Raw genomic sequence first — 57,671 nt, forward strand, 5'->3', positions numbered from 1 at the left:
GATAGCACCAGTAGAAGAAGTATTCGGGGTAATCGAGCCAGCCCGAGAACACGTTGGTGAAGAGCGGCATTTCCTTCTTGTTCAACTCGGTGCGCCAGTTGGCGCCGGGCACCTTGTTGATGGTGGTCTTGATGCCGATCTGCGCGAGGCTCTCTTGCACCAGCACGCAGAGCGGCTCGTTGACGCCGGCAAAATTGAGGTCGAACGAGATCGTGGTCTCGAAACCGTTGGCGTAGCCGGCTTCCGCCATCAACGCCTTCGCCTTCTCCATGTCGGTGTTGTATTTGTGCTGCTGTGGCCAGGCGACTTCGGTCGGCTTGTCCTTTGCGGCGCCGAACATCGGGTTCGCCAGCCCGAACATCACCGCGTCCATGATCTTCTGATAGGGCAGCGCGTAGGCGACCGCCTGACGGACCTTGAGATTGTCGAACGGCGCCTTGGTCACGTTCATGCCGATGTACTGGATGCCGTTGGAGAACGGCAGCGACACCACGTTGAGCTTGCCGCTCGCCTTCATCTCCTGGAAATCCTTGAACGGCAGCTCGTAGGAGATGTCGGCATCGCCGCGCTCCAGGAGTGCGCGGCGGTTGCCGGCCTGCGGCACCATGCGCCAGATCACACGCTTGATCTTCGGCAGGGGACCGCCGACCCAATCCTCGTTGCGCTCCATCACCACTTCGGTGCCGGCGGTCCACTTCGTCACCTTGTAGGCGCCGGAACCCGCGGTCTGCTGCTTGGTATATTCGAGGCCCCAGGGATCCTTCTCGCTGGCGTTCTTCTTCACGAGTTCTGAGTTGATGACGCAGGGCACGATCACGGCGAGATCGGGAATCGTCAGCCGATCCTTCTTGGCGAAATCGACTCGCACGGTGCTATCGTCGACCACGACGAACTGCTCGGGCTTTGTCAGCGAGCCCGCGCTCATCTGGAAGGTCGGGAAGCCGCCGACGGTGACGGCGCGATCGAGCGACCACTTGACGTCCTTGGCGGTGACCGGTGTGCCGTCGTGGAATTTGGCGTTCTTCTTCAGCTTGAAGGTGACCGACATGTCGTCGATCTTCATGTCGTCGGCGAGCTCGCCCTTGAACTTGTCGCGGTCGTAATAGGGCACGCCGCCGGGGCCGCTCTTCATCTCGTGGCTGATCAGGCGGTCGTAGCAATTCCAGGACACCTCATAGCCGGGCACATTGGTGCCGACGCCGTGGATGTCGAGATTGTTGGGGCCGCCTTCGGAGACGATCAGCAGCGTCTCCGAGCGCGCATCGGCCTTGGCCGAAGAGATCACCGACGGCATGGCCGGGAGCGCCGCGCCGGCGGCCAATCCGGACACGGACTTGAGGAATTCGCGGCGCTTCATGAGGATGCTCCAACGCAAAAAGTTTCTGGTTGGAACTGGATTCGCAAGGTTCGTGCCAAAGCTTAATGGGGCTTTATACTTCGGCTAGTCGATTGATTTCGTGAATAAAATCGCGATCAGGCGCGCCAAAACGTCAACACTGACGCCTTGAGCATTGCATACAAAGATACGTATATGCCCATTAATTAGACTGGACTTGATCTCGGCTTATTTGGTGGGCGCCCCTCACTCAGTGTCGTCCTGGCGAAAGCCGGGACGACGGTGTTGATGAGGTCGCAGGCCTCACTCCGCCCAGATCAAATCCTGAAGCCCCAAGAGATCATCCGCCTTGTCCTGCCAGCCCTCGATACAGATGTGGCTGTTGAGATCGCTGGCCTGGTGCAGAAGCATCAGGGCCATCAGGCGGCGCTTGAGCGCGTAGTCGAGCTTCGCATAGCCAAAGCCTCCGAGCAGGCTGCGCACCCGGCCGGGCCGGCCCGCTGCCATGAAGGCGCTGGGGCCGAGCAGATCGTAGTCGCGCCATCCCGCCTTCACATCGCCGAAGTCGAACAGGCCGGCGAGCGAACAGTCGCCGTCGTGGCAGGCGAGCAGAAAATTTTCCGGGATGTATTCGCCGATCAGGATCACCGGCGGCGCGTCCATCGGAATGAGTTCGGCTGCATCGCGCAGGAGATCATCGAGGCCTTTGAGAAATTTTGGCGCAAGGCCGAGACGCGTGTGCCGCGCGCGACAACCCTCTATCTGACCGCGCAGAAACGTATCCCAGCGCGGCTCGATCTGCGCAAGCGGGCCGAGCGGCGCGCGCTGCACGGCGGCAATGGTCTCGCCGATCTGGCGCAGCACGCGCTCCTTCTGCGCTTCCGGCAATGACGGCCACACCTCCGAGCCGAGCGTGCCGGCGAGGCGCGAGATGATGAGATAAGGCCAGCCGTCGCGCATCCCCTCCGCGACGATCTCCGGAATCGGCAGATGAAGGCGGCCTTTGAGCTGCGTCAGCGAACCGCGCTCGGAGACGAATTGCGCGTGCAGGAGTGGCGGGAAAATCTTGAGGATCAGCTTCTCGCCGAAGCCGACCACGAGATTGGTGCCGGTCGAAAGCACCTGCGGCGAGCGCACGTCGAGGCGGTGGCTGCGCGCGATGTCGAGCGCGATTCCCAGCCATTGCTGCGGATCGGAGCGCCAGGCGCGAAAGGTTGTCGCATCGGCGAAAGCCGGCATCTTTTGCGATGGAGCGATGGTCATTCGCGTTCGCTTATCCAAGGTTTGGTTGATTCAGTGCAAGCCAAGGACACGGTGTACCTCTCCCGCTTGCGGGGAAGGTCGGCGCGAAGCGCCGGGTGGGGGCTCTCTCGCCTTGGGGATTGTCCCGTTGCGGAGACACCCTCTCCCCAGCCCTCTCCCGCAAGCGGGAGAGGGAGCGCACCAACGTCGCGGCGACATCCAAAGCTAATCTCATCCGCCGCTACCGATCGGGGCTGGCGCGTTCGAACTGGCGCAGCAGCTTGTTGCCGCGTTCGACCGCGGAATCGAGCGCGGCTTGCGCGCCCTTCTGGCCGGCAAAGGCCTGCTCGAGCTCCTCCTCGATCGCGCCGCGGATCAGATTGAAGGAGCCGAGCCGGATGCCCTTTGAATTCTCGGTCGGCGGATGCAGCGTGATCTCCTCGAACGAGATCGCCGAACCCGGATTGCGCTCGTAGAAACCTTGCGCGCGTGTCAGCTCGAACGCGGCGCGGGTGATCGGCAGATACCCGGTGTTCTGGTGCCAGGCGGCCTGCACGCCGGGCTGCGACAGGTAGGCGAAGAACCGCGCCACGCCCATGTATTCCGCGCGCGGACGGTCGCGCAGCACCCACAGCGTGGCGCCGCCGATCAGCGAGTTCTGCGGCGCGCCCTTCACGTCGGGCCAGTACGGCATCATCCCGTAGCCGATCTCGAATTTCGAATTCGCCTTGATGTCGGCACGCGTCGCCGACGAGCCGATGAAGATGCCGCATTCACCGTTCTGGAAGCGCGGCTCGGCCGTCTGCCCGCGGCCGCTATAGTCGAACAGTTTTGTCTTTTGCCATTCGGCGAGCTGGGCAATGTGATGCGCTACCACCGCATTGTTGATGGTCAATTCAGCATCCAATCCGGCAAAGCCGTTGGCGCGGGTCGCAAGCGGCAGATTGTGAAAGGCCGAGAGATTTTCGACATGGATCCATGACGGCCAGGACGTGGTGAAGCCGCACACCGCGCCGCGATCGCGCAGGCGTTTTGCAGCAAGCGCCAGCTCCGGCCAGGTCTTCGGCGGCGCCTCCGGATCGAGGCCCGCATCGCGGAACATGGTCTTGTTGTAATAGAGGATCGGCGTCGACGAATTGAACGGGAAGGACAACAGATTGCCGGCTGCATCGGTGTAATAGCCGGAGATCGCGGGAAGGTAATCGTTGAGCGAGAACGGTTCGCCCATGTCCCGCATCAGGCTGTACACCGGATAGATCGCGCCCTTGGCCGCGGTCATGGTCGCAGTGGCGACCTCGTTGACCTGGACGATCGCAGGCTGGCTGCGCGAGCGGAAGGCGAAGATCGCCGCCGTCACCGTCTCGGTATAAGTGCCCTTGTAGCTCGGCACGATCCGGTAATCGGACTGCGCGGCATTGAAGTCGGAGGTGAGCTTCTCGAGCTGCTTGCCAAGCTCGCCCGACATGGCGTGCCACAGCGCGATGTCGGTGGCGGCGCGCGCCTCGCAGCTCAGCGCGAGGGCCAAGACGGCGGCGACGACCTGCAGAAGGCGCAATGCTGAGGTCACGATGGCACTTCCCGTTTCGTGCGGCAAAAGGCGACGATACCCTGCTTAAGGCGCGGCATTGGCGGTTTCAACCGGGAATGATGGCGGTCGCGCCGCACAATCGCGCCGGCGCGCGGAGCGGGATGGCCTTCCCTTTGCCATCTGCTAGATTGCATTGAACCTTTTCCTCCCGCCTTAGACTTCATCACTAAGGGGTTGAGTGTGCCAGTGTGAACCGTGCCGAACTCTCACGGACCGGGGTGATTTTCGTCGCGCTTCTGCTCGCCGTCTGCGCGACGGGCGGCTACGCGCGCGAATTCCGCGTCGCCGACACCCAGACCGAAGATTACCCGACCGTCCAGGCGCTGCGCTACATGGGCGCCCTGGTCGCGGAGCGCAGCGGGGGCCGGCACGAGATCAAGGTGTTTCACTCCCGCCAGCTCGGCGAGGAGAAGGAGACGATCGAGCAGACCCGGGCCGGCGCGATCGATCTCAACCGCACCAATGTGGCGCTGATCGGCAACTTCGTCCCGGCGATGAATGTGCTCGCCATGCCGTTCCTGTTTCGCTCTATCGAACACATGCAGAAGGTCCTGGACGGGCCGATCGGCAATGAAATCCTCGGCAGCTTCGAGCCCTATGGCTTCGTCGGGCTCGCCTTCTACGATTCCGGCGCACGGTCGATCTACAATGGCGTCCGGCCGGTGAAGAGCGTCGCCGACCTCAAGGGCCTGAGGATCCGGGTGCAGCAATCGGAATTGATGAGCCAGATGGTCCGCTCGCTCGGCGCCGAGCCGGTCGAACTGCCCTATGGGCAGGTGCTCACCGGGCTTGCGACCCATCTGGTCGACGGCGCGGAAAACAACTGGCCATCTTTCGTGACCACGGACCACTACAAATATGCCGGTTACTACACCCTGACCGAGCACACGATGAGCCCGGAGGTGCTGGTGATCTCACTCAAGGCCTGGCGCAGCCTGTCGGCCGACGACCAGCAGATCTTCAGGGAGGCCGCGGCGCGCTCCCGCAATTTCATGCGCGAGAAATGGCGCGACCTCGAGGAACAGTCGCAGCGCAAGGCCGAGGCCGCCGGCGTCACCATCGTCAGGGATATCGACCGCAAGCCGTTCGAAGATGCGATGGCGGCGATCTACGCCAAAGCCGCGGACGACCCCGCCGCGGCCGCGCTGATCGAACGCATTCGCAAGGTGGAGTGACGCTTCTTGGCCGCGCCCGGACACAGCGAGCTCGCAGACAGGCCGTCCGGCCCGATCGGGCGGCTGCGCGCGCGGCTGGTCGGCGCGCTGCGCGCGGTGCCGATCCGCTGGCGCATCCTGTCGATCGCGGCGCTGAACTCCGCCGTGGTCATCGTGCTGGTGGCAATGATCTGGAACGGCGCGCAGGTGCTGGGCTCGGCCTGGGACGACGTGCGCCAGGTCCGCGAGTCCGACCGGATCCTGGCACTGCTCGAAAGCGAGACCGGCCGGCTCCAGAACCTGATCCACCGCTATATCAACCAGCCGAGCCCGGACCTGTTCGCCGAGATCCTGCTGCTGCGCGAGGCCGTGCTGGGTACGCTGACCAACCGCGCCGCCAAGGACCCGATGCTGGCAGGCTCGGTCGAGGAGCTGGAGCGAACCACCGACCGCTTCCTCAACGGCTTTGGCGAGCTGCGCGGCGTACAGGCGACCATCGCCAAGACCTATGAGGAGCAGGTCCAGGGCCCGGCCAAGGACATGGCGGGGCTGTATTCCATCATCGAAGGCGCCACCGGTCACCGCGATGCGCTGATCTGGCCGTCGCTCGGCAAGTCCCGCGAGGCCTTCACCGCGATGCTGGTCGCGGCCAATTCCTATTACCTGTCGCTGTCGCCGGGTGCGGCCGACGACGCGCGGCGCAACACCGAGACGATCGAGACGACCATTCCGGTGATGATCGACCTCGCCGACAACGACCTCCAGCGCATGGCGCTGCAAAAGCTCGGGGCCCGCACCATGGCGCTGCGCGAAGGCTTTGCAAAGCTCTCCGAGCAGCTGACCAGCCGTACCGAGCTGCTGCGCAACACCATTGATGCCAGCCAGGCCGAGGCGATCGGCGCCATCGACGACCTCTCGACCAAGATGCGCCAGCGCGAGCAGAAGGCGCAGGAGACGTTTGACCGCACGCTGGCGGACATTTCCCGGCGGGTGCTGTCGATTGCGGTGATCTTCCTCGGCATCATCCTCACCGCCGGCGTGCTGATCGCGCTGTCGATCCGGCTGCCGCTGCAGCAGATCATGGCGGCGATGCGCGCGATCACGCTCGGCGATCTCGATCGCGCGGTGCAGGGCACACGCGCGCGAGACGAAGTCGGGGCCATGGCGCGCGCCGTGGAGGTGTTCCGCGAGAACGCCATCGCCAAGCGCGAGACCGAGGACGAGCTGCGTGCCTCGAAGGAAAAGGCCGAGAGCGCGCTGATCGAGCTCAACACCGCGCAGCAGAATCTGATCGACGCCGAACGGCTCGCGGCGCTGGGCGGCCTCGTCGCCGGCGTCGCGCATGAGGTCAACAATCCGATCGGCATCAGCCTGACCGTTGCTTCCAGTTTTGCCCGGCGCAGCGAGATCTTCGAGGCCCAGCTCAAGGGCGATGGCGGCCTGCGCCGCTCGCAGCTGGAGGAGTTCGTGCAGTCCTCGCGCGACGCCTCGCAGCAGCTCGTCGCCAACCTCACGCGCGCCGGCGAGCTGATCCAGTCATTCAAGCAGGTCGCGGTCGACCGCTCCCACGCCGAGCGCCGGCAGTTCTCACTCAGCGAAGCCACCGACCAGATCATCGCGAGCCTTAAGCCCGTGCTGAAGCGCTCGCCGATCACGCTCCAGGTCGACGTGCCCGAGGGCCTGCTGCTCGACGGCTATCCGGGCTCCTATGGCCAGATCCTGACCAATCTGTTCCTCAACGCCGCCAACCACGCCTTCGCCGACGGCCGCGCCGGCACCATCACGATCTCGGCGCGGCCACGCGGGACCGACGACATCGAGATCATCTTCGCCGATGACGGGGCCGGCATGACCCCCGACGTGCAGCGCCAGGCCTTTGACCCTTTCTTTACCACCCGGCGCAATGAAGGCGGCACGGGACTGGGCCTGCATATCGTCTATAACCTCGTCACCCAACAGCTCGGCGGCCGGATGATGCTGGAATCCAAGCTGGGACAAGGCACAACTTTTCGGATTATCATGCCGCGGATCGCCAAGGGCGGCGCGCAAAGCACAGAAAGTGACGGGACTTCGCAATGGCCGAACAGGACGATGTCCTCCACCTGATCGACGACACCGGTACCGCGTCGGAGGATACGGACACGAGGAAGTGGAAGATCGCCGTCATCGACGACGATGCGGCGGTGCATGACGGCACCCGCTTCGCGCTGTCCGACTACAGCCTCAACGGCCAGGGCCTTGAAATCCTCTCCGCCTATTCCGCGGCGGAAGGTCGCAAGCTGATGGCCGCGCATAGCGACATCGCCGCGGTGCTGCTCGACGTCATCATGGAGACCGATGTCGCGGGCCTCGATCTGGTCGAATTCATCCGCAACGAGCTCCACAACGAGACCGTGCGCATCATCCTGCGCACCGGACAGCCCGGCCAGGCGCCCGAGCGGCGCGTGATCGTGCAGTACGACATCAACGACTACAAGGCCAAGACCGAGCTCACCGCCGACAAGCTGTTCACTTCGCTGACCGCGGCGCTGCGCTCCTATCAGCAGCTCGAGCGGATGGTGCAGACACGTCGCGGGCTCGAGATCATCATCGATGCCGCCTCGACGCTGTATGACTTCAAGTCGATGCAGCGGCTCGCCGAGGGCGTGCTGACCCAGCTCGCCTCGCTGCTCAATGTCGATTGCGCCGGTATACTGGTTTTGCGCGACAATGGCGGCGTCGATCCCGAACTCTCGGTGCTCGCCGGCAGCGGCTGCTACAGCCGTTTCATCGGCACGACCTCGTCGAAGGCGCTCGACCCGGATTTGCGCGCGCTGGTGGAGGATGCCTTCCAGCGCCGCAAGAACGAATTCGCCGACCATCGCAGCGTGATCTATCTGCGCACCGGAAGCGGCCGCGAGGTCGTGGTGCTGCTGCAGGCCGAGCGCGAGCTGTCCGAGACCGACCGCTCGCTGGTCGAGATCTTCTCCAGCCGGCTTTCGATCGCCTTCGACAACGTCATCCTCTATCAGCAGCTCCAGGACGCCAACACCCAGCTCGAGGACCGCGTCGCCCAGCGCACCCGCGCACTGATGCAGGCCAACCGCCGCCTCTCGGCGCAATGGCTGCGGCTGCAGCGCGCCAACGGCTTCAAGAACGAGATCCTGGGCACCGTCGCCCACGACCTCAAGAACCCGCTCGGCGTCATCCTCGGCCGCACCGAAATGCTGAAGGAGCTGATCTCGACCGGCGCGTCCGCGAGCGGCGTCGTCGCCCAGGTCGACCACATTCGCGATGCGACCAAGCGCCTGACCACGATGGTCGATCATCTGATCTCGGATGCGATGGCGGACGCCTTCGACATCACCATCCGCCGCGAGCCGGTCGACGTCGCGGCGCTGGTCAAGGAGGTCGCCGAGGCCAACCAGCCGCTCGCCGTCAACAAGCAGCAGGCGATCAGCGTCACCGCGCCGTCGAATATCGTCACCATGTGCGACACCGACCGCATCCGCGAAGCCATCGACAACCTCATCAGCAACGCCATCAAATACTCACCGATCGCCGGCAAGATCATTGTCGCGGTCACCCATGAGGCCAACGACACCGTCATCCGCGTCAGCGACGAGGGCGCCGGCCTGTCGCCGGAGGATCTCGGCCGCCTGTTCGGCCGGTTCCAGCGGCTGTCGGCCAAACCGACCGCGGGCGAGAGCTCGACGGGGCTTGGGCTTTCCATCGTCAAGCGTATTATCGACATGCATGGCGGCGAAGTGACCGCCGACAGCGACGGTCCCGGCAAGGGATCGACCTTCACCATCACCCTGCCCGCGACCGAAGCGCCGTAATTCGAGTACCGAGATCTGAGTGATATGACCCAAAGCCAGCACATCATGATCGTGGACGACGAGGCCCCGGCCCGGGAGATGGTCGGCGATTACCTCAAGATGCACGGCTTCACCGTGACGCTGTGCGACGGCGGCAAGTCGCTACGCACCGCGATCGACGGCAGCATGCCCGACCTCGTCGTGCTCGACCTCAACATGCCCGAGGAAGACGGCCTCTCGATCATCCGCGACCTCAAGAGCCGCATCAACGTGCCGGTGATCATGCTCACGGCGACCGCAAGCCCGATCGACCGCGTAGTCGGCCTCGAGCTCGGCGCCGACGATTACGTGGCAAAGCCGTGCGAGCTGCGCGAATTGATGGCGCGCATCCGCTCGGTGCTGCGGCGGAGCGCGCCGGTGAAGGTCGTGGCGGCGGAAACGGCGGCGGCGAAATCGGACAAGGACCAGCTAGTACGCTTTGGAACAAAATGGCTCGATCTCGAAGCCCAGGCCCTGCGCGACGACGAGGGCAACGAGCATCCGCTGACCGCGTCCGAGTTCGGACTGCTCAAGGTGTTCGCGGCCAATCCGAAGCGCGTGCTGTCGCGCGAGCGCCTGCTGGAATTGGCCAACGCGCGCGACGCCGAAGCGTTCGACCGGGCCGTGGACCTGCGCATCATGCGCATCCGCCGCAAGATCGAGCCCGATCCGACCAAACCGGCCGTGATCCGCACCATCCGCGGCGGCGGCTATCTGTTCTCGCCGGCGGGCGAGAAGGCGTAGGGATTTCCAATGTCGTCCTGGCAAAGGGCCAGGACGACCCGAGGGCGGAAACGCAAGACCCCGAAATACGTTCCAGGCTGTTCCGTCCAGTCCAAACCCGCCACCCCGTATTTTCCGTACATTGAAATTCCACGCCTTTTTGCTCCGAATGTTTCGTCGCGGCCGTTCCGACGAAACAATTTGGCAGCGCACGAAACCATTTTCCCCTTTTCGTGCAGACGTCCCGAAACGTTGGCTCATTAACAATTTGATCCAAGGAAACGCCGCTCGGTTGCGGCGCTACGGGGAGCTAAGTCAATGCCGAACGTCATCGCCATCAACGCCCAAGCCAGCCAGAGCATCGTTGCCGCTCAGGCGACCTCGGACGACATGCTTCTCGAAAGCATTGCCGACGGCAACCGGACGTCCATGCACATCCTCTATTGCCGTCACAACGTGCGCGTCTATCGCTTCATCCTGCGTATCGTGCGTGATGCCACCACGGCGGAAGACCTGGTCAGCCAGGTGTTCCTGGACGTGTGGCGGACCGCCGGCCAGTTCCAGGGCCGCTCGCAGGTGTCGACCTGGCTGCTCTCGATCGCCCGCTTCAAGGCGCTGACCGCGATGCGCCAGCGCCGCTTCGAGGACATCGACCAGGAAGACGTGCGCGAGATCCCGGACGGGTGCGATACGCCCGAGACGTCGCTCGACCGCAGCGACACCAGCGCTATCCTGCGCGCCTGCGTCGCCAAGCTGTCGCCCGCGCATCGCGAGATCATCACCCTCGTCTACTATCATGAGAAGTCGGTGGAGGAGGTCGGGCAGATCATCGGCATCCCCCAGAGCACGGTGAAGACCCGGATGTTCTACGCCCGCAAGCAGCTGGCCGATTTGCTTAAGGGTTGCGGCGTCGACCGTTTCGCCGCCTGAAATATAACAATTTCAATGGGATAGGACCGAATTTCCGGCCCTATCCAAGGACACAAAAGTGTTACCGCCGACGAAACAATTGAAACAAACCACAACATCAGGCGGAAAAACTTCGTCCCTATAAAGATCACATACGGTTTTGTTAAACCTCCCAGAGACCTCCAGCGACCCGGACGGGATGCCCCCCTCCGGGTCGTTTTGTGTTTGGGGCCCGCGAGGCCAACCACGGGCTCCCGCCTCTCCCCTTTGCGGAAGAGAGGGCGCACCGCTGATGCGACAGCAGCCTCCCCGTCACGAACGTGTGATGCGCCGTAACGACTGCCCCACCACGCCCGAACAGCCCTCGTGACCCCATTCACGAGGGACTTGATGCTCGATCTCGTCTTCGCTCTCCTTGCCGGCATCCTCACCATCGCCGCGCCGTGCACGCTGCCGATGTTGCCGATCCTGCTCGGCGCCTCGATCGGGCGTACCTCGCATGTCCGCCCGGCGATGATCGCGCTCGGCTTCGTCGTCTCGTTCTCGGCGACTGCACTGCTGCTCGGCGCCATCACGCGGCTGTTCGATTTTGATCCGAACGTGCTGCGCTCGGCGGCTTCGATCCTGCTGCTCGGCTTCGGCCTGCTGATGCTGTGGCCGGCGCCGTTCGAATGGCTGTCGATCCGACTCAATGGCTGGCTCGATCTCAGTGCTGCCGGCGGCGTACAGCGCGAGGGCGCGCTCGGCGGTCTCCTTCTCGGCACCACGCTCGGCCTGGTCTGGACGCCCTGCGCCGGCCCCGTGCTCGGCTCGATCCTGACGCTGGTCGCGACCTCGAAGAACCTCGCCTGGGCCGGCGTCCTCCTGGTCGCCTACGCGATTGGTGCTGCGATCCCGATGATCGCAATCGCCTATGGCGGGCAGGCCGCGACCACGCGCGTGCGCAGCCTCGCGCGCATCTCGCCGCGCCTGCAGCAGGGCTTTGGCGTCGTCGTGATCGCTTTCGCGCTCGCCGCCTATTTCCAATACGACACGCTGATCGTGGCGTGGCTCACCGGGTTCTATCCCACCGGCCAGATCGGCCTGTGATCATCCCTGACTTTCAACGGAGGACGCTTTCATGACCTTAAAACTGCTCGCCGTCTCTGCCGCACTGATCGGCTTCGCCGTGACCGGCGCTGTCATCCCCGGCATCTGCGACGAAGTTTCGCGCGCAGCACCGATCACCGTTGCGGCCGTCACGCAGGGCACAGCGCCCGACTTCGCCGGCATCAGCAACTGGTTCAACTCGAAGCCGCTGAACATTGCTGATCTGCGCGGCAAGGTCGTGCTGGTCGACTTCTGGACCTATGGCTGCGTCAACTGCGTCAACACGCTGCCGCACGTCACCGACCTCTACGCCAAATACAAAGACAAGGGCCTCGTCGTGGTCGGCGTGCACACGCCGGAATTCCCGTTCGAGCGCTCGGCTTCCAACGTTCAGGCCGCGCTGAAGCGCCACGGCATCACCTATCCGGTGGCGCAGGACAATGATTCTGCGACCTGGAACGCCTACCGCAACCAATATTGGCCGGCGCAATACATCATCGACCAGAACGGCAAGATCGTGTTCCAGCACGAAGGCGAAGGCCGCTACGACGAGATCGACCGGACGGTGGCGCGACTGCTGAACGCCAGCAGCTAGGTCGCATGCGGGGGCTGACGTTGTTGCTTGACTCCATGGACCCGTCCGTGGAGGTTCGCGCGAACACAATCAGCCGCCCGCAATGGACGACGCGACCACCAGCAACGACATTCGCCTTCGTGAAGGCGCCTCGATCGCGCAGCGGCTGGTCATGGCCGCCTCTGCGGCGGCGGTTGCCCTCTGCTTCACGCCGGGCCTGTTCACGCACGATCCCCTGGAAGTGATCATTTCCGTGGTCGCGCTCCTGTCGGGCGCCGCGTTCGTAGGTGCCGTCATGCTGGCGCCGGCGGTGGTGTGGATCATCACGCCGGATGAAATCCTGATCGGGCGACAGCGCCCGTTCGGGAAACTTCAAACCAGGATCGTCGCGAAAGACGACATTACGGGACTTCAAGTTCCCGGCAGCAAAACCGTAAAAGCCCGCTTCCAGCTCGCCTTCACGCTGGCCTCCGGGGAGCGCCTGACATCACCGCCGATCTCCGACGTCACGCACGTTCATGAAACGGTGGCACGGATCGCGGCGCAGTTCGGCGTTGCCGACGTCGAAGCACCGGTCAATCCGCTCGATGCCAGCAATCCCGAGATGCGTCTTGGCGAGCCCGTCGAGCCGTTTTCCAGCAGGGACATCCGGATCGCGGCATTGATCGTCGTCGCACTGAGCGCCGCACCCTACGCCTACAGGCTCTGGCGCGGGCTATCGCCCAGCCATGTCGACATCCTGCTGCTGCCGCTTGGCGCGATCGCTGCGTTCGCGGTTTACAGACTAGCCAACCTCGTGACCGGCGCCTTCTGGATCATCCGGCAAGGGGATATTCGCGTTGAACGGCTGTCGGGCAGCGGCGAGCTACGCGCGAACCATATCGAAGGGCGCGACGTGAAAGCGATCACGGTCGAGCGCCGCGGCCGGTCTGAGGACGAGCACTGCATCGTCGTGATCAGACTGCAGTCCGGAGAACGATTTCGCAGCCCCCGCATCGGCTCGCGGAACGAGGCGCGCGCCGTAGCGGCCGAAATCGTCCAGCGGCTCGGGATTGCGCCCCACGCCAGCCAAATCTAGGGTATCTCAACCCGCGGGCGAAGCCGCGACTACTGCTTTTCGCGCCATTCCTGGTTTGGGGCATGGCCAGGCCCCGTCAAAAAACCAAAGTATTCTCGTGACATACCAGCCGGGCACGCCATGAACTTGCCACGAAGCTGCCCCTGAGTTCAGATGGTTCCTAATGATTTGCGCTGTGGCAGCGGGGAGAGCTTGAAATGACGGATTTTCGTCGCCTGACCGGGGCGTTTGTGGCTGCGATCGGCCTGATCCTGTCCGCGCCGCACGCCTACGCCCAGCAGCCCGACCGCGGCGACGAGCCCGGCCTGGTCGCTGACGACAGCTACGAGCTCGATCCGGAATGGCAGAAGCAGGTCGTGTACTACCGCACGACCGAGACGCCGGGCACCATCATCATCTCCACCACGGAGCGCCATCTTTATCTGGTGCAGCCCGGCGGGCGCGCGATCCGCTACGGCATCGGCGTCGGCCGCGACGGCTTCCAGTGGCAAGGACTAGTGAACATCACCAACAAGAAGGAATGGCCGGACTGGACGCCGCCGCCCGAGATGATCCAGCGCCAGCCCTATCTGCCGCGCTTCATGGCCGGCGGCCCCGGCAATCCGCTCGGCGCCCGCGCCATGTATCTCGGCACCACCGTCTACCGCATCCACGGCACCAACCGTCCAGACACGATCGGAACCAAGGTGTCCTCGGGCTGCTTCCGTCTCGTCAACAATGACGTCGCCGATCTCTACGGTCGCGTCCCGGTCGGGACCAAGGTGGTCATCCGGCAGAAGCCCGAACTCTAAAGCTTATCGTTCGAGCATGATCTTTTCGGAAAACCGCTTCACGCTTTTCCGGATCATGCTCCCCGCCCTCGTCCAAATTCCTTTTCCCGATTATTTCGAGAGAGCAACATGATGCGCACATTTCGAGGCGGCCTGCTGATCGGGCTCGCGGTCGCCGTGCTGGTCGGCGCCTTGGCCATCACCTACGAATTCTACGATACCCGCACCTTGAAGCGCACCGTGCGCCGCGGCGAAGTGTTGTGCGGCGTCAACAAGGGCCTGCCGGGCTTCTCGAACCCCGACGACAAGGGCAACTGGAGCGGCTTCGACGTCGATTTCTGCCGCGCGGTGGCCGCCGCGATCTTCAACGATCCGAGCAAGGCGCGGTTCGTACCGCTCGACGCCAGTGAGCGCTTCAAGGAATTGCAGAGCCGCAAGGTCGACATCCTCTCCCGCAACTCGACCTGGAGCATGGCGCGCGAGCTCGACTATGACCTCTATTTCCCGGCGGTCGCCTATTATGACGGCGCAGGCTTCATGCTGCCGCGCGCGCGCAACAAGGAGACCGCGCTGGACCTCAACGACAGCAAGGTCTGCGTGCAGTCCGGCACCACGACGCTGCTCAACGTCGCCGACTACTTCCGTGCCAACAATATGAAGTATGAGGAGATGAAGTTCGACAAGCTGGAGGACGTGGTGAAAGCCTACGACACCGGCAAGTGCGACACGCTCTCCGCCGACGTCTCCCAGCTCTATGCGCTGCGGCTCAACCTGTCCAAGCCCGGCGACAACATGATCCTGCCGGACATGATCTCCAAGGAGCCGCTCGCCCCCGTGGTACGCCAGCGCGACGACGACTGGATGATGATCGTGAAGTGGACGCTCTATGCGATGATCAACGCCGAAGAGCTCGGCGTCACCTCGGAGAATATCGACGAGGCCCTGAAGTCGAAGAAGCCGGAAGTGATGCGGCTGGTCGGCACCGAAGGCAACTACGGCGAGCAGCTCGGCCTCACCAAGGACTGGGTCGTCCGCATCATCCGCCACGTCGGCAATTACGGCGAGATGTACGAGCGCAACATCGGCGAGAAGTCCAAGCTGAAGATCCCGCGCGGGATGAACCAGCTCTGGAACGCCGGTGGTGTGCAGTATGCACCGCCGATTCGGTAACGCGTCTCTCCGCCGTCATTGCGAGGAGCGCAGCGACGAAGCAATCCAGACTACCTCTGCCGAAAGACTCTGGATTGCTTCGCTACGCTCGCAATGACGAGTTTGGGGCTGGCGCATTTCACTACAACAGCTGCCGTAGCCCGCCTCAATACCCCCGCGCCCGCGCAAGCTGCTCGGTGTGGTAGCTCGCGTCGCCGAACAGCTCCTCGCACACCCGTGCGCGCTTCATGAAGAAGCCGATATCGAACTGGTCGGTCATGCCCATGCCGCCGTGCATCTGCACGCCTTCCTGCACCGCGCGGGTGGCGGTGGTGCCGGCGCGGGCTTTTGCGACTGCAATGGCTGAGGCGGCCTTGGCCACATCGCCATCCAGCGCCTGGAGCGCCTTCATCACCGCGGCGCGGGTGATCTCGATGTCGACATAGAGCTCGGCGGCGCGGTGCTGCAGCGCCTGGAATTCGCCGATCAGCTTGCCGAACTGCTTGCGGCTCTTCAAATACTCGACGGTGCGGTTGAACACTTCCTCGCTGAGACCGACCATCTCGGATGCGACTGCACCGCGGCCGATATCGAGCACGCCGTCGAGCAGGCCAGCGCCCTGGTCGACCTCGCCGAGCACGCTGTCGGCATTGACCTCGACATTGGCGAGCTCGATGCGCGCCGCATTGTGGGCGTCGACCATGATGGTGCGCTCGATCGCGACGCCCTTGGCCTTGGGATTGACCAGGAACAGCGTCAAGCCCGCGCGCTCGCCGGCGGCGCCCGCAGTGCGCGCGGCGACGATGAAGAGATCGGCGACGTGGCCGTCGACGACCAGCGCCTTCGCTCCGGAGAGCTTGAAACCGTTGCCGGCGCGCACGGCCTGGAGATTGGTTTGAAGCGGGCGATGCTTTGCGCCCTCGTCGATCGCCAGCGTCGCGAGCAGCGAACCGTTGGAAATCTTCGGCAGATATTCCGACTTCTGCGCGACGTTGCCGCCGCGGTTCAGCGCCGAGGCCGCGACCACGCTGGTGGCGAGAAAGGGCGACGGCATCAAGGTGCGGCCGATCTCCTCCATCACCACGCCGGCCTCGACAAAGCCGAGACCGCTGCCGCCGAATTCTTCCGGCACCAAGAGGCCGGCAAAGCCCATCTCGGCGAAGGAGTGCCAAAACTCCTTGGAGAAGCCCGTGGGGTCCTTGGAGTCACGCAAAGACCGCAGGTGAGACACCGGCGCCTTGTCGCTGATCAGTCCGCGTGCAGAGTCGCGGAGCATCGATTGTTCTTCGGTGAGGACGAGGGCCATGTGCTTGTTTCCGATTCGAAGTCTATTTGATCTTCGTCATTCCGGGATGGCCCGAAGGGCCAGGCCCGGAATCCATCAGGCCGCATGTATGCTGTGAAATGGATTCCGGGCTCGCGACTTCGTCGCGCCCCGGAATGACAGGTGGTTAGGTTTCGCCTTAGGCCCCCGGCAGATCGAGGATGCGCTTGGCGACGATGCCGAGCATCACCTCGGTGGTGCCGCCCTCGATCGAGTTGGCCTTGGTGCGCAGCCAGGCGCGCGGTCGGGCGCCTTGCCGCGAGCGTTCGCTCTCCCATTCCAGCGCATCGACGCCGCCGGCCGACATCAGGATCTCGTAGCGGCGCTTGTTGAGCTCGGTGCCGTAATATTTCATCGCCGACGAGAACGCCGGATGTGCCTGACCTGCCTTGGCGAGATCCACGGCGCGCTCGGCGCAGGCCGCAAGGGCGGCTTCATCGACATCGAAGCTCGCGATCCGGCCACGCAACATGGAATCATCGAGCTTTCCTTGCGCATCAGTGCCGACGGAATCCGCCGCGATCTGGCCGAGCGGACGGCCGACGCCGCGCTCGCCCATACCCGAGATCATCGCGCGCTCGTGCTGGAGCAGATATTTCGCGACATCCCAGCCACGGTTGACGGTGCCGACCACATGCGATTTGGGCACGCGGACGCCGTCGAAGAAAGTCTCGCAGAACGGCGAATAGCCGGAGATCAAAAGGATCGGCTTGGTCGTCACGCCCTTCGAGGTCATGTCGAACAGGATGAAGCTGATGCCGTCGTGCTTCTTCGCCGTGGAATCGGTGCGCACCAGACAGAAGATCCAATCGGCGTAATTGGCGTAGGACGTCCAGATCTTCGAGCCGGTGATGACGAAATCATCGCCATCGCTCTCGGCGCGGGTCTGGAGCGAGGCGAGATCGGAGCCGGCATTCGGCTCCGAATAGCCCTGGCACCAGCGAATCAGGCCCGCCGCGATTTTTGGCAGATGCTCCTGCTTCTGCGCCTCGTTGCCGTATTTCAGCAGCGCCGGCCCGAGCATCCAGATGCCGAAGCTCGACAGCGGCGGACGTGCGCCGATCTTGGCCATCTCTCCGCGCAGAACCTTGTGCTCGGCAGCGCTTAAGCCACCCCCGCCATATTCCTTCGGCCAGTCCGGCACGGTCCAGCCCTTGTCGCGCATGCGCTCGAACCAGATGCGCTGCGGCTCCGACGAGAATTTTGTATTGCGCCCGCCCCAGAATACGTCGGCGTCGGAAGCCGCGGGCTTGCGCATCTCCGGCGGGCAGTTGGCCTCGAGCCAGGCGCGCGTTTCGCTGCGGAATGTTTCGAGATCGGCGGTCTCAGTTTCGCTCATGGTCGTTTCCATCAATCAAAATCGACTTGTTGACGGCGACTCTGAGCCATCGTCTCGTGGAATTCAACCACTTCCGTGCCGCATAACAATCGGCATTCAGCTATAGTCGCCGCCACGGCGGTGCTTGAAAACAAAGAGGAAACGAGAATGCGCCTGAAACTTCTTTCGCCTGGCGAAATGAATGAGAGCCAGCGGCAGACCTATGACGAGTCGATTGCCGGCAAACGCGGCAAGCCGCCGGCACCGATGATGGCCTGGCTCAACAGTCCCGACATGGCCCGCCACGCCACACGGCTCGGCGAGGTCCTGCGCTACGACACGATATTTCCCGCAAAGCTTTCGGAGATTGCGATTCTGGTGACGGCGCGGCACTGGACCGCGCATTACGAATGGTATGCGCATAAGCGCCTGGCGCTTGCGGGCGGCATGAAGGTGGAGATCATCGACGCGATCCGTGATCGCCGCACGCCGGAGTTCGACGATCCCAAGGGGAAGATGATCTACGACGTCGCGAAGTCGCTGCATGAGGGCCACGGCGTCGAGAAGGGCCTCTATGACGAGGCGGTCAAACTCCTCGGCGAGCGCGGTGTGGTCGAGGTGATCGGGCTGTGCGGATATTACACGATGGTGTCGATGACGCTGAACACGTTCGAGTTCGAGCTGCCCGAGGGAGAGGTGCCCGAGCTCTCTTAGTTTCCGGTCTGGATGCGCCATTGCGCATCTGGAAACGCTGGGTTTCGGGACAGGCCCGTAGCGCTGTCCCGAACCCCGCCTTATGTGGAGTTCGACAACGGAGCAACCACATGTCGCAGACACCAGCCGTCAACGCCGGCACAAGGATCGGCCACGTTCATCTCAAGGTCGCCGATCTCGATCGTGCGCTCGGGTTCTATTGCGGCGTGCTCGGCTTCGAGCTGATGCAGCGCATGGGCTCGGGCGCGGCCTTCATCTCCGCCGGCGGCTATCATCACCACATCGGGCTCAACACCTGGGAGAGCAAGGGCGGCTCGCCGCCGCCGCCGGGCACGACCGGGCTGTTCCACACCGCGATCCTCTATCCGACGCGGCCGGCGCTGGCGGATGCACTGCACCGCGTGCTCACGGCCGGTATCGCGCTGGATGGCGCGAGCGACCACGGCGTGTCCGAGGCGTTATATTTGCGCGATCCCGATGAGAATGGCGTGGAGCTGTATTGGGACAAGCCGAGGGAGCAATGGCCGTTCGGAGCGGATGGGAAGCTCGCGATGTTCACGAAGCGGCTGGATGTTGAGGCGTTGCTGAAGCAGCGGGAGGGATAAACTCCATTCTCGCCTCGTCATTGCGAGCGCAGCGAAGCAATCCAGAATTTCTCCACGGAGACAGTCTGGATTGCTTCGTCGCAAGGGCTCCTCGCAATGACGGAGTTTGTTGAAGCGCTGTCGCGCGTCTATGAAGTTCTCGCCCGCGGCGTTCCACGCACCATGATCAGCGCGGCAGCGGCCACCTCCAGCGCAATGCAGAGATAGAACGGCAGTGTGTAGCCGCCGGAGAAATCGCGCAGGACACCGACGACGCCCGGGCCGAACGCGTAGGTCACCTGGTTGATCGCCGTGTTGAGGCTGATCAGCACGCCGAACGAGGCGGAGTCGAATTCCCGCTGCACGATCAGCGACGGCATCGTGATGAGATTGCCGACCGAGAAACCGAACACCGCGCAGGCCGCGATCAGCACATAATCGTTGTGCAGATTGATAACGACAAGAAGCGCCGCCGCCTGGCTCAGGAACGACAGCGCGGAGGCCAGGCGCTGGTTGAGGCGGTCGATCACCATCGAGAACAGCACCCGGCCGATCACCGCCATCGCCGTCAGCACGGCAACCGCGACTGCGGCGCGCTCGCGGCCGATGATGGGGTCGAGGAACGAGATCAGGTGCACGATGAAGCCGACCTGGGCGAACAGTACCAGTGCAAAGGCAATCGTCACCGCGAGGAAGCCGACGTCGCGCAGCGCCCACGCGCGAACCTGCGCGGACGATTGCGGCTTCACTTTCGCGGTTCCCTGCCAGCCATGGAGATCCGGCGGCCGGCCGACGACGAACAGGATCACCGGCACGAGCAGCACCAGCATGGCGCCGGCGACGGTAAACATCGCGCTCTCGAAGCCGATACGGCCAATCAAAGTCACCAGCAGCGGCACGCCGACGATGCCGCCAAAACTCGCGCCGTTGAGCGCCAGGCTGATCGCCATGCCGCGCTTCTGGTCGAACCACAGGCTGATCGTATTGGTGATCATGGCCAGACTCGTGCCGGCCCAGCCGAAGGCGAGCACGGCATCGGCCAGATAAAGTTGCCAGGGCTCGCGCACCGCGCCGATCGCGACCGCGGCAGCCGACATCGCCAGCGTGCCGGCGATCAGGCAGATACGCGGGCCATATTTCCTGACGGCTTCACCGACGAAGACGACGAGCAGCGCGCCGAACAGATAGAAGAAGGTGGTGCCCGACGAGATCAGCGACGTCGGCCAGCCCCGCGCGCGCTGAAGCTCGGCGACATAGACGCTCTGGCCGTAAAAGCCGAGCCCCCAACCGAAGGTCGCCAGCAGGAAACACACCGCGACGATGTGCCAACCGTCGTAGCGGAGGGAGGATTCGTCGATCGGAGCAGCCTGCCGGGGATTGTCGAGCATTTGCGCTTCTCCTTCGTGTTCCCCGCGTTGCGATCTTCTGTCCATGACGACCATCATGTAGCGATGTGGGACCAGAAAATCACTTCGACGGCGATCGAAGTATCAACGTTGCTGACAGCCTCCTGCCAACCTGTTGAGCATAATCTTTTCGGAAAACCGCTGCGCACTTTTCCGGATCATGCGTCAGATCGCGTCCGGGAACTCGCCCATCGCGGCGTCCAGCCGCGCCTTGCGACGGCGGTCAAAGGAGGCGAGCGAGAGCACGGCGAGACCTAGCACGACCGGCGGGAACACCACCATGTTCACCGCGGACCAGCCGTAATTCGCAAGCAACTGCCCCGACGAGAACGAGCCGATCGCCATCATGCCGAACACCAGGAAATCGTTGAAGGCCTGGACCTTGTTGCGCTCCTGCGGCCGGTGCGTCTCCAGCACCAGCGCGGAGGCGCCGATGAAGGAGAAGTTCCAGCCGATTCCGAGCACGATCAGCGTGGCCCAGAAATGCATCGCGGTGATACCGGAGAGACCGATGGTGGCAGCTCCCGCCTCCAGCAGCAGGCCGGCGGCGACGATCTTGGGCGCGCCGAAGCGGGCGATCAGCGCGCCGGTGAAGAAGCTCGGCCCGTACATCGCGACGATGTGCCATTGAATGCCGAAATTGGAATCGCTGAGACTCAGCCCGCACATCTTCATGGCGAGCGGCGCCGAGGTCATCACCAGATTCATCATGGGATAGGAGATGACGCCGCACAGCGCGGCCGCGATGAAGCGCGGCTGCGATACGATCGTGAGCAGCGGCCGGCCGCCGTGAAGATCGGCGGGCGCCGGCTTCGGCATGTCGACGCCGGTCACGATCCCCATCGCGACCAGCGCCACGGCCGCCTGCACCAGGAAGCTGAAGGCGAACAGATAAGGCGACCAGACATCCATGGTCCATTGCACGAGCTGCGGACCGAGCACGCCGGCGAATACGCCGCCGGCCATCACCCACGACACCGCCTTGGGCCGGTACGCCGTGCTGGCACCATCGGCCGCGGCGAAGCGATAGGATTGCGCGACCGCGCCGTAGAGGCCGCCGAGGAAGGTCGCGAGGCAAAACAGCGGGAACGAGGCGTGCAGGATCGCGAACGAGCCGAGCACGCCAGTGAGGACACCGCAGCCGGTACCGATGACGAAGGCCGCGCGACGGCCGAAGCGGCGCGAGATCGCGCCGGTCGGCAGCGTGCCGGCGGCAAGCCCTACGACGTACATCGACAGCGGCACCGTCGCGAGCGACATGTCGGGCGCGAGCGTGGCTCCGACGATCGAACCGGTGGCGAAGATCACCGCCGAGTTGGCGCCGGTCAGCGCTTGCGCCGCAGCAAGGCGCACCACATTGGCGCGCGCACGGGCGTCGTCGGCGATCTCATTGGCTGTCGTCACGTCTAGCATCGGCACTTCCGCCCGAAAGGCTTTGTTGATTCCCGGCACTATGGAGGGGTGCGGGAGGGGGAGCAACCGGCGCAAACGGGCGCAGGCCATGCCTCTGACGCAATCGGACCGATGATAGCGGGCCGCGCTCTTGACGGCTTGCGCTCGATCAAATCCTATCCGCGGCGATCTCCAGGAGTTTCGTTCATGTCCGTCGACGACCGGCCCACGCTCAGCGCTCCCGACGATGATCCCTGGCTCTGGCTGGAGGATGTCGAAGGCGCACAGGCGCTCGATTTCGTCGAGCGGCAGAATCAGCTCACGCTCGCTGCGTTTGGCGGAAAGGCCTTCGCGCGCGACCGCGACATCCTCGCCGCGATCTACGACCGGCCCGACAACATTCCCTATGTCGGCCGGCGCGGCGACGATCTGCACAATCTCTGGAAGGACGCCACCAATCCGCGCGGCCTGTGGCGGCGAACGACGCTCGCGGAGTTTCGCAAGCCCAATCCGGCGTGGGAGATCGTGCTGGATATCGACCAGCTCGCGGCGAGCGAAGGCGAGGATTGGCTGCTGGGCCAGATCACCACGATGCCGGGAAACTCGCGGGCGATTCTGAGCCTGTCGCGCGGCGGCAGCGATGCCGTCACCCTGCGAGAGTTCGACCTCAACACAAAGAGCTTCGTTGCCGACAGCTTTACACTGCCGGAAGCGAAGGGCGGTGCGGACTGGCTCGATACCGACACGCTGATGCTGTCGAGCGCCCATGGCGAGGGCATGGCCACGAGCTCGGGATATGCGCGAACTGTCCGCCTGTGGCGGCGCGGCCAGCCCGCCGACCAAGCGCAGGTGATCATCGAGACCACGGCGGATCACATGGGGATCTACGGCGGCACTGATGACACAGGTGCCGCTCCTCGTACCTGGATCATCGACCAGATCGACTTCTTCAATCATGCGATCTGGCTGCGCGACGCGGCTGGCACGATGACAAAGCTCGACCTGCCGACCGGCATCTGGATGCAGGCGCATGGCGACTGGTTCGCGATGAAGCTGCGCAAGGACTGGTTGGTCCAAGACCGAACCTATGCCACCGACACCGTGCTCGCCATGTCGCTCTCGGCGTTCCTGGCAGGCCACCGCGATTTTGCGGTCCTGTTCGAGCCTGAACCTCGGCGCGCCCTGCAAGGCCTGTTCTGGGCAAGCGGCAAGCTGGTGCTGTCGATCCTCGACGAGTTGAAGCCGCAGTTCGAAATCTGCACGCCATCTGCCAATGGCTGGAGCCGTGAAACACTCGGCGGCCTGCCCCGGATCGGTGTCGTCGATATCTGGCCGCTCGATCGTCATCCCTCCGAGAGCAATGGCGACCTGCTCGCCAATGTGCAAGACCCGCTCACGCCGCCGTCGCTGCTGCTGATCGAGCGCGGTGTCGCAAGCCCGACCCTGCTGAAGCAGGCGCCGAAGACGTTCACCGCCGACGGCCTCGTGGTGACGCAGCACGAGGCGATCTCGATCGACGGCGAGCGCATTCCCTATGTACAGACCGGTCCGGCGACCGAGACCGGCGATGCGCCGGTGTATATGAGTGCCTATGGCGGCTTCGGACTTGCTGTGAAGCCGCATTACAATCCATCACTTGGCAAGCTGTGGCTCGAGCGCGGCGGCACCACGGTGCAGGCGAATTTGCGTGGCGGCGGCGAGTTCGGCACGCGCTGGCACGATGCCGGCCGGCTTGCCGGCAAGAAGCTGTCGCATGACGATTTCGCGGCCGTTGCCGCCGATCTCGTCCGCCGCGGCGTGACGACAGCAAAGCGGATCGCCGCACAAGGCGGATCGAACGGTGGCATCCTCATCACCAACATGCTGACGCGATACCCTGAGCGTTTCGGCGCGCTGTTCTGCACGATCCCGCTGATCGACATGCGCCGCTACACAAAACTGCTCGCGGGCGCGAGCTGGATCGCGGAGTATGGCGACCCCGACAAGCCGGACGAGTGGAACTGGCTGAAGACCTATTCGGCCTATCACAACGTCAAGGCCGGCCAGGCCTATCCGCCGATCCTGATCGCCACCACGCGGCGCGACGACCGCGTCCATCCCGGCCACGCGCGCAAGATGGCGGCAAAGCTCCAGGCGATGGGCTACGAGGCTTGGTTCTACGAACCGGCGGCAGGCGGCCACGGCTACGGCAAGGACAACAAGGAGCGCGCCGGCTTCGAGGTGCTGGGCTTTCAGTTCCTGAAGGAGAAGATCGGCTGGCGGGATGGCGAGGCCTGACGGCCTCGCGGCCTCAGCCTCGCGAAAACACCAGCGTGAGATTGTTCGCAGGCATATCGATCGCATCGACGAGAAGGCCCACCGCTCGCGCCAGCGTCTCGACATCGCCGATATCACGGACGCCCCAATCGGGATTGCCTTCGCGTAACGACGTGTCGAACACCGCGTTGCTCAGCGCGGTGTGCTTGCCGTCGCGCTTGAACGGGCCGTAGAGGAACAGCTTGCCGTCGGCGCGCAAGTAGCGGCCGGCGCCGGCGAACAGGCCCTCGGCCACGGCCCAGGGCGCAATGTGGATGACATTGGCGCAGAACACGGCCGCGAGATCCGTCGGCCCCTTCCCGCTCTTCATCTCCGGGCACCAGTCGGGATCGGAGAGATCGATCCGCAGGGGGGTGCGGACGTTCTGCAGGCCCGAATGCACGCGCCAGGCCTCGATGCTCTTCACATGCCGCTGGTTGAGGTCGCTCGGCCACCAGACGAGATCGGGCGTGTGGCGGGCGAAGTGGACCACGTGCTGGCCGGTTCCACTGCCGACCTCGACCACGTCTCCCGCGCATCCGGCGAGGTGCTTTTCGAGCGCCGCCCAGAGCGGCTCGTGATTGCGATGGAAGGCCGGCGCATCGAGCCGACCGTCGGACTCGACCCGACCGCCGTCTCTGCCAAATTCAACGACATATTCAGCCAATTGACGTCCCCGGAAAATGAATAAGCAGACGAAAACACGATCAGGGCCAAACGCCCCAGAAGAATTGACAAGCCCCAACCGATTATACGGACGAGCTAGCTGTTCAGTTGCAATGCGGAAGATATTAACGCCATTTCGCGGCCTGCATAGTCTTGATTGTCAGGGCATGTCCTTTGTGCTTTTGAACACTATCTTTTGCTTACATCATAAGCCCCGGAACGACGCCGTGACCGCCTTTCCCCGCAAGCCCGCCCTGCTCCTCGCGCTGGTCGCCCTCACCGGCGTTGCCGCGAGCCCGGCGCGGGCGCAATCGGCTATCTCCGACGGCGAGAAGCTCGCCTTCGACCGCGGCAAGGGCAATTGCCTGACCTGCCACGTCATCAAGGGTGGCGATCTGCCGGGGACGATCGGGCCGGAGCTGAAGGACATCAAGGCGAAATACCCCGACCGCAACGAGCTGGTCGCAATCCTGTTCGACGAGACCAAGCGCAATCCGCAGACCATGATGCCGCCGTTCGGCCGCAACCGACTTTTGACCAACCAGGAGATCAGCGCGATCGTTGATTTCCTGCAAACGCTGTAACGGTGGGCCAAGGAGAGCTCAGATGACCACGACCACCGGCCCTCATCCGACGCGGCGCCTGATTCTTCAGGGCGCGGCCTCGGTCGCGCTGATCGGCCTCGGCAATCTGCCGTTCGCGCCCGCGGGCGCCGCGGCCAATGACAAATATCCGGAAGAGGCGTTCAAGCAGAAGAGCGAAGCGGACGCGATCAAGGCGCTCTACGGCAAGACCGCCGAGCCCTCCGACAAGGTCAAGCTCGATGCACCCGAGATCGCCGAGAACGGCGCCGTGGTGCCGATCGCGGTGACGACGACGCTGGACAAGGTCACCTCGATCTCGTTCTTCGTGGCCGAGAACCCGAACGCGCTCGCGGCTTCCTACAAGATTCCGGACGGCACGCTGCCGAGCGTCGCCAACCGCCTGAAGATGGCGAAGACCACCAACGTGGTTGCGATCGTCGAGGCCGACGGCAAGCTCTACAGCGCGACCAAGGAAGTCAAAGTCACCGTCGGCGGCTGCGGCGGCTAGGAGAATCCAGATGGCATCCAGCATTCGCGTCCGCGCCACCGCCAACGGCGGCATCACCGAGGTGCAGGCGCTGATCCAGCACCCGATGGATTCCGGCCTCGTCAAGGACGCCAAGGGCGAGTTGATTCCGCCGCACTTCATCCAGGAGCTGAAGTTCGCATGGAACGGCAAGGACGTCTTCGTTGCCGATTGGGGCGCGGCCGTCTCCAAGGACCCCTACGTCAAGTTCAGCTTCAAGGGCGCCAAGAAGGGCGACGATCTCAAGATCTCCTGGACCGACAACAAGGGTGGGTCCGACGAAACCACCGCGAAGATTGCGTGATGAAGGCCCGCATCTCCATCCTGCTTGGCTCCGTCTGCGCTGCGCTTGTCGCGCTCGCGCTTGCATCTCCGCGCGTCATCGCGGCCGACAAGGTTGATCCCGCCGCTGATGCAAAAACGTTCCAGAATTTCTTCTTCAAGAAATTTCCGAACGTGAAGTTTGAGGATTTCGTCAACGGTCCTTATTCCATGAACGAGGACATGAAGCGGCAGTGGCAGGAGAAGGAAGAGTTTCCGCCCTACGAGTTCGCACTCGACGCCGGCAAGGAGATGTTTGCGACCCCGTTCAAGAACGGCAAGACCTATGCCGATTGCTTCCCGAACGGCGGCATCGGCATCCGCCAGAACTATCCTTATTTTGACGAGAAGGAAGGCAAGGTCGTCACGCTGGAGCTCGCGCTCAACCGCTGCCGCGAGGCCAATGGCGAGGCGCCCTACTCCTACGTCAAGGACGAGATGGCCTCGCTAACGGCGTACATGGCCTTCACCTCGCGCGGCAAGCCGATGGACATCAGGATTCCCGACGACCCGCGCGCGCTCGACGCGTTCGAGAACGGCAAGCGCTATTTCTACACCCGCCGCGGCCAGATGAATTTCTCCTGCGCCAGCTGCCATGTGCAGAGCCCGGGCGAGCGCATCCGTGCCGAAGTGCTGGCGCCAGCGCTCGGCATTCTCAACGCGATGCCGATCTATCGTTCCGAATGGAGCGGCATGGGTACGACCAGCCGCCGCCTGGTCACCTGCAACAGCCAGACCCGCGCGGTTCCGCTGGAGCCGCAGGCGGATGAATACCGCGACGTCGAATATTTCCTGTCCTACGTCGCCAATGGCCTGCCGATTTCCGGCCCGGGAGCGCGGCCATGAAGCGGTCACTTCCCCTCGCCATGCTGCTGGCATTGAGCCTTGCGCCAGCAGCGCGCGCGGCAAATGAAGCGGACTTCAAGGCGGCCTATGCGGCCGCGGAGACCGCATCCAAGGAGGCAACCGGCTTGCGCAACCAGTGGACCACCACCGTCTCGACGCTGGCAGCAGCCAGGAAGGCCGCCGACGGCGGCGATTTCGACCGTGCCGTCGCCGCAGCCAAGGAAGCCGAGGCGCTGGCGAAGGCCTCGATTGTCCAGGCTACCTCTGAAAAAGAGGCCTGGAAGACGATGGAAATTCGCTAAACTAGATACAGTGGAACCGTCGAACTGCCGAAATAGGCGCGGAGAAATATGGGATGGCGATCCGCCGCCGCGATTTCCTGAAGGGCACAGCTGCGGCTGCCGCCTCGCTCGGCCTGCCGCGGCTCGCGCGCGGCAACGAGACCGCGAGCATTTACGACATCGAGCGTTTCGGCAAAGCGCGGATCCTGCACCTCACCGACACCCATGCGCAGCTCAACCCGGTGTATTTCCGGGAGCCCAGCGTCAATATCGGCATTGGCGAGATGGCCGGACGGCCGCCGCATCTGGTCGGCCGCGCCTTTCTGGAGCGGTTCGGCATCCGGCCGGACAGCGCGGATGCCTATGCCTTCACCTGCTCCGAGTTCGAGAAGTCCGCGACACGCTTCGGCAAGCTCGGCGGCTTCGCGCATCTGAAGACGCTGATCGACCGTCTCCGCAGCGATGCCGGAGAGAAGCACTCCGTATTGGTCGACGGCGGCGACCTCTGGCAGGGCACGGGACTCGCCAACATCATGCAGGGCCGCGACATGGTCGAGGCCGCCAATCTGCTCGGCATCGAGGCGATGACCGGACATTGGGAATTCACCTATGGTGAGCAGGCGCTGCGCGGCAATCTCGAGCGCTTCAAGGGCGAGTTTCTGGCGCAGAACGTTTTCCTGTCCGAGGAAGCCGCGTTCAACGACGCCCGCGCCTTCGACAAGGCCACGGGCCGCGTGTTCAAGCCGTCGACCATCAAGGAGCTCGGCGGCTATCGCGTCGCGATCGTCGGCCAGGCCTTTCCGTACGTGCCGATCGCGCATCCGAAACGCTTCACGCCGGACTGGACCTTTGGCATCCGCGAAGAAGAATTGCAGAAGCACGTCGACGCCTTGCGCGGCGCCGACAAGGTCGATGCGGTCATTCTGCTGTCGCATAACGGCATGGATGTCGACCTCAAGCTCGCCAGCCGCGTCACCGGTATCGACGTCATCCTCGGTGGCCACACCCATGACGCCGTGCCGCAGCCGATTGCGGTGAAGAACGCTGGTGGCACGACGCTGGTCACCAATGCCGGCTCCAACGGGAAATTCCTGGGCGTGCTCGACCTCGCGCTCGACAAGGGCAAGGTCAGCGACGTCAAATATCATCTGCTGCCGGTTTATTCCGAGCTGCTCAAGCCCGATCCGGCGATGGCCGAATTGATCGGCCGGCTACGCGCGCCGTTCGTGACGGACTGGTCGGAGAAGATCGCAACGCCGGACCGCCTGCTCTATCGCCGCGGCAATTTCGCCGGCCCTGTCGACGAGCTGATCTGCACCGCGCTGCGCAACGAGCTCGACGCCGAGATCGCGCTGTCGCCGGGCTTCCGCTGGGGCGTCACCGCGCTGTCCGGCCAGCCGCTGACCATGGAGGATTTGCTGGCGGAAACCGCGATCAGCTATCCCGAGACCTATGTGCAGGAGATGACGGGCGAGCAGATCAAGGGCGTGCTGGAGGATGTCTGCGACAACCTCTTCAACGCCGATCCTTATTACCAGCAGGGCGGCGACATGGTGCGCGCCGGCGGCCTCGGCTACACCTGCACGCCGACGGCTGCGATCGGCAGCCGCATTTCCGAGCTGAAGCTCGACAACGGCAAGGCACTCAACGCAAGCCACCGCTACAAGGTCGCGGGCTGGGCTTCCGTTAACGGACAGCAGGGCGCGCCGGTGTGGGATGTCGTCGGCAAATATCTGCGCTCGGGCCGGATGCTGCCGGAGCGGCTCGGCTCCGGCGTCACGCTCAGGGGTGTCGAAGGCAACCCGGGCATTGCGGGACAGGGATGACGCATTTGCGGATATGTCGCGCGATAATGCTGGCGGTGTTCGCCTGGGCCGCGATTCCGCTGGCGTTGAGCCAGAAGGTTTGGGCGCAGCAGGTGCCGCTCCAGGACAAGCCGTTCGCGGAGCACAAGATCGTGCTCCAGCTCTCGGACGGTGATGCCAGGAAGCAGGCGCTGGTGCTGAGCGTCGCCAACAATCTCCTGAAAGCCTACGACCCCGACAAGGTCGCGATCGAGGTGGTGGCGTTCGGCCCCGGCATCGACCTGCTGCTCGCCGGCAACGACCGCCGCAGGCAGGTCGAGAGCCTGATCGCGCAGGGTGTGCGCTTCGACATCTGCCTCAACACCGTCGATACGATCGAACGGGAGACGGGCAAGCGCCCCGAGTTCATCCCGGCTGCGACGCCGGTACAGGTTGGGGTGGGACAGATCCTGTTTCTGGCGGAGAATGGGTACACGCTGGTGAGGCCCTGAGCCTTCTGCCGTGGGGCATCGCGTCACACTCGGTGTCATTCCCCGCGAAGGCGGGGAATCCAGTACGCCGCGGCCCCTCCGAACCCCTCTCCGTCTCGGAATACTGGATCGCCCGCCTTCGCGGGCGATGACCGCGGAGGGCGAGGCGGGCTGCGCTGAGCCAGGGGCCCTCGCGCCACAACAAAAATCTTCTAAATATTCTTATTTCAACAGTACATTACTTCTCTTTCCGGCCCCAGGCGTAGTAGAATTTGGAATCACTCCTCGCCGGGCCTTGCCATGATCTTCCGCCAGCTCTTCGACAGCGTTTCGGGCACCTACAGCTATGTCCTTGCCAGCCGCCCCGGCGGCGAGGCTCTGATCCTGGATCCCGTGCTGGAAAAGGTCGACCGCTATTGCCAATTGCTGCGCGAGCTCGACCTCAAGCTGGTCAAGGCGGTCGACACCCATCTGCATGCCGACCACGTCACCGGCCTCGGCGAATTGCGCGACCGCACCCATTGCATGACAGTGATGGGCGACCAGACCAAGGCCGACGTGGTAGCGATGCGGGTTGCCGACGGCGACAAGGTGACGATCGAGGGCCTGTCGCTCGACGTGATGTACACGCCCGGCCACACCGACGATTCCTATTCCTATCTAATGGGCGACCGCGTCTTCACCGGCGACACGCTGTTGATCCGCGGCACCGGCCGCACCGATTTCCAGAACGGCTCGTCGCGCGCGCAGTACGAGTCGATCTTCAATCGCCTGCTCAAGCTGCCGGACGAGACGATGGTGTTCCCGGCGCATGACTACAAGGGCGACACCGTCTCCACCATCGGCGAGGAGAAGCGCTACAATCCGCGGCTCCAGGTGCGTTCGGTCGACGAATATATCGAGCTGATGGCGAATTTGAAGCTGCCCAATCCGAAGATGATGGATGTGGCGGTGCCCGCCAATATGCATGTCGGCCTTCATCAGGAGGAACTGGAGAAAGAGGGCCGCGCGCTCAGCGCGGTCGACGCGATCCGCATCCTCGGCCGGCCGGACATGCTGCTGGTCGATCTGCGCGAGAGCAACGAGCGCGCCAAGCACGGCATGCTCGAGGGCGCGCTGCACACGCCCTATCCGTCGGTCGAGGAGAGCCTCAAACCCGGCGGCATGCTGCGCGAGGTCGCCGCCGCGACCGGCCGCCGCGTCGTGTTCTTCTGCGCCTTCGGCGAGCGTTCGGCGATGGCGGTGGCTGCGGCCAAGGACGCCGGGTTGTCCAACACCGCGCACATCGCCGGCGGCATCGATGCCTGGAAGAAGGCGGGCGGGCCGGTGGTGTACGGCTGATAGTCGCTTGAGATAAGTCAGGAACCGCACATATTTTGCGGGTAGAATCGGATGCAGCATCACCATCCGGGATCAGCCATGGCCAAGACCGCCAAACCGAGCGAGCCGCCCAAGACGAAGACGGCTGACGACAAGGCGAAGAAGCCTCCGCCGCCGCGCGACACCGACGATGACGAGGACGGCGACATCGCAACGCCGAAGCGTGATCGATATGGCGAGGATGACGAGCCATTGTGAGGGGTGTGAAGCGTGCCCCACGAACGGTGCGTTCCCTCCCCCCTTGCGGGGACCTTGCGGGGGAGGGAGCGCAGTGTGCCCCACCCCACCATCGAGCAATTATTGAGACGGAAACACCCCACCCGCGCTAGCTGCCATGCGCCTGCGTTCATGGACAAATAACCGCTCTCCCCGATAGTTTCCGCTCCTTCAGGGAGTGAAACGGAACTGCAATGGTCGACGTTCTCGCCGCACCGCAACAAGGCAAGGCGGACAGTGCGCTACGCACGCTGACCGGGATCTCGATCGCGCATTGGGTCAGCCATTTCCATCTGCTGGTCCTGCCGATGCTGTTTCCGTTCCTCAAGAGCCAGCTTGGCGTCGGCTATGTCGAGCTCGGCTTCGCGCTGACCGTGTCTGCGGTTGTCTCCGGACTGACGCAGGCGCCGACCGGCTATCTCGTCGATCATTTTGGCGCGCGCAGGATTTTGCTGGGTGGGCTGACGCTCGGCGGGTTCGCGCTGATCCTGCTCGGCCTGCACCTCAGCTACGCTTCGCTGATCGCCTGCGCCGTGCTGCTGGGCCTCGCCAACAGCGTCTATCATCCCGCCAACTACGCGATCCTGGCCGAGCACATGGATGAGGCGCGGATGGGCCGCGCATTTTCGGTTCACACTTTTGCCGGCTATCTCGGCGGTGCGGTGACGCCCGCCATCATCGCCGCGCTCGTCACCGTCTCCGGCGGCGTCGGCGCGCTGATCGCATCGGGCGCGATCGGCATTCTGGTGGCGCTGCTGCTGGTAACCATGAACATTCCCGATGCCGGCGCGCACAAGCACAAGCCGGGCAACGCGAACGCGCCGAAGCAGGCGGTCATCACGCCAACGCTGATCACCCTGACCGCGCTGTTCATGCTGCTGAGCCTGTCGGTTGCCGGCATCAATAATTTCGGCGTCGTGGCGCTGATGAGCGGCTACGGCGCGACCTACTCCGCCGCGAATGTCGCGCTGACCGCGTTCCTCGCGTCCAGCGCCGCCGGCGTGCTCGCGGGCGGCTTCCTCGCCGACCACACCGAGCGCCATGGCTACGTTGCCGCCGCCTGCTTTGCCGCGAATGCGGCAATCGTGCTGCTGATCGCGCTGGTCACGCTGCCGGGCTGGGCCTTGACCGCGACAATGGCGACCGCAGGCTTCCTCTCCGGCGTGATCGCGCCGTCGCGGGACATGCTGGTGCGCAACGCGGCGCCTCCCGGTGCTGCCGGCCGCGCCTTCGGCATCGTCTCCACCGGCTTCAATCTCGGCGGCATCATCAGCCCGCTGCTGTTCGGCTGGATCATGGACCAGAGCGCGCCGCATTGGGTGTTCGGCGCTTCGGTAATCTTCATGGTGGCGACGGTGGTGTTGTCGCCGTTCACGGAGCGGCGGGCGCGGCCACAAAGCTAGTTGTCGTCCCGGCGAAGGCCGGGACTCATGCTCACGAAAGTAGTTGTGGCGCGAGCTGGTCATTGCCAGTCTTCGCCAAACTGAAAGTCGTGGTTATGGGTCCCGGCCTTCGCCGGGACGACGAAAAGAAACAACAAATCGGGAAGAAACCACATGACCAACCCTGATCTCGTGATCCGCGGTGGCACCGTCGCGGATGGCCGCGGCGGCGAGCTGTTCGAGGCTGACGTCGCCATCACCGGCGGCAGGATCAGCGAGGTCGGGAAAGTCTCGGCCAAAGGCCGCGAAGAAATCGATGCGCGCGGCAAGCTGGTGACGCCGGGCTTCGTCGACGTGCATACCCATTATGACGGCCAGGTCACCTGGAGCCAGGACATCACGCCGTCGTCGCAGAACGGCGTCACCACCGCGATCATGGGCAATTGCGGCGTCGGCTTTGCGCCGTGCAAGCCGGCCGACCACACCCGCCTGATCCAGCTGATGGAGGGCGTCGAGGACATTCCCGAGCCGGTGCTGAGCGCCGGCATTCCCTGGGCCTGGGAGAGCTTTCCCGACTACATGAACTGGCTCGCCAGGCGCGATTTCGACATCGACGTCGGCGCGCAGCTGCCGCATGCGGCGCTGCGGGTCTATGTCATGGGCGAGCGCGGTGCGCGCCGCGATCCCTCGACGGCGGAAGACAACGCGGCCATGGCGAAGCTCGCGGGCGAGGCAGTGCTTTCCGGCGCGCTCGGCTTCTCGACCTCGCGCACGCTCAACCATCGCACATCGACCGGCGACTTCACGCCGACCTTGAAGGCGGGCGAGGACGAGCTCACCGCGATTGCCGGCGCTATGCACAGCCAGGGCCGCAGCGTGCTGCAATTCGTGCTCGATCTGTCGACCCTGCATGAAGATCTGCCGATGATGTTGCGGGTGGCGGACGCAACGAAATGCCCGATCTCGTTCTCGATCACACAGAACGACAAGGCGCCGCAGCGCTGGCGCCAGACGCTGGACGAGATCAATGCAGCCGCCAAGCGCGGCCTCTCGATCACCGCGCAGATCGCCGCGCGCCCCGTGGGCCTGCTGCTCGGCCTCGAACTGTCACGCAATCCGTTCCAGACTCATCCGAGTTATAAGGCGATCGCACATCTGCCGCTGAAGGAACGGCTGGCGCGGCTGCATCAGGACGACGTGCGCAAAGCTATTCTGAGCGAGTCGGCGACTTCGACAGACGATCCGCTGTTCTTCCGGCCCAACTACGACAAGATGTTTTTGCTCGGCGATCCCCCGGATTACGAACAGCCGCCGGAGAACGCGCTGGGGCCGCAGGCGCAGAGCCAGGGCCGGCAGCCGGAAGAGCTTGCCTATGAGGCGATGCTGTCGGACGAGGGGCGCGGCATGCTCTACGTGCCGTTCCTCAACTATGCCGACGGCAATCTCGACGCGACGCGCGAGATGCTGATCGATCCGCAATCGGTGCCCGGCCTGTCCGACGGCGGCGCGCATTGCGGCATCATCTGCGATGCCAGCTTCCCGACCTATCTGCTGACGCACTGGACCCGCGACCGCAAGCGCGGCGAGAAGCTCACGATCCCGTTCGTGGTCGCGGCGCAGTCGCGCAAGACCGCGCTCTCGGTCGGCCTCACCGATCGCGGGCTGATTGCCGCCGGCTACAAGGCCGACGTCAACGTGATCGACTACGACCGGCTGCACCTGCATCCACCGAAGGTGCATTACGATTTGCCGGTCGGCGGGCGGCGGCTGTTGCAGGATGTCGACGGCTACGAGACGACGATCGTGTCGGGCGTGGTGACGCGGCGGCACGGCGAGGCCACGGGGCAGAGGCCGGGGAAGCTGGTTCGGGGCGCGCAGAGGGTGCAGTAGCGGCGGCGATTGCCGCTTACCCTCCCCCTCCAGGGGAGGGTAAGACAGCGCCCGCCAACCTTACGTCGGCGAGACCATGCCCTTCAGTTCGGCGGCCTTCGGAGCCGCACCACCCGTCAGCCTCGCCCGCTCGGTGTTTGGCCAGAGCAGGAGCAGGCCGAGCACGCCGGAGCCAACCATGATCACGGCGTTGATGGTAAAGCCGGTCATGTAGCCATCGACCATGCTGCCAGCACGCTGGATCACGTTGCCCATCACCCATGGCGCGATGATGCCCGAGAGCGTGTAGAGCGCGCCGTAGATCGCGAGGATCGCGCCGCGCTGCGACGCCGGGGTGAACTCACCGAGCATCGGCGGGCAGACGACGTAGATCGCGCCGCAGAGCCCAGGGCCAACCACGAGCATCACGATCTTCAGCCCGATGCCCGGGACGTACGGCATCGTGGCCAGGATCAGGCCGCCGATGATCAGCGGCACCGAGCCGAGCACGCCGCGGGAGATCCGGGTGGTGTAGCCGCGCGCCATCATCATCTGTGAGATCCAGCCGGTCAGGATCACGATGGTGGCGCCGAACACCCAGGGCAGGATCGAGATCCAGCCGGCGTCCGATTGCGAGAAGCCGAGCCCCTTGACGATGAAGGACGTGAACCAGGTCAGCCCGAGCGACAGCGCCCAATAGGCGCCGAAGGTCGCGGCCACGCAGCCGAGGAAGGTGCGCGAGGTGAGAAGCTGAACGTAGGGAATTTTCGTCTCTGTGGCCGCGAGGACCCGGGTGTTCTCGAGCGGGCCTTCCTTGCCGAAGGTGAGCCAGGCGCAAACCCACATCAGGCCGACCACGCCGAGCGCGCCGAAGGCATAGTGCCAGGAATGGTTGACGATGATCCAGTTCAGCATCGGCACTGCGAGGATGACGCCGAAGGCCGAGCCCTGCGACAGGATCGCGGTCGGCAGCGTGCGCTTCTCGTCGGGGAACCATTTGTAGATCGCGTGCATCGCCACGGAAGCCGCCGGACCTTCGCCGGCGCCGAGCACGATGCGGCAGATCAGCAGCGTGGTGAAGGAGACGGTGCCGACCATCGGAAACTGCGCCAGCGCCCAGATCACGGCGAGCGTCAACAGCACCCAGCGCGTCGCCACCTTGTTGACGATGAAGCCGACCACGATGGCCGAGATCGAGAACAGGAAGAAGAACGACGAGCCGAGCAGGCCGAACTGCTCCGGCTCGAGCTTCAGATCGGTCATGATCGGAACGCCGGCGAGGCCGACGACGATCTTGTCGGCGAAATTGACCAGCATGAACAGAAACAGGAGGAATGTGACGGTCCACGCGCCCTTCGGCGTTTCCGCAACTGTCCCCGTCGTCTTGCCCGCCGCCGTGGGCGTTCCCTGAGCGCTCATCGTTCTCCCCGTATGTCTTTTTGGCACTTTTATGATTTGGCCGTTGCTGGAGCTAACAACGGCTTGAACGGCAACGCAACCCCGGCATTTCCGCATCAACTGTGCTACGCAGCATTTCCACTAATTCCGTCCGGCGCCATTCATCGTGCTGAGCATCAGAAATCTCTCAAAGACCTTCTCGTCGGCCGGCGAGCCCGCCCATGTGCTGCGCGGCGTCGATCTCGACCTCAAGGCCGGAGAACGCGTCGCGCTGACCGGCGAATCCGGCAGCGGCAAGAGCACGCTGCTGCACCTGATCGCCGGGCTGGATGCCGCCGATGGCGGCACGATCCGGCTGGAGGACACCGAGGTGACCAAGCTGTCGGACGCAGGGCGCGCAGGTTTGCGGCGCGACAAGGTCGGCCTGGTTTTCCAGCAGTACAATCTGATCCCGAGCCTGTCGGTCGCGGATAATCTCGCCTTCCAGGCCAGGATCGCCGGCCGGCACGATGCGGCCTGGCACAAGGAGCTGGTCGAGCGGCTCGGGCTCGGCGGCCTGCTCAAGCGCTATCCCGAGCAGCTATCCGGCGGCCAGCAGCAGCGCGTCGCGATCGGCCGTGCCTTGGCGACAAAGCCGTTGCTGCTGCTCGCGGACGAGCCGACCGGCAATCTCGATGAAGCCACCGCCGACGACGTGCTGGCGCTGACGCGCGACCTCGTTACGCGCACCGGCTGCGGCTTCCTGATGGTGACGCACAGCCTGCATCTGGCCGGCACGCTCGACCGCCACGTCATTCTGCATGCGGGGCGGATCGCATGAGGCGCGCGCTGTGGGTCCTCGCGGTGCTACTCAGCCATTGGCGGCGCCACAAGATGCAGTTCGCGACGCTGTTGATAGGATTGATCGCGGCGACCGCGCTGTGGAGCGGCGTGCAGGCAATCAACCAGCAGGCCCGCAATGCCTATGACCGCGCAGCAGTGACATTCGGCGGCGTGCGCACGGCGATGCTGATCGCGCCGAATGCAGCGACTTTTCCGCAAGGCCTGTTCGTCAAGCTGAGGCGCGCGGGCTGGCCGGTCTCGCCGGTGCTGGAAGGACGGGTCCAGATCAGCGGTCGTTCGGTGCGGCTGCTCGGCATCGAGCCGGTGACGCTGCCGATCGATGTCGGCAACGCGCCGCGCCTCGGTGCCGCGGATTTGAGCAGCTTCGTTACCGCGCCGGGCCAGACTCTGGTGGCGCGGGAGACGCTGGCAGATTTGCAGGAGCAGGAAGGCGCGGTACCCCTGATCAGCAGCGGCGCAAAACTGCCGCCGCTGCATGTGCAGCCACAGCTCGTGCCTGAGGTGCTGGTGGTCGACATCGGCGTGGCGCAGCGGCTGCTGAACAAACCGGATCAGGTGTCGCGGCTTTTGATCGGCAAAGCGAAGGGCAGGCCCGCGCCACTCGCAAGCGTCGTCGGCGACCAGTTGCGACGCGTCGAGCCGACCGCGGAGACCGAGCTGGAGCGCCTCACCGACAGTTTTCATCTCAACCTCACCGCGTTCGGATTGCTGTCGTTCTTCGTCGGTCTCTTCATCGTCAATTCGGCCGTCGGCCTTGCCTTCGAGCAGCGGCTGCCGATGCTGCGGACGTTGCGGGCCTGCGGCGCCTCGGCGCGGCTGGTCAACACGGTGCTGGTGATCGAGCTGGTGGCGCTGGCGCTGGTGGCCGGATTGATCGGGCTCGTCTGCGGCTACTTCATTGCGGCCGCGCTGTTGCCCGATGTCGAGGCGTCGCTGCGCGGGCTCTATGGCGCGCAGATCCCGGGACAGCTCACGCTACGGCCCGAATGGTGGCTTGCCGGCATCGGCGTCAGCGTCACGGGCGCGATCGTGGCTGCAGCAACCAGCCTGATCAAGGCTGTCAGGATGCCGGTTCTGGCGACCGCGCAGCCGCAGGCGTGGCAGCAGAGGCAGCGCCGCTGGCTGATCCTGCAAAGCGTCGCGGCCTGCGCCGTGTTCGCGGTCGCGCTGCTGCTGCTCCATTACGGGCAATCTCTGATCGGGGGCTTTGGCGTGCTGGCGGCGCTGATGCTGGGTGCAGCGCTGATCCTGCCGGCCTTCCTCGAGATCATCCTGCTGTTGGGCCAGCGCACCGCGCGAGGCCCGCTTGCGCAGTGGTTCTGGGCGGACAGCCGGCAACAGCTCTCCGGATTGTCGCTGGCGCTGATGGCGCTGCTGCTCGCGCTTGCCGTCAATGTCGGAGTCTCCACCATGGTGGAGACCTTCAGCCAGACCTTTGTCGGCTGGCTGAACGGGCGGCTTGCCGCCGACGTCTACATCAGCGCCTCCGACAATGCGCACGGCGTCGAAATCCGGAACTGGCTGAAGGATCGCAACGAAGTCCAGGCAATCCTGTCAGGCGGCCGCGCGGAGACGCAGGTCCAGGGCCAACCGGTGGAGTTGCTCGGCCTTCCCGATCACGCGCTCTATCGCGAGCGCTGGCCGCTGCTGGAGACGGCGCCGCGCGCATGGACCCAGCTCGTACCGGGCAACGCTGCCTTCATCAGCGAGCAATTGAGCCGACGGCTGAACGTTCGCGTCGGCGATGTCCTCGAAGTGCCTGCGCCGGGCGGGACCTGGGAGCTCGACATCGTCGGCATCTATGCCGATTACGGCAATCCCAAGGGACAGCTTGCGGTAAACGTCGCGGCGCTGATCCGGCATTTTCCGCAAACGCCGCAGACGCGGATCGGACTCATCGTCGCGCGTGACAAGCTTCCGGGCCTGATAGCGGCGTTGCAAAAGCAGTTTGCGCTCGACGATCGCAGCGTTGCCGACCAGGCGACGGTGAAGGCGGAATCGATCCGCATCTTCAACCGCACCTTTGCGGTGACGTCGGCGCTGAATGCCTTCACGCTCGGCGTCGCCGGCATCGCGCTCTTGACCAGCCTGCTGACGCTGGCGAATTCGCGCCTGCCGCAGCTCGCACCGCTCTGGGCGATCGGCATCACGCGGCCGCGCCTTGCCGCGATCGAGCTGACCAAGACGCTGTCCGTGGCGCTGTTCACATCGCTGCTGGCGGTGCCGCTGGGTCTATTGGTGGCATGGTGCCTGATTGCGATCGTGAACGTGAAGGCGTTCGGCTGGCGGCTGCCGTTCCATGTGTTTCCGCTGCAACTGGTCGAGCTGGTCGCAGTCGCGCTGGTTGCCTCGCTGCTTGCGGCGCTGCTGCCGATGGTACGGCTGGCGCGGATGCAGCCGGCGAGCCTCGTCAAGGTGTTTGCCAATGAGCGCTGAGAACATCTCGCGGCGCGCCTTCGCCGGCGGCATCGCCGCGCTCGCGCTCGCGCGCCGCGTAAACGCACAGGGCTATGCCGGGCTCGGCGAGAAAGCCGACGGCTTTGCGCAGGTGACACCGGGAAAGATGTTTTCCTTTCCCGCCGATCACGGGCCGCATCCGGAATTTCGCATTGAGTGGTGGTATCTCACAGCGAATCTCGTCGACAGCAGCGGCGCGGCATGCGGTCTGCAATGGACGCTGTTTCGCCAGGCGGCGCAGCCGGGTCCGCAAGGCGAAGGCTGGGCCAATCAACAGATCTGGATGGCGCATGCCGCGGTGACGCGCGCCGACACGCATCTTTTCAGCGAGCTGTTTTCACGCGGCGGCGTTGGACAGGCCAGTGTCGAGGCAAAGCCGTTTGCGGCCTGGATCGACGATTGGGAGATGAAGGCAACTGATCGCACCGATGATCGCACCTTGTCGCCAGTGACACTGAAGGCATCCGGCACCGATTTCAGCTACGCGCTGACGCTCGAGGCTGATCGTCCGGTGCTGTTGCAAGGCGATGGCGGCTTCAGCCGCAAGTCGGAGCGCGGGCAAGCGTCCTACTATTACAGCCAGCCGTTTTTTCGCGCGCGCGGCACGCTCACCATCGACGACAAGCCGGTCGATGTGACAGGGCAGGCCTGGATGGACCGGGAATGGAGCAGCCAGCCGCTCGATGCCGACCAAACCGGCTGGGACTGGCTGTCGCTGCATCTGGCCTCCGGCGACAAGCTGATGCTATATCGGCTGCGCCAGAAGGATGGCAGGGATTATCCGTTCGGCAACTGGATCAGTGCCGACGGCCGCACGCAGATGATTTCGGGCAGCGACATCCAGATGGCACCGAAGGCCACGGTGGACATCGCCGGGCGCAAGCTGCCGGTGGAGTGGCAGATCGCGATCCCGTCACGGTCGCTCTCGATTGCCTGCAAGCCACTCAATCCAAAGGCCTGGATGGGGACCGGCTTCTCCTATTGGGAAGGCCCGATCAGCTTTGCCGGCACGCATGACGGTGTTGGCTATCTCGAGCTGACCGGCTATTGAACCGCGACCTGTTCATAAGGATTTGCGATGTATCACCTCACCGCCCTCGTCACCCTGCTGGCGATCCTGTTCTTCTTCTTCACCTGCATGAACGTCTCGCGGTCGCGCACCAGGACGGGCATCAAGGTGCCGGCGATGTCGGGCCATCCGGATTTCGAGCGCGCCTTCCGCATCCAGATGAACACGCTGGAATGGATGCCGATCTTTCTGCCGTCGCTCTGGCTGTTCGCGGTCTATATCAGCGACTCGATTGCGGCGGCGATCGGCGCGGTCTGGATCATCGGCCGCATCGTCTACTTCATCGGCTATTCGCAGGCGGCCGCGAAGCGCGGCCCGGGCTTTGCGATCCAGGGCATCGCCGCGATCGCGCTGTGGGCGGGCGCACTGGGAACGGTGGTGTTGCGGCTGGTGTGAGGAAACTGCGCCTCCACTCATTCCGCCGTCGTCCCGGCCTAGTGCACAATTGCGCACGGGGTGCCGGGACGACATGGGGGTTATAGGCGCGGTCCCCGACTCACTTCGTCAGCGGGCAGCCGCTGTCCTTGGCGGTGAAGAACGCCTTGTCGCCGGGGACGGTCGCGAGCTCCTTGTAGTAATCCCAGGGCTTCTTCGATTCCGACGGCTTCTTGACCTCGAACAGATACATGTCGTGGACCATGCGGCCGTTCTCGAGCACCTTGCCCTTGGCGAAGGCGTCGTCGACCGGCAGCTCCTTCAGCTTCTTGGCGACCGCGTCGCTGTCCTTGGTGCCGGCAGCCTTCACCGCCTTCAGATAGCTCAGCGTCGCCGAATAGGTGCCGGCGTGGATCATACTCGGCATCCGGCTGGTGCGTTTGAAGAAGCGCTCGGCGAAGGCGCGCGTGGTGTCGTCATGGTCCCAATAGAAACCTTCGGTCAGAACCAGGCCTTGCGCCGCCTGCAAGCCCAGACCATGCACCTCGGCGAGCGTCATCAGGAGGCCGGCGAGCTTCTGACCGCCCTGGACGATACCGAATTCAGCTGCCTGCTTGATCGAGTTGGTGGTGTCCTGGCCAGCATTGGCGAGGCCGACGATCTTCGCCTTCGAGCTCTGCGCCTGAAGCAGGAACGAGGAGAAGTCCGACGAATTGAGGGGCACGCGGACCGAGCCCACCACCTTGCCGCCATTGGTGGTGACAATCTCGCTGGTGTCTTTCTCCAGCGCGTAGCCGAAGGCGTAGTCGGCCGTCAGGAAGAACCAGCTGTCGCCGCCGGCCTTGGTCAGCGCGCCGCCGGTGCCGACCGCGAGCGCATGGGTGTCGAAGGCCCAGTGGAAGCCGTAAGGCGAACATGCCGAACCCGTGATGCTCGACGTGGCCGCACCGACCACGATGTCGATCTTCTTCTTTTCTTTCGACAGATCCTGCACGGCCAAAGCGACCGACGACGTCGTCAGCTCCGTGATCATGTCGACATTGTCGGCGTCATACCAACGCCGCGCGATGGAGGTGGCGAGATCGGGCTTATTCTGGTGATCGGCGGTGATCATCTCGATCTTCTGGCCGAGCACCTCGCCGCCAAAATCCTCGATCGCCATCTTGGCGGCCTCGACCGAGTATTTTCCGCCGTAATCGGCATAGACGCCGGACTGGTCGTTGAGGATGCCGATCTTGACGCCTTGCGCGGAGGCCGGCGCGGCCAGCAACAACGCCGACGTTGCGACAGCGGCCAAAAGTGCTGATTTCATCTGTTAGCTCCCAGCAGTGTTCTGTTTTGAAATCGCGCGGATAGTAGTGAAGAACGGTGGGCCTGCCCATCGATTTTGAGTAGGCCGTTAGTATGGAGGTGGGCCTACGAAAATGGTGTCGTCCGGCCTTCGCCGGGACGACACTGTGATTGTAGATGCGCCCGATCGCCACAGAGGCAGCACTAAGCCTTGGCCTCCGGCTTCCCCTCGTTCCGCCCCTCGGCCAGGTTCCGCACCACCACATAGAAGATCGGCGTGAACAGCAGGCCGAACAACGTGACTCCGATCATGCCGAAGAAGACGGCGACGCCGACGGCTTGCCGCATCTCCGAGCCGGAGCCGGACGAGATCACCAGCGGCAGCACGCCGAGGATGAAGGCGAAGGAGGTCATCAGGATCGGCCGCAGACGCAACCGACACGCGTCGATCACGGCCTCCAGCCTTGGCTTGCCTTCCTTCTCGATGTCGCGCGCGAATTCGACGATCAGGATGGCGTTCTTTGCCGCAAGCCCCACCAGCACAACGAAGCCGATCTGGGTGAGGATGTTGACGTCCTGGCCCATGATGCGCACGCCGATGGTGGCGGCGAGCAGGCACATGGGCACGATCAGGATCACCGCGAACGGCAGGGTCCAGCTGCCATATTGCGCGGCGAGCACGAGATAGACGAACAGCACGCAGATCGGGAACACGTAGAGGCCGGCATTACCGCCGGTGACCTGCTGATAGGACAGGTCCGTCCATTCGAAGGTGAAGCCGCTCGGCAAGGTGTCGTCAGCGAGCTTCTTGATGGTGTTGAGCGCGGTGGTCGAGCTGGTGCCCGGCGCCGGCTCGCCCTGGAGTTCGGACGACGCGTAAAGATTGTAGCGCGCGACGCGGTCGGGGCCGGAGACATCCTTGAAGTCGACCACGCTGCCGAGCATCACCATGTCGCCGGAGGCATTTCGCGTGCGCAAGCGCGAGAGATCGGCGGGCTCCTTGCGGAACGGGAAGTCAGCTTGGGCTGTGACGTGATAGGTGCGGCCGAACAGGTTGAAGTCATTGACATAGGTCGATCCGAAATAGGTCTGGATCGTGTCGTTGATGCTGGCAACGGGCACACCGAGCTTCTGCGCCTTGGTGCGGTCGATGTCGACGAAGAGCTGCGGCGTGTTGGCCGAGAACGGCGAGAATACCGTGGGAGCGAGCAGCGAGGGCGATTTGCGCGCCGCGGCGACAAGCTCGTCGGTGGCTGCGGCGAGCAGCTCCGGCCCGCGGCCCTGGCGGTCCTGGATGCGGATGGTGAAGCCGCCGCCGGTGCCGATGCCGGGCACGGCCGGCGGTGGAATGACGATGATGAACGCGCCCTGGATCGCGGCGAGCCGCTTGCGCAACTCGGCCGTGATGGCGTTCGCCGTGAGCCCCTTCTTGATACGCGCCTCGGGCTCATCGAACACCGGGAACAGTGCGGCCGCGTTGCCGGCCTGCGTGCGCGTCGCGCCGGAGAAGCCCGCGAAAGCGGCAACACGGATGATGCCTGGCGTATCCAGCGAGATCCGCTCGATCTCGCGCACGATCTCCGTGGTGCGCGCCAGCGACGCCGCGCCCGGCAATTGCGCCGAGATGATGACGTAGCCGCGGTCCTGCGCCGGAATAAAGCCTTGCGACGTGGTCCCGATCAGCCAGCCGGCACTGCCGATCAGCACGACGTAGATCAGGATCATCACCACCGAATGCCGGATCACGAAATTGGCCACACCAGCGTAGCCATGCGCCAGCCGGTCGAACACCCGGTTGAACGCGCTCGTGAAAGCGTTCCACCCACGCGCAATCAGATTCCAGGCGGCGGGTGGCCGCTTCTCCTCATGCGGCGTGAGGATCAGCGAGGCCAGCGCCGGCGATAGCGTCAGCGAGCAGAAGCAGGAGATTGCGGTCGCCACCGCAATGGTGACGGCGAATTGCTGGAAGAACTGCCCGGAAATGCCGCCGATGAACGCCGTCGGTACGAACACCGCACAGAGCACCAGCGCGATCGAGACCAGCGCGCCGCCGACCTCCTCCATGGTCTTCAGCGCTGCGTCCCGCCGACTGAGGCCGTGCTCAAGATGCCGCTCGACATTCTCGACCACGACGATGGCGTCGTCGACCACGATGCCGACGGCGAGCACCAGTCCGAACAGCGTAAGATTGTTGATGGAGAAGCCGAGCGCCGCCATCACCGCGAAGGTGCCGACCAGCGACACGGGGATCGCGATGATCGGAATGATCGCCGGACGCCAGCCCTGCAAAAACACCAGCACGACGACGACCACGAGCAGCATGGCCTCGTAGATGGTCTTGATCAGCTCGTGGACGGACTGCGCGATGAACTCGGTCGGATTGTAGCCGATATTGAAGTCGAGGCCCTTCGGAAAGCTTTGCTTGAGCGTCGCCATCGTGTCGGAGATGCTCTTTGCCGTCGCAAGCGCGTTCGACCCCGGCCGCTGCGTCACCAGCATGGCGACCGCGGATTTGCGCAGCAGGAAGCTGTTGGTCGAATAGGCGAGCGCTCCGAGCTCGATGCGGGCGACGTCGCGCAGGCGCACCGTCCGGCCGTCGGAGCCGGCCTTGATCAGGATGTCCTCGAACTGCTTCTGGTCTTTCAACCGTCCCGTGAACACGAGGTTCGGTTGGAAGGCGCGATCGGCAATCGGCGGCTCGGCGATCTGGCCGCCCGCGATCTGCACGTTCTGGGCACGGATCGCGGCCAGCACCTCGTCCGAGGTCAGGCCGAGATTGGCGATGCGGTCGGGGTCGAGCCACAACCGCATCGAATAATCGCGCGCGCCAAACATCTGGATGTCGCCGACGCCGTCGATACGGAGCAGCTGGTCACGGACCTGGAGCAGAGCGTAGTTGGAGATGTAGAGCTGGTCGAAGCTGTCGTCGGGCGACAGCATGAACACGACCATCAGAATGTCGGGCGAGTTCTTGCGGGTGACGACGCCATTGCGCTGCACTTCGTCCGGCAGTTGCGGCTGCGCGATCGCGACGCGGTTCTGCACCAGCACCTGCGCCTTGTCGAGGTCGGTGCCGAGCTTGAAGGTGACGGTGATGGTGAGCTGGCCGTTCGAGGTCGCCTGGCTGTAGAGATACAGCATGTCCTCGACGCCGTTGATCTGCTGCTCGATCGGAGCGGCGACGGTGTCGGACACGGTTTGCGCGGAGGCGCCGGGATATTGCGTGGTGACGACGACGGTCGGCGGCACCACTTGCGGATATTCGGAGACCGGCAGCGTGGTATAGGCGAGCACGCCGACGATCAGCAGCACGATCGACAGCACCATCGCCAAAATGGGCTGGTTGATGGAGAGGCGGCCAAGGTTCATGATTTGCCACCAGCCGGCGCTTGCGCGGGAGACGGAGCGACCTTGGCGCCGACGCGGGCGCGCTGGATGCCGTTGACGATGACGCGGTCCTCGGCCTTCAGTCCTTCACGGATCACGCGCAGGCCTTCATCCAGGGGGCCGAGCACCACGGGGCGCGCTTCCACCGTGTCGTCCGGCTTGACCACGAAGACGATCTTGCGGGATTGGTCGGTTGCGACCGCAACGTCCGGAATCAGCAGCGCCTCATAGGGCGCGCTGCCGATCAGGCGGACGCGGCCGAACTGGCCGGGCAGGATCGAAAGGTCGGTGTTCTTGATCACGGCGCGGCTGCGCAACGTGCCGGTGGAGACATCGAGGCGGTTATCGAGGAAGTTGATGGTGCCGTCATGCGACGGCTTGGTCTCGCCGGCCAGCGTCACCTGCACCGGGTTCGCCGTATCGCGCGAACTCGGCCGCTTACCCTCGAACCACAGCTTGCTGTATTTGATGAAGGTGGTCTCATCCATGTCGAAATAGACGTAGATCGGATCGAGCGTCACGATCGAGGTCAGCAGCGTCGACGTGCCGCTATCGCTGCCCTGCACGAGGTTGCCGGGACTGACGAGATGGCGGCTGACCCGACCTGCGATCGGCGCGGTGACATGGGTGAACTCGATGTTGAGCCTGGCAGCCTTCAGCGCACCTTCGGCCTGCGTCTCCGCCGCGTGCGCGGCCTGAAGGGCCTGGCGGCGCTGATCGACGACCTGCTCGGAGACCGCGCTGGTCTGCACCAGGCTCAAGCCGCGGTCGAGCTCGCGCTTGGCGAGTTCGACCTTGGCGCGCGCGTCGGACAACTGACCGTCCGCCTGCTCCGCCACCGCCTCGAACGGGCGCGAGTCGATCACATAAAGCAGATCGCCGGCGCGCACGATCGCGCCGTCCTGGAATTCGACGGAGTTGACGTAGCCGCCGACACGGGGCCGCACCTGCACCTCCTCGACCGCCTCGAAGCGGCCGGTGAACTCGTCCCAATCGGTGACAGTGCGCTTGACCGGCTGGGCAACTGTCACCGGGGGAGGCGGAGGCGCGGCTGCTTGCGAGGTCGGCTGTCCGCAACCAGTGAGCGCGAATGCCGCGGCAAGAAGCCCCGCGACCACGCGAGGCCGCGGTTGGACGAAATCGTGCGTTTTGACAAATTGCTCGTTTCCGTCCGGTCCACTCATCGCAGGTCCTCGCATAAAAACCGCAGAAACAGCAGGGTACGCGCCTACCCGCGGGCGACGCAAGATGGGTCGCCACGATGAAATCTGCAAGACGATAGCGCACGCAATGCTCGGATGAATGCCCTAGCCGGATGATGGGTTGACAGGCACGCAGTCGACTGCGCCTCAACCGCATTGAAGGTACCACCCTCCCCTGGAGGGTGGGCCTTAGGCCAGCGTCTTCGCACATGACGGACGCGGCGGGCTCGGCTAGATTAGCCCAACAAAACAAGACGAATTGTCCGGGAGGACAGACGTGCATCAGGGACGTGTCGTTTACGGCGCGATCGAGGAGGTTGTATTCGGCCATCCTGCGGCCGAGGCCGTGGTCGGGCAGATGGACCGGCTGGGGACGCGCCGCGCGTTCTTGATGGTCTCCGGCACGCTGAACCGGCAGACCGATGAAATCGCAAAAATCAAAGCCGCACTGGGTGCGCGCTGCGCCGGCCTGTTCGACGCCATGCCCGCGCATACACCGCGCGAGGCGGTGATTGCGGCGACCAATGAGGCGCGTGAAGCGGGCGCCGATTTGATCGTCACGGTCGGCGGCGGGTCGATCACCGACGGCGCCAAGGCGGTGCAACTCTGCCTTGCCAACGGCATCGACGATATCGACGGCATCGAGCGCGTCCGCGTGCACAGGGGCGTTGCGCCCGAAATGACGGCGCCGACCGTACGGCAGATCAGCGTGCCGACCACGATCGCCGGCGGCGAGTTCAGTTCGATCGCAGGCGTGACCGACCGCAGCACGCATGTGAAGCAGATGCTGCGGCATCCGCTGACGGTGCCGCGCGCGACCATCCTCGATCCCGCCATCACCGTGCACACGCCGGAATGGCTGTTCCTGTCGACCGGCATCCGCGCGATCGACCATTGCGTCGAGGCGATCTGCTCGCGCGAGACCCACCCTTATGCCGACGCGCAATCGGTGAAGGGCCTCGCTATGCTCGCCGACGCGCTGCCGCGGGTGAAGGCCGATCCATCCGATCTCGACGCGCGGATGGATGCGCAGATCGGCACCTGGCTGTCGATGGGCGCGCTCGCCGCCGGCGTGCCGATGGGTGCGAGCCATGGCATCGGCTACGTGCTGGGCGCGGCCTTCGACGTGCCGCATGGCTACACGTCCTGCATCATGCTGCCGGCGGTGATGCGCTGGAACGCGCGCGACAATGCCGAGCGGCAGATGATCGTCGCCGCCGCGATGGGCTTTCCCGGCCACAACGCCGCCGACGTCCTCGATGCCTTCATTCGCTCGCTCGGCATGCCGCGCAGCCTCGCCGATGTCCGCGTCTCGCCCGAGCATTTCGACGCCATCGCCGAACAAGCGATGCGCACGCCCTGGGTGCCGCGCAACCCACGCAAGATCGATGCGCCTTCGCAAGTGCGCGAAATCCTGCTTCTCGCCGCATAATTTTGAGCCGGAGGACTGATGTACCCAGGTCAGCATGCTCGTCTACGCCCGTTGCAGCCCGCCTTCATCATGGCTGCGACGGGCGAGACCGTCACCTATCGCGAGCTCGATGCGCGCAGCAACCGGCTGGCGCATTTGTTTCGCAAGCACGGCCTGAAGCGGCTCTATCATTATTCGATCTTCATGGAGAACAATTCCCGCTATCTCGAAGCCTGCGGCGCGGGCGAGCGGTCCGGCCTCTACTACACCTGCATCAATTCCTTCCTCACCGCGGGTGAGCTCGCTTATCTCCTCGTCAACAGCCAGTCCAAGATCCTGATCACCTCCGTTGCGAAGCTCGATATTGCGCGCGAGGCGATCCAGGCTTGTCCTGACGTCAAGCTCTGCATCGTCGCGGACGGCCCCGGCGAGAGCGATCGTATCGTCGGGCTTGCGGAGTTGACGGCTAATCTGCCGAAGACACCGATCGCGGATGAGTGGCTCGGCACGGCGATGCTCTATTCATCCGGCACCACAGGACGGCCGAAAGGTATTGTGCGGCCGCTGCCGGAGGAGCCGCCAAAACACAATCTGCCGCTGTTCGAATTCCTGACGAAACTTTGGCACTACCGCGAGGGCATGATCTATCTGTCGCCGGCCCCGCTCTATCACTCCGCGCCGCAGGCAGCCGTGAACCTCACGATCCGCATGGGCGGCACCGTGGTGATCATGGAGACATTCGATCCCGAGCGTTATCTCCAGCTGGTGCCGCAATGGGGGATCACCCACAGCCAGCTCGTGCCGACGATGTTTTCGCGCATGCTCAAGCTGCCGGAGGAGGTTCGCCACCGCTACGATTTGTCCTCGCTCGAAATCGCGATCCATGCCGCCGCACCCTGCCCGGCGCTGGTCAAGGACGACATCATCAAATGGTGGGGACCGATCATCCACGAATATTACGGTGCGACCGAAGGCCTCGGCTTCACCGCCTGCAACAGCGAGGAGTGGCTCGCCCATCGCGGCACGGTCGGCAAAGTGCTGCTTGGTGATTTGCATATTCTCGACGAGAACATGAAGCCATGCCCAACCGGTACGCCGGGGCAGGTCTGGTTCAAGACGGCATCGCCGTTCGAATATTTCAGCGATCCGGAGAAGACCAGGGAGGCGCGCTCGGCCGACGGCAGCATGAGTACGGTCGGCGACGTCGGCTATGTCGACGAAGACCGCTTTCTCTATCTCACCGACCGCGCGACCTTCATGATCATCTCAGGCGGCGTGAACATCTATCCGCAGGAATGCGAGAATTTGCTGATCACCCACCCAAAGGTTGCGGATGCGGCGGTGTTCGGCGTGCCCAATCCCGATCTCGGCGAAGAGGTGAAGGCGGTGGTGCAGCCGATGCGGGGCGTCGTTCCCGGGCCTGCGCTCGCCGAAGAGCTGATCGCCTTCTGCGGCGCCTCGCTGTCGCGGCAGAAGGTGCCGCGCTCGGTCGATTTCGAAAAGGAATTGCCGCGGTTACCGACGGGAAAGCTGTACAAGCGGCTGCTGCGGGACCGGTACTGGGGGAACAAGACGTCGCGGATTGTGTGAGCCCGCTCGACAGGTGCCACACCCTCGGTGCCGTCCCGGCCTCCCGCGCGCAATTGCGCAACAGGCCGGGACGACGGTGGAGTTTATTGAGACAGTCGAGGTCAACACACCTGCGCTGGAACTCGACGGCGTCCCGCATTCTCACAGTGTGAGAGAAGAGCCCCTGCGGCTTTCCGTCATCCGAATTGTCGAGAGAGTAGCTGGCCTTGCCGGTTGCCTCACCCCGCGCGCGTCGCTATCGTCCTGACAAACAGGCCATAAATGGCTGATGTCCAGGGAGGACCGAGGATGCGGAGCGTGCGGGCGCTCGCCGCGATGGCGGCGCTATCTATGCTGGCGTTTTCAACCACAACATTCGCCGGCGAGCCCAAACAGGGCGGAATTTTGCGGATGTACCACCGCGACAGCCCTGGCAATGCCTCGATCCACGAAGGCGCGACCTACTCGCTGAACGTTCCCTTCATGCCGGTGTTCAACAATCTCGTCATCTACAAGCAGGACGAGGCCCAGAACACGATGGACAACATCGTCCCGGAGCTCGCCAAGAGCTGGGCCTGGGTCAACGACAACAAGACGCTGACCTTCAAGCTGCGCCAGGGCGTGACATGGCATGACGGCAAGCCGTTCACCTCGGCCGACGTCAAATGCACCTTCGACATGCTGATGGGCAAGTCGCAGCAAAAATTCCGGCAGAACCCGCGCAAGAGCTGGTACGATCAGGTCAACGACATCTCGACCAACGGCGATCTCGAGGTTTCCTTCAATCTCAAGCGGCCGCAGCCCTCGCTGCTGGCGCTGCTCGCCTCCGGCTATACACCGGTCTATCCCTGCCACGTTTCACCCGGTGACATGCGCACGCATCCGATCGGCACCGGGCCGTTCAAATTCGTCGAGTTCAAGGCCAATGAATCGATCAAGCTGACCCGCAATACCGACTATTGGCGCAAGGGCCGGCCCTATCTCGACGGCATCGAGTTCACCATCATCCCGAACCGCTCGACCGCCATCCTCGCCTTCGTCGCCGGCAAGTTCGACATGACCTTCCCGACCGAGGTGAGCATTCCGCTGCTGAAGGACGTGAAATCGCAGGCGCCGAACGCGATCTGCGAGGTCGAGCCGAACAATGTCGCGACCAACATCATCGTCAATTCATCCGCGCCGCCGTTCGACAATATCGACATTCGCCGCGCCATGGCGATGTCACTGGACCGTAAGGCCTTCATCACCATCATGTTCGAAGGCCAGGGCGATGTCGGCGGCACCATGCTGCCGCAGCCGAACGGGCTGTGGGGCATGCCCAAGGAGATGCTCGAGAGCATTCCGGGCTATGGCCCGGATGTAAATGCCAACCGCGAGGAAGCCAAGAAGCTGATGCAGAAGGCCGGCTACGGGCCGGACAAGCACCTCGCCGTCAAGGTCTCGACCCGCAACATCCCGGTCTATCGCGATCCCGCGGTGATCCTGATCGACCAGCTCAAGAGCATCTATATCGACGGCGAGCTCGACGTGGTCGAGACCGCGAACTGGTTCCCGAAGATCGCGCGCAAGGACTACATGCTCGGGCTCAACCTCACCGGCAACGCCGTCGACGATCCCGATCAGTCCTTCTACGAGAACTATTCCTGCGGTTCCGAGCGCAACTACACCAACTACTGCAACAAGGAGATCGAGAAGCTGTTCGACGTGCAGTCGCAGGAGACCGACATCGCCAAGCGCAAGAAGCTGGTGTGGGACATCGACAAGAAGCTGCAGGAAGACGTCGCCCGCCCGATCATCTTCCACGCGCGCACCGGCACCTGCTGGCAGCCCTACGTCAAAGGTGTGACCGTCATGACCAACAGCTCCTATAACGGGTATCGTTACGAGGACGTCTGGATGGACAAGTAGCAGGCGGCCGACGGGCTCGGGAGGGCGCGACATGTTTGCCTATCTGGTACGGCGCCTGTTCCTGATGCTCGTGACCCTGTTCGGGATCTCGATCGTCATCTTCTTCCTGCTGCGCATCGTGCCCGGCAACATCGTCGACATCCTGTTTGCCGCGGCCGGCTATGTCGATCCTGCCGACAAGGCCACTCTGGAGAAGGAGCTCGGCATCGACCAGCCGCTGGTCGTGCAATATTGGCACTGGATCAGCGGCTTCCTGCGCGGCGATTTTGGTTATTCCTATGTCTCCGAGAAGCCGGCACTTCAGGAGATCCTGCCGCGGATCCCGATCACGGCACGACTGGCCGGGCTGGCACTGCTGTTCTCGGCCTCGATCGGCATTCCGCTCGGTGTCATCAGCGCGGTCAAACAGGGAACAAAGCTTGATTACGCATTGCGCGTAGTCAGCTTGAGCGGATTGTCGCTGCCATCGTTCTGGCTCGGCCTGCTCATCCTCACCGCGTCGGTGGCGCTGTTCGGCCAGATGCCGATCTTCAATCCCAATCCAGCCACCTGGCTCGAAGCGTTCGCGACCTATGCCGTGCCTGCCGCCGCCGTCGGCTTCCGCAGCGCCGCGCTGACCATGCGTATCACCCGCTCCTCGATGCTGGAGGTGCTGCGGCAGGACTATATCCGCACCGCACGGGCCAAAGGCGCGTCCGACGCCGCGGTGAACTATCAGCATGCGTTGAAGAATGCGATTTTGCCCGTGATCACCGTGATCGGCATCGAGGCCGCGTTTTTGATCGGCGGCCTCATCGTCACCGAGACCGTGTTCAACATCCCCGGCGTCGCGCGCTTCCTGGTCGAGGCGATCCGCTGGCGCGATTATCCGATCGTGCAGAACCTGGTGATGCTGATTGCGGTGGTGGTGGTCAGCGCGAACTTCATCGTCGACATGCTGTACGCGGTGTTCGATCCGCGCATCCGATATACGGATTAGGAGAGCTGTTTGGCCGCGATCGACTATGACGTTGAACTGAGACGCGCCGGCGCGCATGCGCCCGGCGGGTGGCGGCGCGTGCTGTTCCTGGCGCAGCGGCATGTGCTGGGCGCGGCCGGGCTCGTCATCATGATCGCGTTCGTGCTCACCGCGATCTTCGCAGATTTCATCGCGCGCTATGATCCCCTGAGCATCGACGCCGCCCATGCGCTGGCCCGCCCAGGCCTGACGCACTGGATGGGGACGGATTCCTTCGGCCGCGACGTGTTCAGCCGCATCATCCACGGCGCGCGGATCTCGCTCGCGGTCGGGATCGGCTCAACGGCGCTCGGCGGCTCGATCGGCGTGATCGTTGGGCTGACCTCCGGCTATCTCTCCGGCTGGGTCGATCTCGTGTTCCAGCGCGTCTCCGACGTCCTCCAGGCGCTGCCGCTGCTGGTGCTGGCCCTGATCATGACGGCAGCACTCGGTCCGTCCCTGCCCAACGTCATCATCGCCATCGCCATTCCGCTAATCCCGACCGTATCGCGCGTTATCCGCGCCAACACGCTGGCGCTGCGCGAGCTCCCCTTTATCGAGGCCGCCAAGTCGATCGGCATGAGCGAGGTGCGGATTGCCCTGCGCCACGTGCTGCCGAACACGCTGGCGCCGCTGATCGTGCTGGCAACCGCCCAGCTCGGCTCGACCATCCTCACCGAAGCCTCGCTCTCCTTCCTCGGCCTCGGCATCCCCGAGCCTTATCCGTCCTGGGGCCGCATGCTGTCGGAATCCGCCGCCGAATATGTCCGCACCGCGCCGTGGCTCGTGATCTTCCCGGGCATTGCCATCAGCCTCGCCGTGTTCGGCGCCAATTTGTTCGGTGACGCCTTGCGCGACATCCTCGATCCCCGGCAGCGCGGCTGATGGCTGACACAACCGATCTCGTGCTCGACGTGAAGAACCTGAAGACGGTGTTCTTCACCAATTCGGGGCTGTTCAAGGCGGTCGACGACATCTCGTTCACCGTGAAGCGCGGCGAGACACTGGCGATCGTCGGCGAATCCGGCTGCGGCAAGAGCGTCACCGCGCTGTCGCTGATGCGGCTGGTGCCTGATCCGCCCGGCCGTATCGTCGGCGGCTCCGTGTCGCTCGAAGGCACCGATCTGCTCGCGCTCAGCGAAGCAGAGATGCGCAAGATCCGGGGAAATCGCATCTCCATGATTTTCCAGGAGCCAATGACGTCGCTCAACCCAGTGATGCGGATCGGCGACCAGATCGTCGAGGCGGTGCGGCTGCACCGGAACATGTCATCCAAAGAGGCCCGCGACATCGCGGTCGAGATGCTGCGGCTGGTGCGGATTCCCGAACCGGCACGGCGCGCCCGGGAATATCCGCATCAGCTCTCCGGCGGCATGCGCCAGCGCGCGATGATCGCGATGGCGCTGGCATGCCGGCCGGCGCTCCTGATCGCGGACGAGCCGACCACCGCGCTCGACGTCACCATCCAGGCGCAAATCCTGGCGCTGATCCTCGACCTGCAGAAGGAACTCGGCACCGGGCTGGTGCTGATCACGCATGATCTCGGCGTCGTGGCGCAGACGGCGCAGCGCGTGATCGTGATGTATGCCGGCAGGAAGGTTGAGGAAGCCAGCGTCGAGGCGTTGTTCGCGGCGCCAAAGCATCCCTACACGCGCGGACTGATGGCGTCGATTCCGGCGGTACCTGCGCCCGGCGTTGCGGCGCAGGCGCGGCTGAACGAAATCCCCGGCACCGTGCCGTCGCTGGTGCGGCTGTCGCCGGGCTGCGCCTTCGCACCGCGCTGCAAGCTCGCGGTCAAGCGCTGCCAGGACGAATATCCGCCGCTAGCCGATTGGGGCGGCGGCCATCTCGCCGCCTGCTGGCGCGCGGCTGAAGTCGCGGAGGTGGCATGACCGAGCTGCTTCTCGAAGTCACCGATCTGACAAAACATTATCCGGTGCGCGCGGGCGTGTTGCGCCGGCAGGTCGGCACCGTACATGCAGTCGACGGTGTCTCGTTTTCGGTTGGCGTCGGCGAGACGCTGGGGCTGGTCGGTGAATCCGGCTGCGGCAAGTCGACGGTCGCGCGCAGCGTGCTGCGGCTGGTCGAGCCGACCTCGGGCCAGATCCGGCTCGAGGGCAAAGACATCACGCATCTCTCCAAGACTGCACTGCGGCCACACCGCCGCTCGATGCAGATCGTGTTCCAGGATCCATTCGCCTCGCTCAATCCGCGCATGACCGCAGGCGACATCGTCGGTGAGCCGCTGGCCGTGCACGGGCTCGCGACCGGCAAGGCGCTGGCGGCGCGCACCGCAAAACTGTTCGAGCAGGTCGGCCTTCGGCCCGACCAGATGCGCAATTTCCCGCATCAATTCTCCGGCGGCCAGCGCCAGCGTATCTGCATCGCGCGAGCGCTCGCGCTCGGGCCGCGTCTGATCGTCTGCGACGAGCCGGTCTCGGCGCTCGACGTCTCGATTCAAGCGCAGGTGATCAACCTGCTGATCGATCTACAGCGCGAGCACGGCTTCTCGTATCTCTTCATTGCGCACGACCTCGCCGTGGTCGCCCATATCAGCCACCGCGTCGCCGTGATGTATCTCGGCCGCATCGTCGAGATCGCCGACAAGGACGAATTGTTTCGCAACCCGCGCCACCCCTACACGCAGGCGCTGCTGGCCTCGGTGCCGGTCGCCAATCCTCTCGCGAAAAAGCTCGCGCCGATGGTCGATGGCGACGTGCCGAGCCCGGTCAATCCGCCGCCGGGATGTGCGTTTCACACGCGCTGCCGGTTTGCGGTGGAGCGTTGCAGGACGGAACGGCCGGCGCTGGTGGATGCGGGCGATGGGCACCGGGTGGCGTGTCTGCTGAATGACGGGACGGGGCGCATCAACGCGATCCCGTAAGGTGGGTTAGCCTTGCGACTGCGGCGCTTGCCGCGCTAACCCGCCCCGATCTCCGCCACGATCTTCCCCGTCGTCACCTGCTCGCCTTCGGCGACGTCGATCGCCGCGACCACGCCGTCGATGCCGGCCTTGTGGACGTGTTCCATCTTCATCGCTTCCAGCGTCAGCACCGGCTGGCCGGCGCTGACGCGGTCACCCGGCTTGACCAGGACAGCAACGACGCGGCCGTTCATGGCGGCGCGGACTTTGCCGTCGCCGCCGTTGGTTGCGGCGGCCTTGGGGGCCGCGAGGGTAAGATCGGTGACCGCAAGGGGGATGCCGCGATGCTGGACGTAGAGACGGTCGCCGTCGCGCAGGAATTTCGCGCTGTCCATCACGCCATCATGGCGGAAGCGGACGGCATCGGGATCGAACTGGTCGATCTCGAACTTGTCCTGGCGCCCATCGCCAGCAACGATGTAGCTGCCGTCACGCCCGCGGGTGATTTCGAGCTCGTGGGCGTGGCCGGCGATCTCGATCTTCGCAGGCAGAGGGAACGTTGCCGCGAGGCTTCGTCCGCTGCGCCACGACGGTGCCTGCGGGTTGGTGACGTAGAGCAGAAGGCCTGCGAGCGCGGCGCTGAACGCGCTGTTCGCTGACGGCGCCAGCAACTCGTCACGATGCGCGCCGATGAAGGCCGTCGTCGCCTCGCCTTTGGCAAAGCCGGAGTGACGCAGGCAGGACATCAGGAACGCCTGGTTTGTCGTCACGCCAAAAGCGGTGAGCTGCTCCAGGCCAACGATCAGGCGTCCCCTCGCCTCCTCGCGCGTCGCGCCATGGCTGATGAGCTTGGCGATCATGGAATCGTAGAACGGCGGGATCTCCGAGCCCGATTGCAACGCGTGCTCGACGCGGATGCCTTCCGGCACCTGCCAGCGCGCCATGCGGCCGGACTGCGGCATGAAGTCGTGCGCGGCGTCCTCCGAGCACAGCCGTACTTCGATGGCGTGACCGGAGAAGCGGATGTCCTGCTGCTTCACCGGCAATGGCTCGCCGCGCGCGACGCGCAATTGCAACTCAACGAGATCGAGCCCGGTGATCGCTTCGGTCACGGGATGCTCGACCTGGAGGCGCGTGTTCATTTCCATGAAGTAGAATTCACCGCTCGCATCGAGCAGGAACTCCAGCGTGCCGGCGCCCTCATAACGCAGCGCCTTGACGGCGGCGACGGCAACCTCGCCCATTTTCGCGCGCAATTCCGGCGTCACCGCGGGCGACGGCGCCTCCTCGATCAGCTTCTGATGCCGCCGCTGCACCGAGCAATCGCGCTCGCCGAGATGAATGGCGTTGCCATGGCTATCGCCGAACACCTGAATCTCGATGTGACGGGGATTCGGGATGGCGCGCTCGAGGATGACCGTGGGATCCCCGAACGCCGCCTTCGCCTCCGACCGCGCGCTGCGCAGCGCATCCGGAAACGACGCCGTATCGGCCACAAGCCGCATGCCGCGGCCGCCACCGCCGGCGACCGCCTTGATCATCACGGGGAAGCCGACCTTTTTGGCTTCGGCGAACATGACCTCGTCGCCCTGGTCGGCGCCCTGATAGCCGGGCACGCAGGGCACGCCGGCCTTCTTCATGATCTCCTTGGCGCCGGCCTTGTTGCCCATGGCTTCGATCGCCTGCGGCGACGGGCCGATGAAGACGAGGCCGGCCTCCTTGCAGGCCTGCGCGAACTCCTCGTTCTCGGCGAGGAAGCCGTAGCCGGGATGGACAGCATCAGCGCCGCTGGCTTTCGCCGCGGCAATGATGGCGGGGATGTTGAGATAGGATTGCGCCGGCAGGGCTTCGCCGATGCGCACGGACTGGTCGGCCTGTCGCACGTGGAGTGCGTCGCGATCCGCATCGGAATAGACCGCGACGACGCCGAGGCCGAGCCGCCGCGCGCTGCGCATCACACGCAGCGCGATCTCGCCGCGATTGGCGATCAGGACCTTGAAGAACGGCCGGTGCTGCACTGATCCGTTCCTCATGGCCGGGCCACCGAGAATTGCATGCGCTGCGGCGTGCGC

The 57,671-nt window shown here is 64.3% G+C and carries 49 protein-coding genes (2 of these 49 only partly in view); 35 read left to right on the forward strand and 14 right to left on the reverse strand.

What is annotated here, in order from left to right; all coding sequences use genetic code 11:
• From ACPPVR_RS40590 to ugpB, 3 genes are all read right to left on the reverse strand, one after another.
• A protein-coding gene (locus ACPPVR_RS40590) for an ABC transporter substrate-binding protein (protein WP_426612082.1) crosses the window boundary here: on the reverse strand, positions 1-1,357 show its 5' portion. Its footprint begins 266 nt before the window's first position; only the first 1,357 of its 1,623 coding nucleotides appear in the window; its start codon is at positions 1,355-1,357; its stop codon lies beyond the left edge, outside the window.
• Positions 1,358-1,639: 282 nt separating this feature from the next.
• Entirely contained in the window at positions 1,640-2,599 is a 960-nt protein-coding gene (locus ACPPVR_RS40595; RefSeq protein WP_426612083.1) for an aminoglycoside phosphotransferase family protein, read from the reverse strand.
• A 220-nt stretch (positions 2,600-2,819) separates the two neighbouring features.
• Positions 2,820-4,145 carry a sn-glycerol-3-phosphate ABC transporter substrate-binding protein UgpB gene (gene ugpB, locus ACPPVR_RS40600; RefSeq protein WP_426612084.1) on the reverse strand — a complete coding sequence of 442 codons (1,326 nt, stop codon included), beginning with the start codon at positions 4,143-4,145 and terminating at the stop codon, positions 2,820-2,822.
• Positions 4,146-4,354: 209 nt separating this feature from the next.
• On the opposite strand from ugpB, the gene ACPPVR_RS40605 reads away from it, so the two are divergent.
• From ACPPVR_RS40605 to ACPPVR_RS40650, 10 genes are all read left to right on the forward strand, one after another.
• Positions 4,355-5,341, forward strand: coding sequence for a TRAP transporter substrate-binding protein (locus tag ACPPVR_RS40605; protein WP_426612085.1), 987 nt, complete (start codon positions 4,355-4,357; stop codon positions 5,339-5,341).
• Positions 5,342-5,347: 6 nt separating this feature from the next.
• Entirely contained in the window at positions 5,348-7,426 is a 2,079-nt protein-coding gene (locus ACPPVR_RS40610; RefSeq protein WP_426612086.1) for a sensor histidine kinase, read from the forward strand.
• Positions 7,396-9,141 carry an ATP-binding response regulator gene (locus ACPPVR_RS40615; RefSeq protein WP_426612087.1) on the forward strand — a complete coding sequence of 582 codons (1,746 nt, stop codon included), beginning with the start codon at positions 7,396-7,398 and terminating at the stop codon, positions 9,139-9,141. Before ACPPVR_RS40610 ends, ACPPVR_RS40615 begins: the two co-directional genes overlap by 31 nt.
• A 24-nt stretch (positions 9,142-9,165) precedes the next feature.
• Entirely contained in the window at positions 9,166-9,903 is a 738-nt protein-coding gene (locus ACPPVR_RS40620; RefSeq protein WP_426612088.1) for a response regulator, read from the forward strand.
• A gap of 297 nt (positions 9,904-10,200) precedes the next feature.
• Positions 10,201-10,812, forward strand: a complete 612-nt coding sequence (locus tag ACPPVR_RS40625; protein ID WP_426612089.1) for a sigma-70 family RNA polymerase sigma factor — start codon at positions 10,201-10,203, stop codon at positions 10,810-10,812.
• Between the two features lie 369 nt (positions 10,813-11,181).
• Positions 11,182-11,880: a cytochrome c biogenesis CcdA family protein gene (locus ACPPVR_RS40630; RefSeq protein ID WP_426612090.1), complete on the forward strand. Its 699-nt coding sequence runs from the start codon at positions 11,182-11,184 to the stop codon at positions 11,878-11,880.
• A 31-nt stretch (positions 11,881-11,911) separates the two neighbouring features.
• A complete protein-coding gene (locus ACPPVR_RS40635; RefSeq protein ID WP_426612091.1) occupies positions 11,912-12,475 on the forward strand; it encodes a redoxin domain-containing protein in 564 nt (187 codons plus the stop codon).
• A gap of 82 nt (positions 12,476-12,557) precedes the next feature.
• Entirely contained in the window at positions 12,558-13,532 is a 975-nt protein-coding gene (locus tag ACPPVR_RS40640) for a hypothetical protein (RefSeq protein WP_426612092.1), read from the forward strand.
• Between the two features lie 197 nt (positions 13,533-13,729).
• Positions 13,730-14,323 carry a L,D-transpeptidase gene (locus ACPPVR_RS40645; protein ID WP_426612093.1) on the forward strand — a complete coding sequence of 198 codons (594 nt, stop codon included), beginning with the start codon at positions 13,730-13,732 and terminating at the stop codon, positions 14,321-14,323.
• 111 nt (positions 14,324-14,434) lie between these two features.
• A complete protein-coding gene (locus ACPPVR_RS40650; RefSeq protein WP_426616287.1) occupies positions 14,435-15,472 on the forward strand; it encodes an amino acid ABC transporter substrate-binding protein in 1,038 nt (345 codons plus the stop codon).
• A 145-nt stretch (positions 15,473-15,617) separates the two neighbouring features.
• Here ACPPVR_RS40650 and ACPPVR_RS40655 read toward each other — a convergent pair whose 3' ends face one another.
• On the reverse strand, positions 15,618-16,757 hold the full coding sequence (locus tag ACPPVR_RS40655; RefSeq protein WP_426612094.1) for an acyl-CoA dehydrogenase family protein: 1,140 nt from the start codon (positions 16,755-16,757) through the stop codon (positions 15,618-15,620).
• Between the two features lie 157 nt (positions 16,758-16,914).
• Entirely contained in the window at positions 16,915-18,114 is a 1,200-nt protein-coding gene (locus ACPPVR_RS40660) for an acyl-CoA dehydrogenase family protein (protein ID WP_426612095.1), read from the reverse strand.
• A gap of 147 nt (positions 18,115-18,261) precedes the next feature.
• On the opposite strand from ACPPVR_RS40660, the gene ACPPVR_RS40665 reads away from it, so the two are divergent.
• Both ACPPVR_RS40665 and ACPPVR_RS40670 read left to right on the forward strand, forming a co-directional pair.
• Entirely contained in the window at positions 18,262-18,807 is a 546-nt protein-coding gene (locus ACPPVR_RS40665) for a carboxymuconolactone decarboxylase family protein (protein WP_426612096.1), read from the forward strand.
• A gap of 110 nt (positions 18,808-18,917) precedes the next feature.
• Entirely contained in the window at positions 18,918-19,412 is a 495-nt protein-coding gene (locus tag ACPPVR_RS40670) for a VOC family protein (protein WP_426612097.1), read from the forward strand.
• A gap of 128 nt (positions 19,413-19,540) precedes the next feature.
• Here the strand turns inward: ACPPVR_RS40670 and ACPPVR_RS40675 are convergent, their stop codons facing one another.
• Together ACPPVR_RS40675 and ACPPVR_RS40680 are read right to left on the reverse strand one after the other, a co-directional pair.
• A complete protein-coding gene (locus tag ACPPVR_RS40675; RefSeq protein ID WP_426612098.1) occupies positions 19,541-20,779 on the reverse strand; it encodes an MFS transporter in 1,239 nt (412 codons plus the stop codon).
• A 183-nt stretch (positions 20,780-20,962) separates the two neighbouring features.
• Positions 20,963-22,210: an MFS transporter gene (locus ACPPVR_RS40680; RefSeq protein WP_426612099.1), complete on the reverse strand. Its 1,248-nt coding sequence runs from the start codon at positions 22,208-22,210 to the stop codon at positions 20,963-20,965.
• A 186-nt stretch (positions 22,211-22,396) separates the two neighbouring features.
• Here ACPPVR_RS40680 and ACPPVR_RS40685 point away from each other — a divergent pair, with 186 nt between their 5' ends.
• Positions 22,397-24,466: a prolyl oligopeptidase family serine peptidase gene (locus tag ACPPVR_RS40685; RefSeq protein ID WP_426612100.1), complete on the forward strand. Its 2,070-nt coding sequence runs from the start codon at positions 22,397-22,399 to the stop codon at positions 24,464-24,466.
• A gap of 13 nt (positions 24,467-24,479) precedes the next feature.
• On the opposite strand, the gene ACPPVR_RS40690 is transcribed toward ACPPVR_RS40685, so the two are convergent.
• Positions 24,480-25,151, reverse strand: coding sequence for a DUF938 domain-containing protein (locus tag ACPPVR_RS40690; RefSeq protein WP_426612101.1), 672 nt, complete (start codon positions 25,149-25,151; stop codon positions 24,480-24,482).
• Positions 25,152-25,377: 226 nt separating this feature from the next.
• Between ACPPVR_RS40690 and soxX the strand changes: the two genes are divergently transcribed.
• The 11 genes from soxX to ACPPVR_RS40745 all read left to right on the forward strand — a co-directional run bounded on the left by soxX (position 25,378) and on the right by ACPPVR_RS40745 (position 34,851).
• Complete coding sequence (gene soxX, locus ACPPVR_RS40695; RefSeq protein WP_426612102.1) at positions 25,378-25,734, forward strand: sulfur oxidation c-type cytochrome SoxX; 357 nt, start codon at positions 25,378-25,380, stop codon at positions 25,732-25,734.
• A gap of 22 nt (positions 25,735-25,756) precedes the next feature.
• Positions 25,757-26,242, forward strand: coding sequence for a thiosulfate oxidation carrier protein SoxY (gene soxY / locus ACPPVR_RS40700; protein ID WP_426612103.1), 486 nt, complete (start codon positions 25,757-25,759; stop codon positions 26,240-26,242).
• 10 nt (positions 26,243-26,252) lie between these two features.
• Entirely contained in the window at positions 26,253-26,564 is a 312-nt protein-coding gene (gene soxZ, locus ACPPVR_RS40705; protein WP_426612104.1) for a thiosulfate oxidation carrier complex protein SoxZ, read from the forward strand.
• Positions 26,564-27,427 (forward strand): sulfur oxidation c-type cytochrome SoxA, encoded by an 864-nt coding sequence (gene soxA / locus ACPPVR_RS40710; protein ID WP_426612105.1) that lies wholly within the window; start codon positions 26,564-26,566, stop codon positions 27,425-27,427. The genes soxZ and soxA overlap by 1 nt, the downstream gene beginning before the upstream one ends.
• The gene (locus tag ACPPVR_RS40715; RefSeq protein ID WP_426612106.1) at positions 27,424-27,729 is read left to right on the forward strand and encodes a hypothetical protein; all 306 of its coding nucleotides are present in this window, start codon (positions 27,424-27,426) and stop codon (positions 27,727-27,729) included. The genes soxA and ACPPVR_RS40715 overlap by 4 nt, the downstream gene beginning before the upstream one ends.
• 53 nt (positions 27,730-27,782) lie before the next feature.
• Positions 27,783-29,534: a thiosulfohydrolase SoxB gene (gene soxB, locus ACPPVR_RS40720; protein WP_426612107.1), complete on the forward strand. Its 1,752-nt coding sequence runs from the start codon at positions 27,783-27,785 to the stop codon at positions 29,532-29,534.
• Positions 29,535-29,560: 26 nt separating this feature from the next.
• Entirely contained in the window at positions 29,561-30,004 is a 444-nt protein-coding gene (locus ACPPVR_RS40725) for a hypothetical protein (protein WP_426612108.1), read from the forward strand.
• Between the two features lie 279 nt (positions 30,005-30,283).
• Positions 30,284-31,324 carry an MBL fold metallo-hydrolase gene (locus ACPPVR_RS40730; protein WP_426612109.1) on the forward strand — a complete coding sequence of 347 codons (1,041 nt, stop codon included), beginning with the start codon at positions 30,284-30,286 and terminating at the stop codon, positions 31,322-31,324.
• 78 nt (positions 31,325-31,402) lie between these two features.
• The gene (locus ACPPVR_RS40735; protein ID WP_426612110.1) at positions 31,403-31,561 is read left to right on the forward strand and encodes a hypothetical protein; all 159 of its coding nucleotides are present in this window, start codon (positions 31,403-31,405) and stop codon (positions 31,559-31,561) included.
• A 212-nt stretch (positions 31,562-31,773) separates the two neighbouring features.
• Positions 31,774-32,982, forward strand: coding sequence for an MFS transporter (locus ACPPVR_RS40740; RefSeq protein WP_426612111.1), 1,209 nt, complete (start codon positions 31,774-31,776; stop codon positions 32,980-32,982).
• Positions 32,983-33,135: 153 nt separating this feature from the next.
• Complete coding sequence (locus ACPPVR_RS40745; protein ID WP_426612112.1) at positions 33,136-34,851, forward strand: N-acyl-D-amino-acid deacylase family protein; 1,716 nt, start codon at positions 33,136-33,138, stop codon at positions 34,849-34,851.
• Between the two features lie 60 nt (positions 34,852-34,911).
• Here the strand turns inward: ACPPVR_RS40745 and ACPPVR_RS40750 are convergent, their stop codons facing one another.
• Positions 34,912-36,249, reverse strand: a complete 1,338-nt coding sequence (locus ACPPVR_RS40750) for an MFS transporter (RefSeq protein WP_426612113.1) — start codon at positions 36,247-36,249, stop codon at positions 34,912-34,914.
• Between the two features lie 145 nt (positions 36,250-36,394).
• Here ACPPVR_RS40750 and ACPPVR_RS40755 point away from each other — a divergent pair, with 145 nt between their 5' ends.
• Genes ACPPVR_RS40755 through ACPPVR_RS40770 form a run of 4 tightly spaced genes read left to right on the forward strand, consistent with a single transcriptional unit; the run spans position 36,395 to position 40,993 of the window.
• Positions 36,395-37,048, forward strand: coding sequence for an ABC transporter ATP-binding protein (locus tag ACPPVR_RS40755; RefSeq protein WP_426612114.1), 654 nt, complete (start codon positions 36,395-36,397; stop codon positions 37,046-37,048).
• The gene (locus ACPPVR_RS40760) at positions 37,045-39,507 is read left to right on the forward strand and encodes an ABC transporter permease (protein ID WP_426612115.1); all 2,463 of its coding nucleotides are present in this window, start codon (positions 37,045-37,047) and stop codon (positions 39,505-39,507) included. Before ACPPVR_RS40755 ends, ACPPVR_RS40760 begins: the two co-directional genes overlap by 4 nt.
• Complete coding sequence (locus tag ACPPVR_RS40765; protein WP_426612116.1) at positions 39,497-40,579, forward strand: lipocalin-like domain-containing protein; 1,083 nt, start codon at positions 39,497-39,499, stop codon at positions 40,577-40,579. Before ACPPVR_RS40760 ends, ACPPVR_RS40765 begins: the two co-directional genes overlap by 11 nt.
• Before the next feature lie 27 nt (positions 40,580-40,606).
• Positions 40,607-40,993, forward strand: a complete 387-nt coding sequence (locus ACPPVR_RS40770; RefSeq protein ID WP_426612117.1) for an MAPEG family protein — start codon at positions 40,607-40,609, stop codon at positions 40,991-40,993.
• A 100-nt stretch (positions 40,994-41,093) separates the two neighbouring features.
• Here ACPPVR_RS40770 and ACPPVR_RS40775 read toward each other — a convergent pair whose 3' ends face one another.
• The 3 genes from ACPPVR_RS40775 to ACPPVR_RS40785 form a co-directional block, all read right to left on the reverse strand.
• Positions 41,094-42,284, reverse strand: coding sequence for an ABC transporter substrate-binding protein (locus ACPPVR_RS40775; RefSeq protein WP_426612118.1), 1,191 nt, complete (start codon positions 42,282-42,284; stop codon positions 41,094-41,096).
• A 182-nt stretch (positions 42,285-42,466) separates the two neighbouring features.
• Complete coding sequence (locus ACPPVR_RS40780) at positions 42,467-45,631, reverse strand: efflux RND transporter permease subunit (RefSeq protein WP_426612119.1); 3,165 nt, start codon at positions 45,629-45,631, stop codon at positions 42,467-42,469.
• A complete protein-coding gene (locus ACPPVR_RS40785) occupies positions 45,628-46,833 on the reverse strand; it encodes an efflux RND transporter periplasmic adaptor subunit (protein ID WP_426612120.1) in 1,206 nt (401 codons plus the stop codon). Before ACPPVR_RS40785 ends, ACPPVR_RS40780 begins: the two co-directional genes overlap by 4 nt.
• Before the next feature lie 295 nt (positions 46,834-47,128).
• Between ACPPVR_RS40785 and ACPPVR_RS40790 the strand changes: the two genes are divergently transcribed.
• The 7 genes from ACPPVR_RS40790 (at position 47,129) to ACPPVR_RS40820 (ending at position 55,620) form a co-directional block, all read left to right on the forward strand.
• The gene (locus ACPPVR_RS40790; RefSeq protein ID WP_426612121.1) at positions 47,129-48,283 is read left to right on the forward strand and encodes an iron-containing alcohol dehydrogenase; all 1,155 of its coding nucleotides are present in this window, start codon (positions 47,129-47,131) and stop codon (positions 48,281-48,283) included.
• A gap of 18 nt (positions 48,284-48,301) precedes the next feature.
• A complete protein-coding gene (locus tag ACPPVR_RS40795) occupies positions 48,302-49,852 on the forward strand; it encodes an AMP-binding protein (RefSeq protein ID WP_426612122.1) in 1,551 nt (516 codons plus the stop codon).
• A 288-nt stretch (positions 49,853-50,140) separates the two neighbouring features.
• The gene (locus tag ACPPVR_RS40800) at positions 50,141-51,739 is read left to right on the forward strand and encodes an ABC transporter substrate-binding protein (protein WP_426612123.1); all 1,599 of its coding nucleotides are present in this window, start codon (positions 50,141-50,143) and stop codon (positions 51,737-51,739) included.
• A 31-nt stretch (positions 51,740-51,770) separates the two neighbouring features.
• Complete coding sequence (locus tag ACPPVR_RS40805) at positions 51,771-52,718, forward strand: ABC transporter permease (RefSeq protein ID WP_426612124.1); 948 nt, start codon at positions 51,771-51,773, stop codon at positions 52,716-52,718.
• A gap of 9 nt (positions 52,719-52,727) precedes the next feature.
• On the forward strand, positions 52,728-53,621 hold the full coding sequence (locus ACPPVR_RS40810) for an ABC transporter permease (protein ID WP_426612125.1): 894 nt from the start codon (positions 52,728-52,730) through the stop codon (positions 53,619-53,621).
• Positions 53,621-54,628, forward strand: a complete 1,008-nt coding sequence (locus ACPPVR_RS40815; RefSeq protein WP_426612126.1) for an ABC transporter ATP-binding protein — start codon at positions 53,621-53,623, stop codon at positions 54,626-54,628. The genes ACPPVR_RS40810 and ACPPVR_RS40815 overlap by 1 nt, the downstream gene beginning before the upstream one ends.
• The gene (locus tag ACPPVR_RS40820; protein WP_426612127.1) at positions 54,625-55,620 is read left to right on the forward strand and encodes an ABC transporter ATP-binding protein; all 996 of its coding nucleotides are present in this window, start codon (positions 54,625-54,627) and stop codon (positions 55,618-55,620) included. The genes ACPPVR_RS40815 and ACPPVR_RS40820 overlap by 4 nt, the downstream gene beginning before the upstream one ends.
• A 35-nt stretch (positions 55,621-55,655) precedes the next feature.
• Here ACPPVR_RS40820 and ACPPVR_RS40825 read toward each other — a convergent pair whose 3' ends face one another.
• Positions 55,656-57,632, reverse strand: coding sequence for an acetyl/propionyl/methylcrotonyl-CoA carboxylase subunit alpha (locus tag ACPPVR_RS40825; RefSeq protein WP_426612128.1), 1,977 nt, complete (start codon positions 57,630-57,632; stop codon positions 55,656-55,658).
• A protein-coding gene (locus ACPPVR_RS40830; RefSeq protein WP_426612129.1) for an acyl-CoA carboxylase subunit beta crosses the window boundary here: on the reverse strand, positions 57,629-57,671 show its 3' end. It continues 1,574 nt past the right edge of the window; 43 of the gene's 1,617 nt are visible here — the last part of the coding sequence; its start codon lies off the right edge, out of view; the stop codon is at positions 57,629-57,631. The genes ACPPVR_RS40825 and ACPPVR_RS40830 overlap by 4 nt, the downstream gene beginning before the upstream one ends.

The sequence above is a fragment of the Bradyrhizobium sp. McL0616 genome (assembly GCF_049993385.1).
Classification (GTDB): Bacteria; Pseudomonadota; Alphaproteobacteria; order Rhizobiales; family Xanthobacteraceae; genus Bradyrhizobium.

Bases quoted from the DNA above. Each gene is read 5' to 3' on its own strand.
- ACPPVR_RS40595 (WP_426612083.1), bottom strand. From the start codon at position 2,599: ATGACCATCGCTCCATCGCAAAAGATGCCGGCTTTCGCCGATGCGACA.
- ACPPVR_RS40615 (WP_426612087.1), top strand. From the start codon at position 7,396: ATGGCCGAACAGGACGATGTCCTCCACCTGATCGACGACACCGGTACC.
- ACPPVR_RS40620 (WP_426612088.1), top strand. From the start codon at position 9,166: ATGACCCAAAGCCAGCACATCATGATCGTGGACGACGAGGCCCCGGCC.
- ACPPVR_RS40625 (WP_426612089.1), top strand. From the start codon at position 10,201: ATGCCGAACGTCATCGCCATCAACGCCCAAGCCAGCCAGAGCATCGTT.
- ACPPVR_RS40630 (WP_426612090.1), top strand. From the start codon at position 11,182: ATGCTCGATCTCGTCTTCGCTCTCCTTGCCGGCATCCTCACCATCGCC.
- ACPPVR_RS40635 (WP_426612091.1), top strand. From the start codon at position 11,912: ATGACCTTAAAACTGCTCGCCGTCTCTGCCGCACTGATCGGCTTCGCC.
- ACPPVR_RS40640 (WP_426612092.1), top strand. From the start codon at position 12,558: ATGGACGACGCGACCACCAGCAACGACATTCGCCTTCGTGAAGGCGCC.
- ACPPVR_RS40645 (WP_426612093.1), top strand. From the start codon at position 13,730: ATGACGGATTTTCGTCGCCTGACCGGGGCGTTTGTGGCTGCGATCGGC.
- ACPPVR_RS40650 (WP_426616287.1), top strand. From the start codon at position 14,435: ATGCGCACATTTCGAGGCGGCCTGCTGATCGGGCTCGCGGTCGCCGTG.
- ACPPVR_RS40655 (WP_426612094.1), bottom strand. From the start codon at position 16,757: ATGGCCCTCGTCCTCACCGAAGAACAATCGATGCTCCGCGACTCTGCA.
- ACPPVR_RS40660 (WP_426612095.1), bottom strand. From the start codon at position 18,114: ATGAGCGAAACTGAGACCGCCGATCTCGAAACATTCCGCAGCGAAACG.
- ACPPVR_RS40665 (WP_426612096.1), top strand. From the start codon at position 18,262: ATGCGCCTGAAACTTCTTTCGCCTGGCGAAATGAATGAGAGCCAGCGG.
- ACPPVR_RS40670 (WP_426612097.1), top strand. From the start codon at position 18,918: ATGTCGCAGACACCAGCCGTCAACGCCGGCACAAGGATCGGCCACGTT.
- ACPPVR_RS40675 (WP_426612098.1), bottom strand. From the start codon at position 20,779: ATGCTCGACAATCCCCGGCAGGCTGCTCCGATCGACGAATCCTCCCTC.
- ACPPVR_RS40680 (WP_426612099.1), bottom strand. From the start codon at position 22,210: ATGCTAGACGTGACGACAGCCAATGAGATCGCCGACGACGCCCGTGCG.
- ACPPVR_RS40685 (WP_426612100.1), top strand. From the start codon at position 22,397: ATGTCCGTCGACGACCGGCCCACGCTCAGCGCTCCCGACGATGATCCC.
- soxY (WP_426612103.1), top strand. From the start codon at position 25,757: ATGACCACGACCACCGGCCCTCATCCGACGCGGCGCCTGATTCTTCAG.
- soxZ (WP_426612104.1), top strand. From the start codon at position 26,253: ATGGCATCCAGCATTCGCGTCCGCGCCACCGCCAACGGCGGCATCACC.
- soxA (WP_426612105.1), top strand. From the start codon at position 26,564: ATGAAGGCCCGCATCTCCATCCTGCTTGGCTCCGTCTGCGCTGCGCTT.
- ACPPVR_RS40715 (WP_426612106.1), top strand. From the start codon at position 27,424: ATGAAGCGGTCACTTCCCCTCGCCATGCTGCTGGCATTGAGCCTTGCG.
- soxB (WP_426612107.1), top strand. From the start codon at position 27,783: ATGGCGATCCGCCGCCGCGATTTCCTGAAGGGCACAGCTGCGGCTGCC.
- ACPPVR_RS40725 (WP_426612108.1), top strand. From the start codon at position 29,561: ATGCTGGCGGTGTTCGCCTGGGCCGCGATTCCGCTGGCGTTGAGCCAG.
- ACPPVR_RS40730 (WP_426612109.1), top strand. From the start codon at position 30,284: ATGATCTTCCGCCAGCTCTTCGACAGCGTTTCGGGCACCTACAGCTAT.
- ACPPVR_RS40735 (WP_426612110.1), top strand. From the start codon at position 31,403: ATGGCCAAGACCGCCAAACCGAGCGAGCCGCCCAAGACGAAGACGGCT.
- ACPPVR_RS40740 (WP_426612111.1), top strand. From the start codon at position 31,774: ATGGTCGACGTTCTCGCCGCACCGCAACAAGGCAAGGCGGACAGTGCG.
- ACPPVR_RS40745 (WP_426612112.1), top strand. From the start codon at position 33,136: ATGACCAACCCTGATCTCGTGATCCGCGGTGGCACCGTCGCGGATGGC.
- ACPPVR_RS40750 (WP_426612113.1), bottom strand. From the start codon at position 36,249: ATGAGCGCTCAGGGAACGCCCACGGCGGCGGGCAAGACGACGGGGACA.
- ACPPVR_RS40760 (WP_426612115.1), top strand. From the start codon at position 37,045: ATGAGGCGCGCGCTGTGGGTCCTCGCGGTGCTACTCAGCCATTGGCGG.
- ACPPVR_RS40765 (WP_426612116.1), top strand. From the start codon at position 39,497: ATGAGCGCTGAGAACATCTCGCGGCGCGCCTTCGCCGGCGGCATCGCC.
- ACPPVR_RS40770 (WP_426612117.1), top strand. From the start codon at position 40,607: ATGTATCACCTCACCGCCCTCGTCACCCTGCTGGCGATCCTGTTCTTC.
- ACPPVR_RS40775 (WP_426612118.1), bottom strand. From the start codon at position 42,284: ATGAAATCAGCACTTTTGGCCGCTGTCGCAACGTCGGCGTTGTTGCTG.
- ACPPVR_RS40780 (WP_426612119.1), bottom strand. From the start codon at position 45,631: ATGAACCTTGGCCGCCTCTCCATCAACCAGCCCATTTTGGCGATGGTG.
- ACPPVR_RS40785 (WP_426612120.1), bottom strand. From the start codon at position 46,833: ATGAGTGGACCGGACGGAAACGAGCAATTTGTCAAAACGCACGATTTC.
- ACPPVR_RS40795 (WP_426612122.1), top strand. From the start codon at position 48,302: ATGTACCCAGGTCAGCATGCTCGTCTACGCCCGTTGCAGCCCGCCTTC.
- ACPPVR_RS40800 (WP_426612123.1), top strand. From the start codon at position 50,141: ATGCGGAGCGTGCGGGCGCTCGCCGCGATGGCGGCGCTATCTATGCTG.
- ACPPVR_RS40805 (WP_426612124.1), top strand. From the start codon at position 51,771: ATGTTTGCCTATCTGGTACGGCGCCTGTTCCTGATGCTCGTGACCCTG.
- ACPPVR_RS40815 (WP_426612126.1), top strand. From the start codon at position 53,621: ATGGCTGACACAACCGATCTCGTGCTCGACGTGAAGAACCTGAAGACG.
- ACPPVR_RS40820 (WP_426612127.1), top strand. From the start codon at position 54,625: ATGACCGAGCTGCTTCTCGAAGTCACCGATCTGACAAAACATTATCCG.
- ACPPVR_RS40825 (WP_426612128.1), bottom strand. From the start codon at position 57,632: ATGAGGAACGGATCAGTGCAGCACCGGCCGTTCTTCAAGGTCCTGATC.